This is a genomic window from Corynebacterium sp. CQ3829_602738, assembly GCF_054478435.1.
The window spans coordinates 57,672-115,342 of the sequence record NZ_CM137003.1 but is presented as its reverse complement, the minus strand read 5'-3'; the positions used below and the strand labels follow the sequence as shown (position 1 = coordinate 115,342).

The 57,671-nt window shown below is 65.4% G+C and carries 43 protein-coding genes and 1 pseudogene (1 of these 44 only partly in view); 22 read left to right on the top strand and 22 right to left on the bottom strand.

Annotated elements, in window-relative coordinates; genetic code table 11:
• The 7 genes in view from ACX1NL_RS00450 to ACX1NL_RS00420 are tightly spaced (at most 20 nt apart) and all read left to right on the top strand, a layout consistent with a single transcriptional unit that may run on beyond the window.
• On the top strand, window positions 1–225 hold the end of the coding sequence (locus ACX1NL_RS00450) for a sensor histidine kinase (RefSeq protein ID WP_458898335.1). It extends 453 nt beyond the left edge of the window; 225 of the gene's 678 nt are visible here — the last part of the coding sequence; the start codon falls outside the window, past its left edge; the stop codon is at window positions 223–225.
• Entirely contained in the window at window positions 222–866 is a 645-nt protein-coding gene (locus tag ACX1NL_RS00445; RefSeq protein ID WP_392398649.1) for a response regulator transcription factor, read from the top strand. The genes ACX1NL_RS00450 and ACX1NL_RS00445 overlap by 4 nt, the downstream gene beginning before the upstream one ends.
• Window positions 867–886: 20 nt before the next feature.
• The gene (locus tag ACX1NL_RS00440) at window positions 887–2,716 is read left to right on the top strand and encodes an arabinofuranosyltransferase (RefSeq protein ID WP_458898334.1); all 1,830 of its coding nucleotides are present in this window, start codon (window positions 887–889) and stop codon (window positions 2,714–2,716) included.
• Window positions 2,717–2,726: 10 nt separating this feature from the next.
• Window positions 2,727–5,924 (top strand): arabinosyltransferase domain-containing protein, encoded by a 3,198-nt coding sequence (locus tag ACX1NL_RS00435; RefSeq protein WP_458898333.1) that lies wholly within the window; start codon window positions 2,727–2,729, stop codon window positions 5,922–5,924.
• A gap of 19 nt (window positions 5,925–5,943) precedes the next feature.
• Window positions 5,944–6,804 carry a cutinase family protein gene (locus ACX1NL_RS00430; protein ID WP_458898332.1) on the top strand — a complete coding sequence of 287 codons (861 nt, stop codon included), beginning with the start codon at window positions 5,944–5,946 and terminating at the stop codon, window positions 6,802–6,804.
• The gene (locus ACX1NL_RS00425; protein WP_458898331.1) at window positions 6,797–8,677 is read left to right on the top strand and encodes a M13 family metallopeptidase; all 1,881 of its coding nucleotides are present in this window, start codon (window positions 6,797–6,799) and stop codon (window positions 8,675–8,677) included. Before ACX1NL_RS00430 ends, ACX1NL_RS00425 begins: the two co-directional genes overlap by 8 nt.
• Window positions 8,671–9,318: a hypothetical protein gene (locus ACX1NL_RS00420; protein ID WP_458898330.1), complete on the top strand. Its 648-nt coding sequence runs from the start codon at window positions 8,671–8,673 to the stop codon at window positions 9,316–9,318. Before ACX1NL_RS00425 ends, ACX1NL_RS00420 begins: the two co-directional genes overlap by 7 nt.
• Here ACX1NL_RS00420 and ACX1NL_RS00415 read toward each other — a convergent pair.
• Both ACX1NL_RS00415 and ACX1NL_RS00410 read right to left on the bottom strand, forming a co-directional pair.
• Window positions 9,315–9,998, bottom strand: a complete 684-nt coding sequence (locus ACX1NL_RS00415) for a VOC family protein (protein WP_239306474.1) — start codon at window positions 9,996–9,998, stop codon at window positions 9,315–9,317. The genes ACX1NL_RS00420 and ACX1NL_RS00415 overlap by 4 nt on opposite strands.
• The gene (locus tag ACX1NL_RS00410) at window positions 9,998–10,285 is read right to left on the bottom strand and encodes an RNA-binding S4 domain-containing protein (RefSeq protein ID WP_269951670.1); all 288 of its coding nucleotides are present in this window, start codon (window positions 10,283–10,285) and stop codon (window positions 9,998–10,000) included. Before ACX1NL_RS00410 ends, ACX1NL_RS00415 begins: the two co-directional genes overlap by 1 nt.
• A gap of 17 nt (window positions 10,286–10,302) precedes the next feature.
• Here ACX1NL_RS00410 and ACX1NL_RS00405 point away from each other — a divergent pair, with 17 nt between their 5' ends.
• Window positions 10,303–11,298, top strand: coding sequence for a CapA family protein (locus ACX1NL_RS00405; RefSeq protein ID WP_458898329.1), 996 nt, complete (start codon window positions 10,303–10,305; stop codon window positions 11,296–11,298).
• On the opposite strand, the gene ACX1NL_RS00400 is transcribed toward ACX1NL_RS00405, so the two are convergent.
• The 3 genes and pseudogenes from ACX1NL_RS00400 to ACX1NL_RS00390 all read right to left on the bottom strand — a co-directional run bounded on the left by ACX1NL_RS00400 (window position 11,295) and on the right by ACX1NL_RS00390 (window position 13,145).
• The gene (locus ACX1NL_RS00400; protein ID WP_239306476.1) at window positions 11,295–12,005 is read right to left on the bottom strand and encodes an SDR family oxidoreductase; all 711 of its coding nucleotides are present in this window, start codon (window positions 12,003–12,005) and stop codon (window positions 11,295–11,297) included. The two genes, ACX1NL_RS00405 and ACX1NL_RS00400, sit on opposite strands and share 4 nt — an antisense overlap.
• 94 nt (window positions 12,006–12,099) lie before the next feature.
• Window positions 12,100–12,573 (bottom strand): annotated as a pseudogene (locus tag ACX1NL_RS00395) (LysE family translocator); the annotation flags it as partial.
• Window positions 12,570–13,145, bottom strand: a complete 576-nt coding sequence (locus tag ACX1NL_RS00390) for an alpha-ketoglutarate-dependent dioxygenase AlkB (protein WP_458898328.1) — start codon at window positions 13,143–13,145, stop codon at window positions 12,570–12,572. The gene ACX1NL_RS00390 and the pseudogene ACX1NL_RS00395, both read right to left, overlap by 4 nt.
• Before the next feature lie 283 nt (window positions 13,146–13,428).
• Here ACX1NL_RS00390 and ACX1NL_RS00385 point away from each other — a divergent pair, with 283 nt between their 5' ends.
• Window positions 13,429–14,751 carry an HNH endonuclease signature motif containing protein gene (locus ACX1NL_RS00385; protein WP_458898327.1) on the top strand — a complete coding sequence of 441 codons (1,323 nt, stop codon included), beginning with the start codon at window positions 13,429–13,431 and terminating at the stop codon, window positions 14,749–14,751.
• Here ACX1NL_RS00385 and thpR read toward each other — a convergent pair.
• Complete coding sequence (gene thpR / locus ACX1NL_RS00380; RefSeq protein ID WP_239306480.1) at window positions 14,748–15,290, bottom strand: RNA 2',3'-cyclic phosphodiesterase; 543 nt, start codon at window positions 15,288–15,290, stop codon at window positions 14,748–14,750. The two genes, ACX1NL_RS00385 and thpR, sit on opposite strands and share 4 nt — an antisense overlap.
• A 25-nt stretch (window positions 15,291–15,315) precedes the next feature.
• Here thpR and ACX1NL_RS00375 point away from each other — a divergent pair, with 25 nt between their 5' ends.
• Window positions 15,316–17,418 carry an ATP-dependent RNA helicase gene (locus ACX1NL_RS00375; RefSeq protein WP_458898326.1) on the top strand — a complete coding sequence of 701 codons (2,103 nt, stop codon included), beginning with the start codon at window positions 15,316–15,318 and terminating at the stop codon, window positions 17,416–17,418.
• On the opposite strand, the gene ACX1NL_RS00370 is transcribed toward ACX1NL_RS00375, so the two are convergent.
• Window positions 17,399–18,043, bottom strand: coding sequence for a Rib/alpha-like domain-containing protein (locus ACX1NL_RS00370; RefSeq protein ID WP_458898325.1), 645 nt, complete (start codon window positions 18,041–18,043; stop codon window positions 17,399–17,401). The genes ACX1NL_RS00375 and ACX1NL_RS00370 overlap by 20 nt on opposite strands.
• A gap of 88 nt (window positions 18,044–18,131) precedes the next feature.
• On the opposite strand from ACX1NL_RS00370, the gene ACX1NL_RS00365 reads away from it, so the two are divergent.
• Complete coding sequence (locus ACX1NL_RS00365) at window positions 18,132–19,583, top strand: amino acid permease (RefSeq protein WP_458898324.1); 1,452 nt, start codon at window positions 18,132–18,134, stop codon at window positions 19,581–19,583.
• On the opposite strand, the gene ACX1NL_RS00360 is transcribed toward ACX1NL_RS00365, so the two are convergent.
• Window positions 19,569–20,315 carry a TSUP family transporter gene (locus ACX1NL_RS00360; RefSeq protein WP_269951678.1) on the bottom strand — a complete coding sequence of 249 codons (747 nt, stop codon included), beginning with the start codon at window positions 20,313–20,315 and terminating at the stop codon, window positions 19,569–19,571. The two genes, ACX1NL_RS00365 and ACX1NL_RS00360, sit on opposite strands and share 15 nt — an antisense overlap.
• An 18-nt stretch (window positions 20,316–20,333) precedes the next feature.
• Between ACX1NL_RS00360 and ACX1NL_RS00355 the strand changes: the two genes are divergently transcribed.
• Window positions 20,334–21,311: an AbrB family transcriptional regulator gene (locus ACX1NL_RS00355; RefSeq protein WP_301614310.1), complete on the top strand. Its 978-nt coding sequence runs from the start codon at window positions 20,334–20,336 to the stop codon at window positions 21,309–21,311.
• Here ACX1NL_RS00355 and ACX1NL_RS00350 read toward each other — a convergent pair.
• Window positions 21,308–22,951, bottom strand: a complete 1,644-nt coding sequence (locus ACX1NL_RS00350; protein WP_458898323.1) for a DUF885 domain-containing protein — start codon at window positions 22,949–22,951, stop codon at window positions 21,308–21,310. The genes ACX1NL_RS00355 and ACX1NL_RS00350 overlap by 4 nt on opposite strands.
• Before the next feature lie 150 nt (window positions 22,952–23,101).
• Here ACX1NL_RS00350 and ACX1NL_RS00345 point away from each other — a divergent pair, with 150 nt between their 5' ends.
• Window positions 23,102–24,073: an ROK family protein gene (locus ACX1NL_RS00345; protein ID WP_458898322.1), complete on the top strand. Its 972-nt coding sequence runs from the start codon at window positions 23,102–23,104 to the stop codon at window positions 24,071–24,073.
• The gene (locus ACX1NL_RS00340) at window positions 24,074–24,862 is read left to right on the top strand and encodes a hypothetical protein (RefSeq protein ID WP_458898321.1); all 789 of its coding nucleotides are present in this window, start codon (window positions 24,074–24,076) and stop codon (window positions 24,860–24,862) included. It abuts the gene before it with no gap.
• Here ACX1NL_RS00340 and ACX1NL_RS00335 read toward each other — a convergent pair.
• The 3 genes from ACX1NL_RS00335 to ACX1NL_RS00325 are packed head-to-tail and all read right to left on the bottom strand — an operon-like array spanning window position 24,797 to window position 27,628.
• A complete protein-coding gene (locus tag ACX1NL_RS00335) occupies window positions 24,797–25,687 on the bottom strand; it encodes a CAP domain-containing protein (protein WP_458898320.1) in 891 nt (296 codons plus the stop codon). The genes ACX1NL_RS00340 and ACX1NL_RS00335 overlap by 66 nt on opposite strands.
• A complete protein-coding gene (locus tag ACX1NL_RS00330) occupies window positions 25,614–26,699 on the bottom strand; it encodes a glycosyltransferase 87 family protein (protein WP_458898319.1) in 1,086 nt (361 codons plus the stop codon). Before ACX1NL_RS00330 ends, ACX1NL_RS00335 begins: the two co-directional genes overlap by 74 nt.
• The gene (locus tag ACX1NL_RS00325) at window positions 26,696–27,628 is read right to left on the bottom strand and encodes a Sir2 family NAD-dependent protein deacetylase (protein ID WP_458898318.1); all 933 of its coding nucleotides are present in this window, start codon (window positions 27,626–27,628) and stop codon (window positions 26,696–26,698) included. Before ACX1NL_RS00325 ends, ACX1NL_RS00330 begins: the two co-directional genes overlap by 4 nt.
• Window positions 27,629–27,764: 136 nt before the next feature.
• Between ACX1NL_RS00325 and ACX1NL_RS00320 the strand changes: the two genes are divergently transcribed.
• Both ACX1NL_RS00320 and ACX1NL_RS00315 read left to right on the top strand, forming a co-directional pair.
• A complete protein-coding gene (locus ACX1NL_RS00320; RefSeq protein ID WP_458898317.1) occupies window positions 27,765–28,994 on the top strand; it encodes a dicarboxylate/amino acid:cation symporter in 1,230 nt (409 codons plus the stop codon).
• A gap of 232 nt (window positions 28,995–29,226) precedes the next feature.
• Window positions 29,227–29,934: a PDDEXK family nuclease gene (locus ACX1NL_RS00315; protein ID WP_269508906.1), complete on the top strand. Its 708-nt coding sequence runs from the start codon at window positions 29,227–29,229 to the stop codon at window positions 29,932–29,934.
• 183 nt (window positions 29,935–30,117) lie between these two features.
• Here ACX1NL_RS00315 and amn read toward each other — a convergent pair whose 3' ends face one another.
• Both amn and ACX1NL_RS00305 read right to left on the bottom strand, forming a co-directional pair.
• Window positions 30,118–31,476, bottom strand: coding sequence for an AMP nucleosidase (gene amn / locus ACX1NL_RS00310; RefSeq protein WP_458898316.1), 1,359 nt, complete (start codon window positions 31,474–31,476; stop codon window positions 30,118–30,120).
• 9 nt (window positions 31,477–31,485) lie between these two features.
• Window positions 31,486–31,992 carry a TetR/AcrR family transcriptional regulator gene (locus ACX1NL_RS00305; RefSeq protein ID WP_458898315.1) on the bottom strand — a complete coding sequence of 169 codons (507 nt, stop codon included), beginning with the start codon at window positions 31,990–31,992 and terminating at the stop codon, window positions 31,486–31,488.
• Between the two features lie 121 nt (window positions 31,993–32,113).
• Between ACX1NL_RS00305 and ACX1NL_RS00300 the strand changes: the two genes are divergently transcribed.
• Window positions 32,114–33,424, top strand: coding sequence for a M20/M25/M40 family metallo-hydrolase (locus ACX1NL_RS00300; RefSeq protein WP_458898314.1), 1,311 nt, complete (start codon window positions 32,114–32,116; stop codon window positions 33,422–33,424).
• 136 nt (window positions 33,425–33,560) lie between these two features.
• Window positions 33,561–34,136, top strand: a complete 576-nt coding sequence (locus tag ACX1NL_RS00295) for a hypothetical protein (RefSeq protein ID WP_458898313.1) — start codon at window positions 33,561–33,563, stop codon at window positions 34,134–34,136.
• Here the strand turns inward: ACX1NL_RS00295 and ACX1NL_RS00290 are convergent.
• Window positions 34,115–35,272: an alpha-amylase family protein gene (locus ACX1NL_RS00290; RefSeq protein WP_458898312.1), complete on the bottom strand. Its 1,158-nt coding sequence runs from the start codon at window positions 35,270–35,272 to the stop codon at window positions 34,115–34,117. The two genes, ACX1NL_RS00295 and ACX1NL_RS00290, sit on opposite strands and share 22 nt — an antisense overlap.
• A 64-nt stretch (window positions 35,273–35,336) precedes the next feature.
• Entirely contained in the window at window positions 35,337–36,968 is a 1,632-nt protein-coding gene (locus tag ACX1NL_RS00285) for a glutaminase (protein WP_181889467.1), read from the bottom strand.
• 57 nt (window positions 36,969–37,025) lie between these two features.
• Here ACX1NL_RS00285 and ACX1NL_RS00280 point away from each other — a divergent pair, with 57 nt between their 5' ends.
• Complete coding sequence (locus ACX1NL_RS00280) at window positions 37,026–38,198, top strand: globin domain-containing protein (protein ID WP_458898311.1); 1,173 nt, start codon at window positions 37,026–37,028, stop codon at window positions 38,196–38,198.
• On the opposite strand, the gene ACX1NL_RS00275 is transcribed toward ACX1NL_RS00280, so the two are convergent.
• Entirely contained in the window at window positions 38,195–38,881 is a 687-nt protein-coding gene (locus ACX1NL_RS00275) for a helix-turn-helix transcriptional regulator (protein ID WP_458898310.1), read from the bottom strand. The two genes, ACX1NL_RS00280 and ACX1NL_RS00275, sit on opposite strands and share 4 nt — an antisense overlap.
• Window positions 38,882–38,972: 91 nt before the next feature.
• Between ACX1NL_RS00275 and ACX1NL_RS00270 the strand changes: the two genes are divergently transcribed.
• Complete coding sequence (locus ACX1NL_RS00270) at window positions 38,973–39,356, top strand: cupredoxin domain-containing protein (protein ID WP_458898309.1); 384 nt, start codon at window positions 38,973–38,975, stop codon at window positions 39,354–39,356.
• On the opposite strand, the gene ACX1NL_RS00265 is transcribed toward ACX1NL_RS00270, so the two are convergent.
• From ACX1NL_RS00265 to ACX1NL_RS00245, 5 genes are all read right to left on the bottom strand, one after another.
• On the bottom strand, window positions 39,337–40,530 hold the full coding sequence (locus ACX1NL_RS00265) for a copper oxidase (protein ID WP_458898308.1): 1,194 nt from the start codon (window positions 40,528–40,530) through the stop codon (window positions 39,337–39,339). The genes ACX1NL_RS00270 and ACX1NL_RS00265 overlap by 20 nt on opposite strands.
• Window positions 40,523–41,875 (bottom strand): MFS transporter, encoded by a 1,353-nt coding sequence (locus ACX1NL_RS00260; protein WP_458898307.1) that lies wholly within the window; start codon window positions 41,873–41,875, stop codon window positions 40,523–40,525. Before ACX1NL_RS00260 ends, ACX1NL_RS00265 begins: the two co-directional genes overlap by 8 nt.
• 67 nt (window positions 41,876–41,942) lie before the next feature.
• A complete protein-coding gene (locus tag ACX1NL_RS00255) occupies window positions 41,943–43,205 on the bottom strand; it encodes a zinc metalloprotease (RefSeq protein ID WP_458898306.1) in 1,263 nt (420 codons plus the stop codon).
• A 504-nt stretch (window positions 43,206–43,709) separates the two neighbouring features.
• Window positions 43,710–44,261 carry a phospholipid scramblase-related protein gene (locus ACX1NL_RS00250; RefSeq protein WP_181889447.1) on the bottom strand — a complete coding sequence of 184 codons (552 nt, stop codon included), beginning with the start codon at window positions 44,259–44,261 and terminating at the stop codon, window positions 43,710–43,712.
• 378 nt (window positions 44,262–44,639) lie between these two features.
• Window positions 44,640–55,088 (bottom strand): DUF6923 family protein, encoded by a 10,449-nt coding sequence (locus ACX1NL_RS00245; protein WP_458898305.1) that lies wholly within the window; start codon window positions 55,086–55,088, stop codon window positions 44,640–44,642.
• A gap of 114 nt (window positions 55,089–55,202) precedes the next feature.
• Between ACX1NL_RS00245 and ACX1NL_RS00240 the strand changes: the two genes are divergently transcribed.
• On the top strand, window positions 55,203–55,619 hold the full coding sequence (locus ACX1NL_RS00240; protein ID WP_458898304.1) for a hypothetical protein: 417 nt from the start codon (window positions 55,203–55,205) through the stop codon (window positions 55,617–55,619).
• Window positions 55,620–55,924: 305 nt separating this feature from the next.
• Entirely contained in the window at window positions 55,925–57,613 is a 1,689-nt protein-coding gene (locus tag ACX1NL_RS00235; protein ID WP_239306508.1) for an ATP-binding protein, read from the top strand.
• Window positions 57,614–57,671 lie beyond the last annotated feature (58 nt).

The following is a 57,671-nucleotide window of genomic DNA, read 5'->3' as shown; positions in this document are numbered from 1 at the left end:
GTCAGCGTGCTCGTGACCTGTGACCACACCCTGAACATCTCGGTCACCGACCAGGGCGGCGGCAACGCGCGCATCACCCCCGGCGGTGGGCTCGACGGGATGCAGGAACGAGTCGCGGCGTTCGGCGGCGAGCTGGAACTCCACTCGCCCGACGGCGGGCCAACCACCGTCACCGCCCGTATTCCGTTGCTGTTGTTCCGGGGAGAAAGTGGGATTGCGCCATGAGAATTGTTATCGCGGACGACTCCGCACTGCTGCGGGAAGGCGTCGCCGGCCTACTCACCCGGCGCGGCCACGAGGTTGTGGCGCAGGTGGATAGTGCGGATCGGGTGCAGGGGGTCGTCGATACGCATGCGCCCGACCTGGTGATCACGGACGTGCGCATGCCGCCGAACATGCGCGACGACGGCCTGCAAGCAGCACTGGAGCTGCGCCACCGGGGCCCGGTCAACGTGCTGGTGTTGTCGCAGTACGTCGCGCCCGCCTACGCGCGGGAACTGTTCTCCGGCGGCGACGGCGGCACCGGCTACCTGCTGAAAGACCGCGTCGCCGAGGTGAAAGACTTCATCCAGGCGTGCGAAACCGTGGCGTCCGGCGGGGTGGTCATCGACCCGGACGTGGCCAGCGCGCTCATGGCCGCGAGCTCGCGCTGGCTAACCACGCTCACGCCGCGCGAGATGGAAGTACTCGAACACATGGCGGAGGGCCTGTCCAACGCGCAGATCTCCGAGCAGCTCTACCTCTCCGGCGCTGCGGTGGCGAAGCACGTCTCCAGCATCTTCTCCAAACTGGGGCTCACCCCCGACGAGGACAACCGTCGAGTACGCGCGATCCTGATGTACCTGGCAGAACGTGGAGTTGGGTAGCGTATGCGAAACTGTTACGTATGACTACCGCTTACCACCCCGACGAGCAGTCGGTTGGGCAAACCGCTGCCCGGACTGTCGCGGCCGGGCTCGCCGGCGGCGTGATCGCCCTAGCCGCCTGGTTCGTGCTGCACAAGATCTCGCTGCCGGCGTTCAACACGTCGATGGTGACCAGGTCTTTGGCCACCGCCGCGTCCTTCGTCTGCATCGGCGTCGGCGTCGTTTTGGCCGTGCTGTGGACCAAGGGCAAGAAGCCCTGGATTTCCGCGGCCGTGATGACGTTGGTGCCGGCGGGGCTGGTGGTGTCCTCCATCGGCATACCGCTGGGCGCGACCCGGCTCTACCTGGATGGCATCCAGGTGGACCAAGGCTTCCGCACCCAGTTCCTGTCGCGCATGACGGAGAACCTCGGCCACGCGGACATGGCGTATAAGGATCTGCCCACCTTCTACCCCATGGGCTGGTTCTGGCTGGGCGGGCGCACCGCCAACGTGCTGGGCATGCAGGGCTGGGAGGTGTACCAGCCGTTCGCGATCGCCACGCTGGCGGCGGCAGCGGCGATGCTCACCCCGGTGTGGCGCAGGCTCACCGGCTCGCTGCCCACCGCGCTCGCCATCGCCACCGTGACCACCGCGGTTGTGCTCACGGAGGTGCCGGAGGAGCCGTATGCGGCAGTGGTGGCCATGTTCGTGCCGGCGGCGGCCGTGATGTCGTACCGCGCGGTCAACGGCTCGTGGGCGTCCACCATCGCGCTGGCTGTCTACCTGGGCATTTCCGCCAGCTTCTACACCCTGTTCACCGCCATTGCCGCGCTGACCATGGTGGTGCTGGCCATCATCCACACCTTCACCAAGCGCTCGGTCCAACCGCTGGTGCACCTGCTGGTCACGGGCCTGGGGTCGATGGCCATCGCCGCGATCTCCTGGGGCCCGTACATCTGGCGGGTCATCACCGGCGACGAACCGCTGGAGTCCACCGCGAACCACTTCCTGCCCATCGAGGGCACGTACTTCCCGCTACCGTTCCTGTCGTTCTCGCTGATCGGTCTTTTGTCCATGATCGGCTTGATCTACCTGATTTACAGGATCAAGGAGCCTGAGGTGGCGGCCCTTGGTGCGTCGATAGGCGTGTGCTACCTGTGGGCGCTGGCCTCGATGGCGGTCACCCTGCTGGGCACCTCCCTTTTGGGCTTCCGCCTCGAGGTGCTGATTGTGGCGCTGTTTGCCACCCTCGGCGTGATTGCGATCTCCGAGTTCGGGCTGAACAAGTACACCACCGCCGTCGCCGCGGTCCTCGCGGTGGGCGCGCTGCAGATGGTGCAGAACATCCCGGTGGAAAACGAGGACTACATCGACCAGGCCTACGCCGACACTGACGGCAACGGCGAGCGCGCGGACCGCTTCCCGCCGGACGCGGGCCGCTACTACCAGGAGATGGCCGACTTCATCGAAGAGCACGGCCACATGAAGAACGACGCGGTGATCTACACCGACGAGATCAACTTCATGGCCTTCCAGCCCTTCTACGCGTTCAACGCCTACACCAGCCACTACGCCAACCCGCTGGGCGAGTTCGAGCACCGCAACGACGAGCTGAAGCAGTGGGCGGAGCTCTCCTACGAGGATCCGGAGAAGTTCACCGAGGCGGTGGACAACTCGCAGTGGGAGCCGCCTGTCGCGTTCGTGTTCCGCGACAACGGTAAGGACGGGCTGAAGACCCACATTGCGCACGACATTTACCCGAGCCAGCCGAACGTGCGCTACGAGGGCCTGTTCTTCAACCCAGACGCATTCGAGAAGGACTGGGACCTCGAGCAGTTCGGCCCGTTCGCTGTGGCGGTGAGGAAGTAAGGTGTCCGCTGTGAAAAGAGTCCAGACCACCGCGACTGTCGCGGGTTTGATCGCGTTTGTCCTGCTGTTGCTCGTGCCGTTCCTGCCGGTCAAGCAGACGGAATCCTCGGTGTCGTGGCCGCAGAACGGCTCGGTGGCGTCCGTGAACGCGCCGCTGATTTCGCTGGCGCCGCAGCAGCTCGATGTCACCGTGCCGCTTTCGGCTATCGACGAGCTCCGCGAGGGCCAGTCGCTGCTTCTGGGCACGCTGCCTGAGGGCTCCCCGAAGGCCAGCGACCGCGGCTTCTTTGTCACCTCCCCCGACGGTGGCCTGGTGGTCAGCTCCCTGAACGAGGTGCTGCTGCAGCTCACCCCGGCGCAGGTGGCCAAGCTGCCCGACGATGCGAAGCTCGAGGCCCACCTCGCGCACGACTTAACCACCGTGGAGATCCCGGGCACTGACTACGCCGAGGAGGACGACGAGGAGGATTACCGCCCGCAGCTCACCGGCATCTACACCGAGCTCAAGGATGAGCAGCAGCTTATCGACGCAGGCCTGTCCGCCCACGTCGACATCAACTCCCGCTTCACTTCCCAGCCGACACTGATCAAGACGCTGGCGATGGTGCTCGGCCTGATCAGCGCCCTGATCTCCCTGGCCGCGCTGCGGAAGCTAGATAGACCAGCCCCGCGTCTGCGCCGCCAGGGGCTCAAGCCTCTCGACGGCCTGGTGGCCGCCGTCCTCGGCTTCTGGCACGTCTTCGGCGCCAACACGTCCGACGACGGCTACCTGCTCACCATGGCCCGCGTGGCAGCCAACACGGACTACATGGCCAACTACTACCGCTGGTACGGCGTGCCGGAGGCCCCGTTTGGCTCCCCGTTCTACGACCTGCTCGCGCTGCTGTCGCAGGTGACCACGGCGTCGATGTGGATGCGCCTGCCCGCGCTGTTTGCGGGTCTGGGCACGTGGTGGCTGCTCTCGCGCGAGATCCTGCCGAAGCTCGGCCCCGCCATCGCTAACAGGCGCGTCGCCCACTGGACCGCCGCGCTGGTGTTCCTGGCGTTCTGGCTGCCGTACAACAACGGCACCCGCCCGGAGCCGATCATCGCGTTCGGCCTGATGGCCACGTGGGCGCTGTTCGAGCGCGCCATGGAAACCGACCGCCTGGTCCCCGCCGCGTGGGGCACCGTCGTGGCGGCGCTGACCCTGGCGTGCGGCCCGACCGGTCTCGCCGCGGTGGGCGTGTTCCTGATTTCTTTGCCCTGGGTGTTGGGGACCATTGGGCGTCGAGAGGCAAAGCTCGCTTCTATCGCGCCGTTTATGGGCGCGGGCATGGCTGTGATGGCGCCGGTGTTCAAGGACCAGACGCTGGCGAGCGTGCTGGAGGCGACCGCGGTGCGCTCCGAGGTGGGCCCGGCGATGCACTGGTTCGAGGAGTGGAGCCGCTACTCCGTGCTGTTCGAGCAGACGGTGGACGGCTCGCTGGCGCGCCGCTTCCCCATGTTCGTGCTCTTGCTATGCATCGGCCTGACCCTGTGGTGGTTCGCCCGCGGCGGCGAAAAAACTCGAACCGCGCAGCGCATGATGCTGATCATCGGCTTGTCCACCTTCTTCCTCATGTTCACGCCGACGAAGTGGACGCACCACTTCGGCATCTACGCGGGCCTCGGCGCGGCGATCGCGGCGTACGGCTCGGTGGTGCTCTCGCGGATCGCGCTGCAGTCCAAGCGCAACCGCTCCTTTGCCACGGCTGCGGTGCTGTTCCTGCTGGCCCTGACGCTGGCGGGCTGGAACGGCTGGTGGTACGTGTCCTCCTACGCGGTGCCGTGGTGGGACCGCACCCCGCAGCTGAAGGCCGTGGAGTTCAACACCATCGTCCTGGCCATCGCGCTCGTGGTGTTCGTGGTGGGCGTGGTGCAGTCCATGCGCCCGCCGAAGCCTGTGGACGCCTCACGCTGGGCCGGCGTCATGTCCGCCCCCATCGCCGTGGCGGCGGCGCTGATAGTGGCGCTGTCCTGCCTGACGTTTGTGAAATCTTTCGTCTCCCAGGCTCCGGACTACTCCGTGGGCATGGGCAACGTGCGCACCTTCGCGGGCGAGCGTTGCGCCCAGGGCGCGGACGTCCTGCTGGAGGAGGACACCAACGACGCATTCCTTTCGCCTATCGACGGCGTCCCGCTCGGCCGCTCCTTAGATTCCGGCGACAACCACGGGTTCCACCCCGACGGAGTGCCCGCCTTTATCGCCAGCGAAAACGCCGACACGTCGGACTCGAGCAACCAGCAGGTGCAGTCCGACGACACCGCCGACGTGGACCCGGGCTCCGACGAGGCGCAGTCCACCTCCCGCGTGAACACGCAGGGCAACCGCCCGCGCTCCATGCGCGGCGTGAACGGCTCGACGGTGCGCCTGCCGTTCGGCTTGGACTACACCCGCGTGCCGGTGCTGGGCACGTTCGAGGACGAGCCGACGCAATCCGCCGAGCTGGAGACCTCCTGGTTCGACCTGCCTGAGGTTTCCGAGGAGCGTCCGCTGCTGGTGGCGTCCGTGGCCGGCCGCATCAAGCACCACGACATCAACGGCATCGAGCAGGAGGGCAGCGAGTTGGAGCTGCAGTACGGCCGCAAGACTTCCGGCGGCGTACAGAAGCTCGGCGCGGTGGAGATGCTGGACCAGGGCCCGACCCCGCAGTGGCGCAACCTGCGCTACCCCATCGCTGACCTGCCCGAGGAGGCCGACGTGGTGCGCCTGGTGGCCAAGGACACCTCCCTGGCGGAGAAGGACTGGGTGGCGGTGACCCCGCTGCGCAACCCGAAGCTGGTGGAGCTGAACACCATGTTCGACTCCGAAACCCCGGGGTTGTTGGACTGGACCGTGGCGTTCCAGTACCCCTGCCAGCGCCCCTTCTACCACCACGCCGGCGTGGACGAGATCCCGGAGTACCGCATCATGCCGGATGCCCCGGGCAAGGCGAAGCTGTCCGGCTTCATGGACTTCCTCGGCGGCGGCTCGCTCGCCCCGGTGGAGGCCGTGAACACCTCCTACGAGGTGCCGGGCTACCTCAAGGGCGACTGGCAGCGCGACTGGGGCTCCGTGGCCAAGTACCACCGCCGCACCAACTCCGCCGGCGAGGCGCCGGCGCTGGCGCAGGTGGACCTGGCCGAAACCACCAGGTGGGGCCTGTACACCCCCGGCCCGATGAAGGTGCGCGACCCGGAGGAATAGAAGGTACAATCCCCTCGCTATGAAACTGCCGAAAATCGCCGCCGCCGCTGCCCTGCTGTTGTCCCTGGTAGCCACCCCCGCCCAGGCCCAGGCACAGCAGAGCTGCGCCGCGCATTACCTGGTCGCGGTGCCGGGCGGCGCCAACACGGCAGAGGGCATCCCGGACTATGTGCCGCACGGCGGCAACGTGTTCATGACCGGCGTGCTCACCCGCCTGGGCACCGGCGGGGAGATCCAGCCGCTGTGGGTGTCCTACCGGTCCACCCCGTTTGCCACCTCGGAGTACGAGAAGTCCAAGGCGGGCGGGCTCAAGCGCGCACGCGCCACCGTCAATAAGCTTGCGCGCGCCTGCCCGGACGCGAAGTTCAGCTTCACCGGCTACTCCCTCGGCGCGGACATCGCTGCCACCATCACCAGCGACATCGCCAACGGCCGCGGCCCGATCGAGCCGGAGCGCGTCTCCGGCGTGGCGCTGTTTGCCAACCCGCACCAGGGCGGCAACGGCGCGGTGCTCTCCGCCGGCACGTCCCCGCACTCGCGCGGCTCGCTGGGCTCGCTGCCGGGCGGCTACGGCGTGCTCGGCCCGCGCGTGCTGGAGATCTGCCGCGTCGACGACCTGGTGTGCTCCATGCAGGAATCCCACCGCGGCCTGGTCGCCCCCGCCATGCGCACCAACCTGGCGGCCGGCCGCGTGCCGCTCGCCGAGTTCAACGTGCTGTTCCGCGCGATGGGTTTGAAGTCGCTGGGCATTTTCTCCGACATCGGCTCCCACGGCGGCTACACCTTGGCGCAGCAGCGCGAGGCCTCCAACTGGATCATCGAGCAGTCCCAAGCCCCCATCCAAATTCCCGTTCCGGCGGTAGAGTTGGGGCATGAATGACCTCTTTGAGCTTGTAAACGGCACGTGGGCGAAAACCCACGACATCCCCGCTGACCGGGGCATCGACGGCGCGTTCTACATGCTGCGCGACAAATCCGAAGAAGATGTCCGGGCGATCTTGGAAGACGGCGCCGGTTTGGGCGGCGCCCTGTTTAGGTCCTTCATGGACAACCCCGGCGACATCAGCTCCCTCGACCCGGACCTGGCCAAGATCGAGGTCGCGGACGTCGACGAGTTCGTGCGCGGCCTGGGCGAGCTGGAGCGCGTCGGCGTCGGCGGGCCGGTGAGCTACTGGGTGGAGAAGGACTCGCAGGGCGAGAACTCCGTCGCCTACATCTTCCAGTCCGGCCTGGGGCTGCCGGACGAGGCCTACTACCGCGACGAGGACCACGCGGAGACCCTCGCCGCCTACAAGGCGCACGTGGCGAAGATGCTCGGCTTCCTCGAGCCGAAGTACCTGCAGGGCCTGACTCCTGAGATCGCCGCCGAGCGCATCGTCAACCTGGAGACCCAGCTGGCGGCGAGCCACTGGGACGTGGTCAAGGCGCGCGACGCGGTGGCCACCTATAACCCCACCGACCTTGAGGAGTTGCCGCCTTTGGTGCGCACGCTTCTCGACGCCTCCGGTCTTTCCGGAAAGGTCGTCAACATGATGCCGTCGTTTACTGAGGACCTGGACGGCATGCTGCGCCGGGAAACACTGGCGGACTGGCAGCTGTGGGCCGCGTGGAACATCCTGCGCTCCCGCGCCGGCGTGCTCTCCGAGGAGATCGGCAAGGCCAACTTCGAGTTTTATGGAAAAAAGTTAAGCGGCGCTACCGAGCAGCGCGACCGCTGGAAGCGTGGGGTGGGACTCGCGGAGAGCCTGGTAGGCGAGGATATTGGGCGGAGCTACGTCGATAAGCATTTCCCGCCCTCGTCCAAGGAGAAGATGCTGGAGCTGGTCGAATACCTGATCGCCGCATACCGCTCCCGCATCCAGCAGCTGGAGTGGATGAGCGAGCCGACGAAGCAGCGCGCGCTGGAGAAGCTCGCGCAGTTCAACGCCAAGATCGGCTACCCGGAGAAGTGGCGCAACTACGCGGGCCTGGAGTTCGGCGAGGACCTGGTGGAGAATGTCCGCCGCGGCGCCGCGTTCGAGCACGACTACCAGCTGTCCAAGATCGGCAAGGCCTCCGACCGGCAGGAATGGGTGTCTTCCCCGCAGACGGTCAACGCGTTTTACAACCCGGTGGTCAACGACATCACCTTCCCCGCCGCGATCCTGCAGCCGCCGTTCTTCGACCCGGACGCTGACGCCGCGGAGAACTTCGGCGCGATCGGCGCGGTAATCGGCCACGAGATCGGCCACGGCTTCGACGACCAGGGCTCGCGTTACGACGGGCTGGGCAACCTCAACTCCTGGTGGACCGACGAGGACCGCGCCAACTTTGAGGCCCTGACCGCCAAGCTGGTCGGCCAGTTCAACGGCCTGGTGCCGTCGGTGCTGGAGGGCACGAAGACGAAGGGCGTCAACGGCGAGTTCACCCTGGGCGAGAACATCGGCGACCTCGGCGGCCTGGGCATCGCCGTGGTGGCGTACAAGAAGTACCTGGAGGACAACGGCATCGACGACGAAAAACCCCAGCAGTTCGGCGACCTAAACTCTGAGTACACCGGCTTCCAGCGCCTGTTCCTGGCGTGGGCGCGGGTGTGGCGCTCCAAGGCTCGCCCGGAGATGGCCTCGCAGCTGCTCGCCATCGACCCGCACGCGCCGAACGAGTTCCGCTGCAACGTCATCGCCGCGAACATCGCCGAGTTCTACGAGGCGTTCGAGGTGGAGCAGGGCTCCACGATGTGGATCGACCCCGAGGACAGGGTGACGATTTGGTAGAGCACATCAACGAGCAGGGCGACCCGAACTTCAACGTCGGCGGCATCAAACGCGACATGCCGCCGGAGCTGCAGCTGGAGCAGCTGGCGTCCTACATGCACGCCACGTACGAGGACGGGCCGAACTATCTGGCCCTGCTGCCGGACCGCATCACGCACGCCGCGATGCTCATGCTCGGATCCGCCGTCGACCACGCCCTACCAGCCACGAAGTGGGCCGACGGGGTCACGGTGGAGTCCCACGAGCTGGGCACTGTGTTCCGCCCGTCGGAGCCGAACGGCAGGTGGGCAGTCTCGCTTTGGGACGGCCCCGCCAACGCCAAAGACATGCTCTGGCGCCCGGACGTCGCCGCCGCCGCGGAGCTGTCCGGCACCACGATCTTGGACGTGGACTCAGTGGCAGATGCTGCGAAGGCAGTTGAATTGGTCGGCGCCGAAGTGGTGTGGGCGCTTGGAGACGTAGCGTTGCCGCAGGCAGACCGCTACATCGTCACCTTCCCCACCACTCAGCCCTCAGTGGACGGGTTGATCCAGGTCAGGGCCAGCTCAAACCTCGAGGGCACCGAGTACCACGCCGACGGGTTCATCTCCACGCCGGCGGAGATCCGCCGCCGGGTCAAGGACGCCGCCGACGCCCTCTAGCCCAGCACGGAGTCGGCTTCGTCGACCTCGTCGAAGGTGGGGTCGTCAACCTCGGAGAGGAAGAACTGGGCGCCGTTGGCGTCGTGCACGCCGGCAGTCCCATTTTCAGGCCCGAACTCGACCCCGCCGCCGAGGTTTTCCACCTGTGTGCAGGCCGCGTCCACGTCGCGCACGCCGAAGTAGCTGAACCACTGGGCGTGCTCGCCGACGTACATGCCCAAAAACGGCGCGCCGTCCTCCACCGCGATGAAGTAGCCGTCTTCCTCGCGGATCTCCCAGTCGAAGAGTTCTCCGTAGAAGTCGATGGCGTCCATGCTCGGCGCGGAGTACTCGTACCACACCGGCACACCCGGCTCACCTGCGGCGAGGAAGCGCTCCTCCGGATCCTTCAGCCCGAACAGGCCGCCGGCCGGGTCCTGGCACAGGGTCACGGTCTCGTCCGAGCTGAGCACCTTGCCGCCCAGCTTCTCCACGTTCTCCGGGCTGCCGATGAACGACGTCACCCACATGTCCATCTGCGCCGGCACGATGCCGGCCACCGGCAGGCCCTCCTTGCGGGCAGTGCCGTCCACGATCTCCCAGCCCAGAAGCTGGGAGTAGAAGTGGGTGGACTTGAGCTGGTTCTGGGTGACCAGGTCCTGCCAGAACGGCATGCCTTCCCTGCCTTCGAATGCGGGCATTACAGGTTCCTCCACTTCTCGGGGTCGAAGTCGTCGTTGGCGGTGCGTTCGTCGAAGTAGTCGCCGTCGTCGCCGTCGACTACTACCGTGGCTGAATCTGCGCCAAGGCCGACGGTATCGCCGTCGATAAGCGAGTGCCCCCTCGAGGTGACCACCTCGTTGTTGACGGTGACCTCGCCAGCGCTGATGGCCTCCTTGGCGTGGCCGCCGGATTCTGCGAGGTTGGCCAGTTTGAGAAATTGTCCGAGTTTGATCGTGTCGCCGGAAATGGGCACGTCGATATGCATAGCGGTTAGTCTAAGGCATGCGAAGAATCTGGGCGTTTACCCTGCCTCTCCTGCTTGTTGGCTGTGTACAGGAGGAGCCGGAAGTCGTCGAAGAAGAGTCCACCGTGACCATCCGTTCCGTCGGCGACATCCTGGTCCACTCCGACGTGTACACCACCGCGCGCACGGACACCGGCTTCGACTTCTCGGGCATGTTCGACCCGGTCAGGGTATACATGCAGGACGCGGACATCACCACCGCAAACATGGAGGTCCCGGTCGCCGGCGAGGAGTTCGGGCTGTCCGGATACCCCCAATTCAACGCCCCGCCCGAGATCATCGATGCACTCGCCGGAGCAGGCGTGGACATCGTCAACAACGCTACGAACCACTCGATGGACAGGGGTGACGGGGGCGTGGTGGCGTCGACAGGCAACATGCGCGAGCGCGGCATGCTGTATACCGGCAGTTACGCCTCTGAGCAGGACAAATCCGTCCCCCGCATCATCGAGGTCAACGGCATCACCGTCGGCTTCCTCGGCTTCACTTACGGCACCAACGGCCTGCCGGTTGAGCAGGAGCATTTTGCATCGCTTATCGACGACACCCTGGCCGCCCAAGTCGCCGCCCTCGATTCACAGGTCGACGTCGCGGTGGTGATGCTGCACATGGGCGACGAATATGCGCCCCTGCCCAATGAGTTCCAGGAGGAGACTGCCGCGACTGCTTTGGACGCCGGCGCTGACCTGGTGCTCGGCGGGCACCCGCACGTGGTGGAGCCGTTTGCCGGGCCCGTCTGGTACTCCCACGGCAACTTCCTGCACGGCCAGTGGGAGGAGCCGACCAAGGTCGGCGGAATCGGCGAGTTCACGTTTAGCGGCGCCCGGTTCATGCCCACCTACACCGTCGGCCCGCCGATCAGCTACGACCACCACGTCATCCCGCTCGTGGAGGCCGCCGACTACCTGGATGTTCATAAATGGATGGCGGACCTGCGCGAACGCCTCAACGTCGAGGTCGTGGACTACCTCTAGCGTTCCGCCTGGTCCACCGGCATGATGCTCATCGTGTCGATGTTCACGTGCGCCGGCAGGCTTGCCACCCACCGCACCGCTTCGGCGATGTCGTCCGCGGTGAGGTTCTGTTTGCCCTCGTAGACCTTGCTCGCGCGCTCCTCGTCGCCTTTGAATCTGTTCAGTGAGAAGTCCGTCTTCACCCGGCCGGGGTCGATCTCGCACACGCGGATGTCGTTCTCCGCCTCCTCGCGCCGAAAAGCCCTGGTCACACCACGGAGTCCGTGCTTGGCCGCGTTGTAGCCGGAGCCGCCCTTGTACGCGTCCGTGCCAGCCACCGAACCGATGTTGACCACCAGGCCTTTCGACGCTTTGAGCTGCGGGTACAGCGCGCGGGTGACGCGCATCGTGCCCATCACGTTGGTCTGGAACATCCACTCCCAGTCCGCGTCGTCCGCGTCGCGCAGAAAGTCCAGCTCCTTCGCGCCGCCGGCGTTGTTGACCAGCAGGTCCACGCGTTCAAGAGCTGCAAGCTTCTCGACGCTCTCCCGGTCGACCACGTCCAACTCCATCGCCACCCCACCGATTTCGTCCGCGATTTGCTGGCACTTCTCCAGGCGCCGCGCCGCCACCACGACCTTCCAGCCGTCCTTGGCCAGCGCCCTGCAGGTCGCTTCCCCGATGCCTGCCGATCCGCCAGTGACTACTGCTACCTTCTGCTCGCTCATGAGCCGAAGTGTAGGCCCTCCCACAGCATCCAGATGCTAATGCGATGAAGATGCTGCCCGTGATGACGTCGATAAGCTTGCTGTACCTGGTGATCAGCTGCGACATTGCTTGGACTGCCAGCGCAAAGCCCACGAACCAGATGGTGCCGGTGACGACCATGACCGGTGCTGCGACCCACCCGAGGTGCGCGAACTGGGCGAAGATGGCGCCGAAGAAGAGGATCGCCTTCGGGTTGGACAGGTTGGTGAGCAGGCCCGTGAGCAGCGGCCTTGGCACCTGTTGCGTGGCGGGGATTTCCGGGTCGGAGGCGCGGATGGCGCCGATGCCCATCCACAGCAGGTAGGCGCCGCCCACGATCTGCAGCACTGACAGGACCTGCGGAAACGCCTGGATCAGCGCGCTTAACCCCGCCAGGGACGCCACAATCCAGATGGTGTTGCCGAGCATGATGCCTAGCGCGCACATCACGCCGGCTCTACGGTCCTTTGACCCCACGCGGATGATCTGCACGAGGTCCGGGCCGGGGCTCGCGATCGCCGCCAGCCACACGCCGAGTAGCGCAATCATGTCGCCTCCATTTGCCGCATGGTGATGTTCAGCCGGCCTTCGAGCAGGTCGGACGTGCCTCTTCTTGCGCCGAGCACGCCGTGTTTCGCCCTCCTGGCTGGACCGCCAAAGACTACCACGTCGCCGGACAGCAGCAGCGTATCGCGCCCTGCAATGCGGAAGATCGTGTCCTGGCCGAATGACAGGCTGACCACCGCGTTTTCGGAATCTTCCTCCGCGTCCACGTGCTGCCCCATGCCCTTACCCGGCGGGTAGAAGTTCACCAGCGCCGTCTCGATCCTCGGGGTCGGACCGACAAGCGGGTCTATTTCCCGCGCCTTCGCCATGACGTTATCCGCGATGACCTGGAAGTTCTCCGGGATCTGCGGCACCGGGTGGCCGTCGACCTCCCTGACCAGGCGGTACGGGTTCGTTGCCCAGAACCAGCCCAGCGAGAGCAGCCAGGCATCCATTTGGCCGTGGCCGACCTTTGGACGCCGCATAGCAACTGGCGTCCCCGCCGCCTTCCTGGCCAGCTCGCGCGCTTGGTTGACCAGTTCCTCCTGCTCGGCCGGCGTGAAAAAGGCAGGCAAATGGACCGCACCAGGGATGATGCGGGCGGGCGGCCGCGGAATGACGAGCACGGGAATAATGTAGCGCATCCGCGCGACGCGTTCGAATAGGTGAGTGTTTTTTATTTTCTTTTTCCTGGCACACCCCTTGACAGTCGTTCGTGTGTGCTATATTCTGGAGCGTACCACGACGAGAGGGGCGACAGTGAGAACCGCCACCACAGCACCGAAAAAATTCCGTAACCAGCGAGAACACGACCCGGATAGCGAATGCGCCCAGGCCATCCGGGACACGTATTGGACCATGTTTGGGCACTACTCGTACCCCGGTTTCGACGTCGATGATTTCGACGCCACAGTGACCCAACTGCAGCTCGCCACCGGTTGGAACAAGGGGTTTGTCAAGAACGCGATCCTCGGGCACGCCGTGCTGCAGGACCTCCCGCGCCTGCGCGAGCTGCAGCAGGAAACGCGCGTGATGGATGTGGGGCACTTGACCGCGGTCTACACCGCGATCGAGGAGCTGGGTCCGGATGTGGACAAGGAAGCACTCTTGCATATCGACGGCATCCTGTTCGACACCTTCACCCCAACCCGCCACGACCAGGCAGTTCCCCAGCGCAAGACCGTCACGGACCGCATCCGTGCCGCGATCAAACGAATGGATAAGAGCCGCGCCTACGACAAGCGGAAGCGCGAAGACCGCGAACAGGACGACGCGGAGACGTTCGGCGTCCACGAGTACCGCGACCGGGCGATCGTGCAGCTGGACACCAATTCCCTGGACGGCCGGAGGATCCAGGCGAACGTCGCCGAAGTCGCGCGCGAGCTCGGCATCAGCACGGCCGACGCGGCAATCAAGCTGCTGTCCGGCGAGGCGATCGGCATCGAGGTGACTCCGGTGCTGAACATCTACGCCCCGAAGAACCGCGCGATCAGCGGCCCAGTCTACCTCCCCGGCAGCGGTTGGACGACGCCGGAGGCCACCTCCGCGTTCGAAGACTGGTTGGCAAAAACGTTCCCCGTCACGCGCGATCTGGAGAAAGAGGGCGAAAAGGTGCTGCAGGGCTACGGCCCCGGCGAGGGCATGCGCCACGCCGTGTACGCCCGCAACCGCACCTGCATCTACCCGGAGTGCAACCGTCCCGCCGAGCAGTGCCAGCTGGACCACCGCATCCCCTACGAGGAGGGCGGCCGCACCGAGGTGGACAACCTGTTCCCCCTGTGCCAGCACCACCACAACATGAAGACCGACCGCCGGATTTTCTACATCCCCGACCCCTACTCCGGCGACATCATCTGGCTATTCGCCGACGGCACCTATGTCGTCACCGCCGAAGAAGGCCTGTTGCGCGACCAGATCACACCGTTTAACCCGCGGTGGCAGTCCAGCATGTCCGCCGTTCGCAAGAACCGGGCCAAGGCAGCGGAGTTCTTCGCCAAAGGCCACAAAATCCTGGACACCTTCGACCAGGACTTGGACCTCGAACAGGCCACCGCCGCGATCGAGGACCTGGAGCAGGAATACGGCATGAAGTTCGGGTTCACCCCAGAGATGCCGTACGTGGAACCCTTGCCCGAAGAACCGGTTGACGCCCCATTCCCCGACCCGGAGGAGGACCACTAACGCAGGTAGAACTTGTCCACCACCTCGTACTTCGGGCCGCCACTTCGGCCCTTGCCCAGGTGCGACTCCAGCAGCAGCACTTCATCGGCCGCGAATTCGGGGCCGGTGTAGATGGCGAGGGCGTGGGCGTGATCGTCGAGAAGCCATGGGTCCCTTGTGCGAGTGCCGGTCCGCGCGACGGTGAGGTGCGCGCGCTGGCGACGGCGCATGTCCGGGTCGAGCTGGCAGTCCGCCATCAGGTCTTTCAGCGGTGCCTTGTCGCCGCCGACCCCGATCCACATGGTGCGCCGATCAAAACACCCGGCTCCTCGGAGGTGCAACCTCAGGGGCCGGGTGAAGGCGGTGGCTTGGGCCAGGTGGTCGGTGACCGCGGCGGCGTCGTTGGGCTGTGACCCGTAGAAGGCGACCGTAATGTGCCAGTTGTCGGGGTCGGCCCAGCGCACTTCTGTGCCCGAGAAGTCGCGGATGGGCCGCAGGGCGGTGATGAGGTGTTCGCGAACATCGGCCGGAGGGACGATCGCTGCGAAGAGGCGTCTCATGGCCCACACGCTACCCTTAATTGCCATGTTTGACCTCGCGAAAATCGGACGGGATTTGCCTGTGTCGCGCGTCATCGACCAGCTGCCGGACACAGGCCCCCTGGTGGTGGAGGCGCCGCCCGGCACGGGCAAGACCACGCTGGTGCCGCCGGCGATCGCGAACAAGGTGGGAAAAACGCTGGTCACGGCCCCCAGGAGGGTGGCGGTGCGGTCCGCGGCGCACAGGCTCGCGCAGCTCAGCGACAGCGCCAAGGTCGGCTACAGCATCCGCGGCGAGCACAAGGACGGCGAGCTGGTCGAATTTGTCACGCCGGGTGTGCTGCTGAACCGCTTGCTCAAGGACCCCGGCCTCGAGGGCGTCAACGCGGTGGTGATCGACGAGGTGCACGAGCGCCAGCTGGACACCGACCTGGTGTTGGCGATGTGCATGGAGGTCGCCCTGTTGCGCGATGACCTGTACCTCGCCGCCATGTCTGCCACCCTCGACGCCAAAAAGTTCGCCGACCACATGGGTGCGCAGATCCTCTCCACGGAGGCGGTGACGCACCCGCTGGACATCCAGTACGCCCCGCACGCGGAAAGGATTCAGGGGACGAGGGAGTTTTATCGTCACGTCGCGGCCCAGACCGACAGCGAGCACCGGACGCTCGTGTTCGTGCCCGGGGTGCGCGAGGTGGACCTGGTGTGCGGGTTCCTGGATGACGCGAAGCCGCTCCACGGCCGCCAGACCAGCAAGGAGCAGGACGAAGCCTTGAGGGGCGACAACCGGGTGGTGCTGGCGACGTCGGTGGCGGAGTCGTCGATAACTGTGCCGGGTGTGCGCAAGGTGGTGGACGCCGGGCTGTCCAGGGTGCCCAAGCGCGACAACAGGGGCATGACGGGCCTGGTCACGGTCTCGGAGGCGAAGACCAGCGCCGACCAGCGGGCGGGCCGCGCGGGCCGCGAGGGCCCCGGCGAGGTGGTGCGCGTCTTCTCCCGCGACGAATACGCGAAAATGCAGCCGGACATCACCCCGGAAATCCTCACCGCGGACCTCACCAGCGCGCTGCTGACCATGAAGGCGTGGGGGTCGCCGGACTTACCGCTTATCGACGAACCAAAGGACCTCACCGAAGCCGAAACCAACCTCGAGCAGCTCGGGGCGACACGAAACGGCACAATCACGGACTTCGGCAAGAAACTGGCGAGCCTGCCCCTGGACCCAAGACTCGGCGCGGCGCTTTTGGAGTGGGGAGCCCAAGCGGCGCCGACCGTGGCACGACTTGCGGGAGAGACGCACGCAAAAAAGCTGCGCAGGCTGGTGCCGGACAAGGGACCGGTAGACCCGGGCGAGGTGATCGCGAGTGCTTTCCCGCAGTGGATAGCCAAGAAGGTGGGCGAGGAATACCAGCTGGCGTCCGGCACAAGGGCGAAGTTCAACTCGAACGCCGAGTGGATCGCGGCCGCGGAGGTGCAACGGACGAACAGTGGCGCGACTATTCGGGAGGCGGAGCCGATCGCGTTCCCGGAGCACCGCGTGGTGGAGGAAAAGGTGGCCTACCTGGAGGACGGCAAGGTCAGGGGCAGGAAGGTGGCCAGAATTGGTGCGATCGAGCTCAGCTCCACGCCGGTCAAACTCACCCCGGACGAGGCGGCGGAGGCGCTGACGGACGTGGACTTCGCCAGCTTCCCGCTGACCAAGGAGGAGCAGCACCTAAAAGAGCGGCTGGACTTCCTGCACGAGACTCTGGGTTGGCCGGATGTCAGCCAGGGCGATTATTCGCCGGAGGTGCGTGGGGTGGCCGAAGGTGCGTCGATAGGCAGTTGCGACATGAGGCAGGCGATGCTGCGCCAACTGGATTGGCAGCAGGTGGCGGAGCTGGATGCGGCGGCGCCGAAGGAGTACCAGTACGACAGTGGCAGGCCGGTGAAGCGCGTGAAGCTGCAGCACATGTTCGGCCAAAGGGGGCAGACGGTCTCGGGCGTGAAGGTGTTGTACCACCTGCTCTCCCCCGCCGGGCGCCCGCTCGCGGTGACGGACGACCTGGATAGCTTCTGGGAAGGGCCGTACCAGCAGGTGCGCAAGGAGATGCGGGGCCGCTACCCCAAGCACGCGTGGCCGGAGGACCCTACTGGCACTGGGAAATGATGGCGCCGGCACCGGCGAGACCCGCGGCGGCGAGAATGGCGGCGATGCCCATGTCCACGTCCCTGGAGTTGAGGTCGCGGAGCTTCACGTCTAACTGGAACGGAATGCCGTCCACCTGCAGCTGCAGGTGGTTCTGGCGCGCCACGAACGGGATGCTCATCTGGGACGCGAACCCGAGCGGCAGCAGCACCAGCAGCGGCAGGCCGACGCCGAGGGCGGTGGCGGAGCAGCGGTGGGAGACCTCCGGGGCGTACTGGACAAACGCGTCGATGACGGCGCCTTCCTGGGACGCCTCATCCTCGGTCTCAGTTCCCACGGTGACGTGGACGGGGAAGACCTGGGTGGTCTCGTCCGAAAACGTCGCGGTCACCGGCCACTCGTACACACCGGGGGTAATGTCCTCCCCCGGTTCGAGGCGGATGGTGCCGTCTGGTGTGATCATCGCCCAGCTAGGCATGGAGTCCGCCTCGTACCACGCCGCGCCGCGCGGCAGCGGGGGCTCGACGGTGGCGGTCAGCCCCGGAACCACGGTGGTGGGCTCGTACCCATCCTCGGCCTGAGCTGGGGAAACGGACGCGCAGACGAGCGCGATCGCGCTCGTGAGTGCAATAAGTTTGGTGCGCATTTCTACGGTTCCCTCAGTTGTAGATGTTTATATGGCTTTGAATAATGGATGATTGTAGTAGACAACTCCTGATGTAGTGTTACTCGCCATGTCAAAGCGCACTGTCTCCGTGTGGACCTTGGTCTCACTCATTATCGGATCCACCATCGGGTCCGGCATTTTCGCGCTGCCCCAAAACATCGGATCTGTGGCCAGCCCGGGCGCCATGCTCACCGGCTGGGCCATCGCGGGCGTGGGAATGCTCTCCGTCGCCTTCGTCTTCCAAATCCTGGCGGTGAGGAAACCGCATCTTGATTCCGGCGTCTACTCCTACGTCCGGGCGGGGCTGGGCGACTTCATCGGGTTTACCTCCGGCATGGGCTACTGGCTCGGCTCGGTGATGGCCCAGGTGGGGTACGCCACACTGTTCTTCAACACCCTCGGCTACTACTTCCCGGCCTTTTCCAACCGCTGGGTGCTGGCTATCTCAGTGAGTGCGCTGAGCTGGCTGATCTTCTTCGGCCTGACGCGGGGCCTGAGGCAGGCGGCGGTGATGAACGCGGTCACGACCGTGGCAAAACTGCTGCCCATCCTGGCGTTCATTGTGCTGGTGGCGTTCCTCGGCTTCTCCTGGGACCGCTTCACCATGGACTTCTGGGGTTCGCACATCCCCTTCACGGACCAGCTCAAAGGCATCATGCTCTACACCGTCTGGGTGTTCATCGGCATCGAGGGTGCCTCGGTGTACTCGAAGCAGGCGCGCGTGCGTAGCGACGTGGGCAAGGCCACGATCATCGGCTTCCTTTCTGTTTTGGGCCTGCTGGTGGCGGTGTCCACCCTGTCCTACGGCGTGCTCAGTCAGGAGGAGCTGGCGGCGCTGCCGGACAACTCCATGGGCGCGGTGCTGGAGCAGGTTGTGGGTCCGTGGGGCGGCGTGCTGATCTCCGTCGGCCTGTGCCTGTCGGTGCTTGGCGCATATGTTTCGTGGCAGATGCTGTGCGCCGAGCCGATCGTGCTGATGGCGCAGGACGGGCTGCTGCCGCACTCCATGGGCAGCCACAACGAAAACGGTTCCCCAGTGCGCGCGCAGCTTCTATCGACGCTGGCGATCCAGTTCTTCGTGGTGGTGTTCTTCCTCTCCTCCGCGTCCTACAACGCCATGGTGCAGCTGGCCACCATCATGTACCTGCTGCCCTACATCTTCTCCTCCATCTACCTGGTGCTGCTGGCGATCCGGGGCAAGGGCCTGACCCACCCGCACGCCGGCACGCGTTTCGATGACTCCGGGCCCGAAGTTTCCCGCCGCGACAACCGCAAGCACCTCTTCGTGGGCCTGATCGGCTCCGTGTACTCGCTGTGGCTGATCTACGCCGCGGACCCGGTGTACGTGCTGCTCGGCGCGCTCGCCGTGGTGCCGGGCCTGGTGCCCTACATCTGGACGCGCCGCAAGCACGGCGACAAGCTCTTCAACGCCTTCGAGTGGGTCGTGGTGACGGTGGTGCTGGTCGCGGCGGTGATTGCCATCTTTGGGTTGCTCAACGGGTCGCTAACTTTGGAGTAACTCCCAGCCCAACTTCGCACATAGCGTGACGACGAGCCCAAGGAGCGCCACGCGCACCAGCGTCGACCCACCCTTGAGCACCGTCCGCGCACCCAACTGCGCACCTACGACGTTGGCGACTGCGAGCGCGAGCGCGAGCTTCCAGTTGATGAAGCCGCCGAGCCCGAACACGAATAGCGCGCCTAAGTTCGTGGCGGTGTTGACCACCTTCGCCATTGCCGCCGAACGCACGAACCCCTGGGTGAACACTGCGGTGAACGCCATGATGAGGAACATGCCGGTGCCGGGGCCGAACACGCCGTCGTAGCCGCCGATCAGGGCAACAACAAGCGCGGCGAGCGCGAGGCGATTGCCGGAAAACACCCCGGCGCCTTCCTGCCCAAACTTCGGGTTCAGCGCCACGAAGATGCCAACTCCGACGAGCAGGATGAGGATGATGGGGGTGGCCACGGAGTCGTCGATAAGCGAGACCGCCCTGGCGCCGAGCGCTGCCGCGACCCCCGCGATGAACGCGTAGACCCACGTGATGCGCGGCACCCCGACGCGGCGCACGAGGGTGGCGGCGGCGGACGCGGTGCCCGAAATCGCCGCGACCTTGTTCGTCGCCAGCACGGACGCCGCCGGCATCGACGTGGCCGACATCAGCACCGGGATGAGCACGAGCCCGCCGCCGCCGATCACCGCGTCGATCCAGCCGGCGAACGCGGACGCGGCGAGGAGGAAAACGATCACGGGACTACTATGCCCCACATGAACCGTTGGCTTGTCGCTGCACCTCTCTCGGTGGCGCTCGGGCTGCTGTTTTCTTTTCTGGGGGTTCCGGCGGCGTGGATCCTGGCCGGGATTCTGGGGGCCGGGTCGGTGGCGCTGGTGACGGAGGAAGACCTGCCCGTCAATGAGCACCTGTTCACCTTCGCCCGTGGCACCGTCGGCGTGTTTGCGGCGCTGCCGCTGGTGGGGATGAACCCGCTGCCCTACCTACTGCCGGGCGTGGTGGCGGGCGCGGTGGTGATCGGCATGGGGTTTGTTGGTGGCCTAATTCTGGCCAACCACGGCGTTTCACGGGAAACGGGCGTGCTGTCGCTGTTGCCCGGCGGGGCGTCGCTGATGCCTGCGATCGCGCGCGACGTGGGCGCGGACATCCGCTACGTCAGCCTCAGCCAGTACCTGCGGCTGCTCATCGTGTCGTTGACGTTGCCGCTGGTGGCGTCGCAGTTTACTTCAGTGACCCGCACTGAGTTGGATCCCTACTGGTGGATGTGGCTGCTGGTCCCGGCGCTGATCGTCGGCGGGGTGTTCGCGGGCAAGCTGTTGAAGTTCCCCAACCCCTCAGTGTTTGGCCCGATGGCGTTGACGGTGCTGGTGGGCGTGCTGGTTGACGTGACCATCGTGCCGCCGCGGCTGCTGTCCATCGTGGGCTTTTTGGCTATCGGATGGATGTGCGGCGGCGGGCTGAACGTGCCCGCGCTGCGCCGGTTCTCCCGCCTGCTGCCCGCCACCCTGGCGTACATCGCCGGGCTGATGCTGGCGTGCGCCGGCATGGGGTGGCTCATGGCCAAATGGCTGGGCTTGAGCTTCTACGAGGGCTACCTCGCCACCAGCCCCGGCGCGCTGGAGACCGTGCTGGTGCTGGCGACCAGCCCGGCCGTGGTGGCGCTGCAGGTGATCCGGCTGATCATGGTGATCCTGTTCGCCGGGTGGCTGCCCAGAATCCTCAAGCGCCTCTAGTGGTGCAGCACCTCGTTGGTGAGCATGTCCATAGGCATGGAGCCGAGCTTGAGCGCCTTGACGTGGAACTCGTGCTCGCTCATTCCCTGGGCGAGCGCCTGGCGGCGCAGGTCGACCCAGTCCTTGTAGCCCAGTGCGTACGACGGCGCCTGGCCCGGCCAGCCCATGTAGCGGTCCAGCTCGAAGGCGAGGTTCGCCTCCGGCATGGCGGTGTTGTCGCGCAGGAAGGCCTTTGCGTATTGGGCGTCCCAGGTGCCGGTGCCCTCCGGGGTGGTCTTGCCTAGGTGGACGCCAATGTCCACCATCACGCGGGCGAGGCGGAGACGTCGTGAGTCGAGCAGGCCCATGCGGTAGCCGGGGTCTTCGAAGAAGCCGTGGTCCTCCATGAGGTGCTCGGCGTAGAGCGCCCAGCCCTCGCCGTGGGCGGAGTTCCAGCACACAGACCGGCGCCACAGGTTCAGTTCGCTGCGGTTGAGCAGGGCGTAGCCGTGCTGCAGGTGGTGGCCCGGCACGCCTTCGTGGAAGACGGTGGACATCTCCTGCCAGGTGTGGAACGTCTCCTGGCCCTCCGGCACGGACCACCACATGGTGCCGGGGCGGATCATGTCGTCGCTGGGCGGGGTGTAGAAGATGCCGCCGGATCCGGCGCGGTCGATGTCGCACTCCACCGTGTGCAGGCCCTCCGGCACGTGGAAGGCGTCGGCGGCCTTGTCGTTGAGCTCGGACATCCACTCGATCAGCGCGTCCGTGCCGCGGAGGATGTAGCGCTCGTCCTGGTTCAGGTTGCGGTAGGCGCCCGCCACGGACACGTCGCCGTAGAGCTCGTGCGCGATGGCGCGCTGCTCCTCCACAGTCTTGGCCAGTTCCTCCTGTGCCCACTCGTAGCTGGCGTCCAAGTCCACCTCGCGGCCGTGGAAGAACTCGGCGAACAGCTGGTAGCGCTCGCGGCCCACGCCGTCGTTGTGGGAGGCCTGCGGCGACAGTTCGGTGGACAGCCAGTCCGCCATCTCCAAAAAGGCCTCCTTGGCGTGGCCCACCACGTGCGAATCGGGCGACAGGCCCAGGTGGTCCAGCTGGGATTCGGTGTCGCCCAACAGTTCGCACTGGTTGATCACCGCGTCGATCTGGCGGTGGGAGGCGACGTCGCCTGTCGACGCTGCTTCGCTCAGCGACTCCCGGTAGCCCGCCAACGCACTCGGGATGCGGGACATGCGCGAGGCGATGTTGTCGAAGTCCTCCTCCGTCACCTTCGGCATCAGGGCGAAGGAATCGCGGATGGTCTGCACCGGCGAATCGATGTTGTTCAGCCGGCACAACAGCTCGCCGCGGTGGTGGAACTCCAGCTCCGCGCTCATGCGGTCGCGCAGGATCGCGGCGGTGAGGTTGTCCACGTCGTCGAAGTCGTCCTCGTCGTCGGAGGCGTCGGTGGAGTCGTTGAGCGCGTCCACGTCCGCGACCAAGTCGCGCATCCTGTCGGCCAGGCGTCCCCAGTAATCCGGCGAGAAATCCTGCAGTTCCCCGTCGTGGCCGTCGATGCCGATTTGGGTGGCCAGGGTGGGGCTGATCTCCGCGAGGTCGTAGACGAAATCCTCACAGGTAGCGTCCAAAAGGGACGGCTCGCGCCAGCGTTCGTTGGTCATGCCGAACGATTGTATCCGACCTGGCCAAATGGACAATTCTATCAAGGGCCAGGTAAATATATTCATATGATCTTCTCGCGTCCACGCACACCGGCAGCCAAGTGTCTGCACCTGATACGGCTGCAAGAAACGACGTCGAGAAGCGATCTTGTGAAGGCAACCGGGCTGTCCCAACCCACCGTCACCCGCGCCATTTCCGCGCTGGTGGACGCCGGCTACGTCACAGAGCGCAACGACCTGACGCAGTCGAAGGGGCGCGGGCGGCCCACCATCCCGCTAGAACTGGCGGACACCCCAGGGGTGCACGCGGGCGTCGCGGTGGGCACTGAGTCCACCTACGTGGCGCTGTTCGACCTGAAGGGCCGTACGCTACTGTGCCGCGACATGGGCATCACGGTGAAAAACGTCAGCGAGGACGACTTCATCCAGTCCATGATGGCGGAGCTGAACCAGATGACCACCAAGCTGGAGCGCCCCATCCGCACCGTCGGCGTGACCACCTCCGGCACTGTGCGCGACCGCGGCAAGGTCTTCGCGCCGAACCTGGGCTGGGACGGCGTGGACATCGGCGACCAGCTGCGCGAGCAGTTCTCGGTGCCGGTGGAGGTCTCCTCCATCTCCAGCGCGATCGTGGGCTCGGAGATGCAGTCCGCCGCCTCGCTGAACAACCCGTCGGTGATGGCGCTGTTCGCCGACGACTCCATCGCCTGCGCCATCTCCCACCCGGACGGGGTGGAGCCGATCGAGGTGGAGCAGGGCGAGCTGACCACCCAGGGCCTGATCAACGCCATCGGCGTGGAGAATATCCGCACGCTCAAGGACGCGGTGACCGATTCGCGTGAGGACACCCGCTACGCGCTGGACCGCCGCGCCCGCGGCTTGGGTGCGTTGGTGGCGGGGCTGTGCAGTAACTACTCCCCAGCCACGGTGGTGGTGGCGGGCAGCGCGTTCATCGACGATCCGCTGGCCTCCGCCCCGTTCGCCCGCACCGTGCGCTCGGAGGCGAACTGCAGCCCGGAGCTGCGCCTGATTCCCACCCACCGCGAGGTGGTGCGCGACATCGCCCGCGCCGTGGCCCTGGACCACGTGCTGCGCGAGCCTCTCCAGGTGGCGGGGTCGTAGATGAAGCGCGCCGCTTGGGCTTGTGTGCTGCTCCTGGCCGGTTGCGCCGCCCAGGAGGAGGCCGAGCCGTTGCACACCGAGGTGACCACCCAGCCCGCGCCCGACCCCTTCGAGGGTCTGGACGAGGCGGTGGCCGCGATTGAGAAGGAAACAGGCACTGAGGTGGGCGTCGCGCTTTTCGACGGCTCCGAGATGACGCAATCCGGCTCCCTCTACGCGCTGCCGGCCTGGTCCACCATCAAGATCCCCATCGCCCGCGCGGCGGTGGAGCACTGCGACTACGGCGCGGACTACGTCGAGGAGCTGACGCAGGCCTCCATCGAGTGGTCCGACAACGACTCCGCCCGCGCCCTGTGGGACTGCATGGGCAGCGACGAACAGGCCGGCGAAATGGTCCGCGAGGAGATTGCCAAGTCCGGCTCCCAGGTGAAGGTGGAAGGAGCCTTCGGCACCACGAGCTGGTCCTTCCCCGGGCAGGCGCGCTACGCCTACTACTTAAGCCAGCAGGACGAGGACGACCCGGTGATCATGGAGATGCACCACATCGCCGAAGACCAGTCCTACGGGCTGGGCACGCTGGAAACCGTGCCGTTCAAGGGCGGCTGGTCCGACGACGAGACCGACGGCTCCTGGCACACCCGCCAGTTCGGCTGGTTCGACGGCTACGGGGTGGCCATCGGCGCTCGCAGCGAGGACGGCAGCTACGACGACACCATGGACGCCTTAGACAAGGTCGCGGAGCTGCTGAAGCTGCGGCTCGACGAACTTGTACAGGGTCTGCAGCACTGACAGCACCGTCAGCACGGTGGCGATGATGCCGAGGATCTCCTTGGGCGAGGAGGACGAGCCTGCGCCGCCGAAGATGAGCTTCTTCGGGGTGGTGCTGGGCTTTTCCCTGCCGTTGGCCGGGCGGTGCAGGACGGTGTTCTGCGCGCCCTCGATGCCCTCGTTGCCGGCGCCGACGCCGCAGGTGGAGGTCACGCTGGCCTCACCCTCAGCGGTGACCACGCTGGCGAACCCGTAGTAGCGCATGCGCGGGTCCAGCAGGTTGTGCAGGTGACCGTTGCTGTTGTTGAAGTGACCGTTCGCCCGGACGAGGTCGTTGACCTCGTCGTAGCCCCAGCCCTGCATCGCCTTGTCCATGCTGGCGGTGGAGTGCAGGTTCTCCCCCGGCGCGGCCTTGCCCTTGTACGTGGCGGTTTTGATGTCGCCGCAGTTGTTCGTGCAGGTGGAGTTGTACGGGCGCTCGTGGCGGAAGAACTTCGCCGCCTCGGCGCCGCGCTGCAGCGCGATGCGGGACAGGCCCGCGTCGTACTTGGCTGCGCCCACATAGGCATCGCGGGTGGTCAGGCCGTGCTTGGCGGCGGCCTGGCGCAGGGTGGTGCCGTCGAAAGGCACGTTGCGGTCCCACATGTCCGCGCGCAGCTTGCGCAGCTCGCGCATGGCGATCTCCTGGTCGGAGGTGAGGTTGAACTTCGCCTCCACGGCGATGACCTGGTCGGCGGGCTGGTTCAGCTCTACCCCGGTGACGGGTGCCGGGTCAGCGGCGGCGAACGGGGCGAGGGTGAGAGCTGTGGCGGCCGCGGTCGTCGCGGCGAGTAAACGGGTACGCATAACCTGAGCGTAGCGTGTACCAGAGCATAAAGCCGACTGGGACCAGGGTGAACAGCAGCTCCGGGACGTGGAACAAACCGAACGAGATGTTCACCGACGCGAACGGCACCAGAAACAGCGCGAGCACGATCGCGCCCCAGCGGTTGTAGACGTATGCCAGCATCGGCAGGACCCACACCCAGTGGTGGTACCAGGAAAACGGGCTGACCAGGCAGGCCGTCATGCCGATGAAGGAGGCGGCGAGTGGGGCGGGAGCTCGTCGAGAAGCTAAAAGCGCAAGGGCGGTGACCAGGGCGCAGAGGATAAGCCAGAGCCACAGCTCGTCGTGGCCGGCGCGGGCGAGGACCTGGCGAATGGACTGCGCGCCCGGGTTGTCATCGGCGCCGATGCGGGTGGTGGTGAAAATGGCGTCGTTCCAGAAGCTTTTCGCGTCTGTGACCTCGGAAAATCCGGTGGCGACGGTGCACAGGAACGTGAACGCGGCGATGAACACCGCGCCCCAGCGGCGCTGCTGGATGAGCAGGAGGACGAAGAACGCCGGCGTGAGCTTGATGCCCGCGGCGAGCCCGATGCCGATCCCGGGGAGTTTGTGGCGCGGCAGGAAATCCAGGCACACCAGCCCCATGAGTAGCAGGTTGATCTGGCCGAAAAACAGCGTGCCCTGCACCGGCGAAAGCCACAGCACGAACACGGCGGTGAGCAGGAGGGCATGTTTGCTTGTGGACGCCCGCACCACGAGCAGGACCACCAGCACGGAGGCCAGTTTCCACACCACCCCGAGGGTTTCACTTTCCGTCAGCCACGAAAACACCACGCCGGCGAACGGCGGGTAGGTAAACGGCAGGCCGGGAAGCAGGTCGGCGTCGTAGAGCGGCTGGTGTGTGGCGACCTTCTCGCCGCCCAGGAGGTAGACCTTGAGGTCGCTGGGGAAGGCGGTGGTGAACGCGTTGGGCAGCCCGGTGTCGATGTAGCGCCAGATTGCAAACGCCAGCAGGAGAATGAGGCCGATCACAGGTCGAGCCCGTCCAGGATCTCGTCGAGCGCGTCGGCGACCTGTGCGCGCCAGAGCGTGTCCACTTTGGCGTCGGCGCGGCCCGGCCCGCCGTTGATCACGGCGGTGGGTTTGCCCTGCTTTTTCGCGTCGAGGATGAACTTGTAGCCGCTCATCACCGCCAGCGAGGTGCCGATCGCGATCACGCTCTCCGATTCCTTCAGCCAGGCATCCGCAGCTTGTCTGCGTTTTCTCGGCACCCCCTCGCCGAAGTACACCACATGCGGTTTGAGCCGGTGGCTGCCGCAGGTCGGACAGGCGATCATGCGGAAACGTGCGACGTCGTCGGGTTTGAGCTCCACGTCGCCGTCCGGGTTCAACATGGAGCCCTCCACTTCCACGGAGTCGAAGTAGGTGGGGTTGGCGGCGGTGAGGAGGGCGTCGATAAGTGAACGCTCGTGCAGCGTCTTGCAGTCGAGGCAGACGACATGCTCCATGTCCCCGTGCAGCGCAATGACGTTGTCGGAGCCGGCCTGGGTGTGCAGCCCGTCAACGTTTTGCGTGATGATGCCGCGGATCAGGCCCGCGCGTTCCAGCTCGACGAGCGCGAAATGCGCGCGGTTGGGCTGCGCCTGGCGCATGTAGCGCATGCCCACGAATGCGCGGGCCCAGTAGCGGTGCACCTGTCTCGGCGAATGCGCGAACTCCTGGAACGTCATCGGGCGGCCCTTGGTCAGGCGGCCGTTTTTGCTGCGGTAATCCGGAATCCCCGAATCGGTGGAGATGCCCGCGCCGGTGATGATGAGCGTTTTCGGGTTTCCTAGTTGCTCGAGGATTTTCTCTTTTGCGTCTGGCGTGGGAGGGGTGGTTTCGGTGACGACCCGCTCGATGGAGCGCACGGCGGAGCGGTGCGCCATGGCGATTGCGGGGTCGTCGAAGTGGGGTTCCATTAAACCGGAAGTGTATCCCCTAGCGCCACAACAGACCGTGTTGTCTATATATACGGTTTGCGTTTTCAGGCCGAAGGAGTAGTTTATCCACGTCTTTACTACACAAGTGAACAATTCTGTCTAGAAGGAGCCGCTCATGCCTAAGTGGGCAACAAGCTTCGGCGCGCAGGTCATCTACGGCCTGATCATCGGCCTCATCCTCGGGTTTATCGCCGTGGACGTTCAACCCCTGGCCGACACCCTGGACTGGGTGGGATCCACCTACGTCAAACTGCTCAAACTGCTGATCCCGCCGCTGGTGTTCACCGCGGTGGTCACCTCCATCGCCAACCTGCGCCAGGTCACCAACGCCGCCCGATTGGCCGTGCAGACCCTGGTGTGGTTCGCCATCACCGCGTTCTTCTCGGTGGTCATTGGCATCCTCGTCGGCCTGGTGATCAAGCCCGGCGCGAACACCTCGGTGGATGCGGCGACCGCGGCGGAGCCCACGTCGACAGGCTCGTGGATGGGCTTTTTGAACTCCGTGGTGCCCGCCAACATCCTCGGCCTGGGGGTATCCGGCGAGTCAGTGAAGTTCAACGTCCTGCAGATCCTGGTGGTCTCGCTGCTGCTCGGCATCGCCGCGGTGCGCGTGGGCAAGGCCGCCGAGCCGTTCATCGAGTTCTCCGGCTCCCTACTCAAGGTGGTCCAGGAGGTGCTGTGGTGGATCATCCGCCTCGCCCCGATCGGCACCGCCGCCCTGATCGGCAACGCGGTGGCGTCCTACGGCTGGGACGCGCTCGGCTCGCTGGGCAAGTTCGTGCTGGCCATCTACATTGGCCTGGCGCTGGTCATCTTCGTGCTCTACCCCGTTGTTTTGGCCGCACACCGCATCCCGGTGCTGGAGTTCTTCCGCCGCGTGTGGCCGGTGACCACGCTGGGCTTTGCCACGCGTTCTTCTATGGGCGTGATGCCGGTAACCCAGCGCACCACCGAGGAATCCATGGGCGTGCCCAGCGAGTACGCGTCGTTTGCCATCCCGCTCGGCGCCACCACCAAGATGGACGGTTGCGCCTCCATCTACCCCGCCATCGCCGCCCTGTTCGTGGCGCAGTTCTACGGCATTGACCTGTCCATCTCGGACTACGTGCTCATCGTGATCGTGTCCGTGCTGGGGTCCGCGGCCACCGCCGGCACCACCGGCGCGACCGTCATGCTCACCCTGACCCTGTCCACCCTGGGCCTGCCGCTCGCCGGCGTGGGCCTGCTGCTCGCGGTGGACCCGATCGTGGACATGGGCCGCACCGCCGTCAACGTCACCGGCCAGTCCGTGGTGGCCACGGTGGTGGCGAAGCGCGAGAAGATCCTCGACGAGTCCCGCTGGTAGGGGGTTGACACACCCCCGCCGGTTTGCGAGTATTGCGCTCATGGGGGATTGGAAAACGGATATTCGCAGCCAGTTGGTGGACGTTCGGGGGGCGGACTCTTCGCAACGCTTAGCGCTCCTCAACAATGAGCTCATTCGCCTATCGACGACCCACGCCCTGAGCCGCACCACATACACAGAGCTACAACGAAACCAACAGCACTGGGCACGGGCCTACTGCGTAGGGTTGTCCGTGCGGCAGGCGGTGATCACCGGACGCGCGTCGGCGTACTTGAACGACATGTGGGTGGCCAATACGCCGCTAGATCGGGTCGCACTGGTCGCCCGGCACGTCCCGCCGCGCTCACAGTGGCCGGATGGGGTGCAGTACGTCAAGGGGCGGCTCGCGGAGCGCGACCTGGTGCGGGGGACGGCGATGTCCACGACTTCCCCGCTACGCACATTCTTCGACGTTGCACGTTTCGACGGCTTCGCCCACGCCCTAGTTGTCGCCGACTGGCTGGTCAAACACGGCGGGTGCACCCCGGACCGGTTGCGAACTCTGGTGGAAATCCAACCGACATTCCCCGGGAAGGTTGCTGCCCGCTTCGCCGCACAGCACGTGTCGACCCGTCCGGATTCCGCGCCCGAGTCGTACGCGCGCGGGCTACTCCTCGCTGCTGGCATTACCAACGTGCAGGTCAACGTGTGGGTGCTGGGCGGGAAGTACCGGGTGGACCTGCTTATCAACGGGTGGCTGGTCATCGAGATCGACGGCTGGATCAAATACGACGGTGAAACGTACGGCAAGACCGACGAGCAGCTCATGAAGGAGAAGCAGCGCCAAAACGAGATCGAAAACGACCAGTTCAAGGTACTCCGCTTCTCACCCCGCTACCTCGAAGAGCACCCGGACAAGTTCATTGCCACCGTGCGGAAGTGGCTGGCGAAGGGATTCTAGCGGGTCGATATGCCCATGTCGATACCTCTATGTCGATAGTTCCTGGTCACAGCGTTGGATACAATTTCTCAGTCACGTGTACCAGAAGTCGCTGACCTGCAATTATCGACATAGGCCTATCGACTTCGAGGTATCGACCCGGAAACCCGCAGGTCAGCACACTCGCGACGAACCTATCGCCGACTACCTAAACGGCACCTCGCCGATCGCGCGGCGCAGTTTGCGCGTGCGCAGTCTCTCCGGGTGCCGCGCGAGCTTCTCCACGGCCCTCACGGCGCACATGACGTGGGCTTCCTTCGAGTTGGAGTAGAACGCCTGGGCGCCGGCGGGCAGTTTCGGCACGGCGTGCAGCGGCAGGTCGGACACCGCCAGCAGGGTGCCGTAAGGAACGCGGTAGCGGTAGCCGTTCGCGGCGATGGTGCAGGACTCCATGTCCACGGCCGCCGCGGTGGAGCCGCGCAGCCACTCCCACAAATCGCGCGGGTCCTTCCACTCCCAGTTCCGGTCGCCCGTTGACAGCACAGTGCCGGTGCGCATCAGCGACGCATCCGAGCCGTAGACCTTGGACACCGCCTTTTCCAGGGTGCGCTGGATCTCCGGCACGGCGGGGATGGGCAGCTCGCGGCGCAGGTAGTCGTCCAAAACGTGGTCGTGGCGCTCGTACGCGTTGCCCAGAATCAGGTCGCCGATGCGCATGCGGGCGTCCAGGCCGGCGCAGTGGCCGATCATGATCCACGCCTCCGGGCGCAGCACCGCCAGCGAGTCGGTGATGGTCTTGGCGTTGGACGGCCCGACACCGATGTTGATCATGGTGATGCCGTCGCCGTTTTCGGTGACCAGGTCGTAGCGCGGCATCTGGAACTTCGAGCCCAGCTCCAGGTCCTCCAGCGCGACCGTGTCGGAGACGGTCTCCCCGCTCGGCAGCACCAGGCGCGTGTAGCGCGAGTCAGGATCAGACAGCTCGCGCAGCCCGAACTTCACAAACTCGGTCACATGCATGGCGTAGTTCGTGAACAGGATGAAGCGCTGCAGCGAGTCGGCTTCGATGCCGGTGTAGTGCTCCAGCCGGGCCAGCGCGAGGTCGAAGCGCTGCGGCCCGAAGTGGAACAACGGCTTCTCGGCGCCGTTGAACGCGTCCCAGTGACCGTCGACAATCGCGTCGTGCACCTCATCCAGGGTGGGGCGGGGCAGGTTCGCGGTTTCGTCGATAGGCGGCATGCCCTTGATGTAGGCGGGCGGGATCGCCACATCGGAGTACCCGACATCCACCGAACATGGATAGTTGGAGGTCAGCGCCTCAAGTTGGGCCGTCAGGTACGGCTCCATGAGGTCCGGGCGCGAGATGACGGCGGAGTAGGTGCCGGCCTCGTCGACGTAGCCGAAGGGCTCGGAGCGGTCGATTGGCCGCCACCGCTCCACCTCCACCGTGAGTTTGGGGTACCGCACCTCCCCGTAACGGTCGAACTCCCCCGAGCGCGCGATTTCGCACGACTGCTCGTAGAGGGCTTTGAGCTTTGCGACGGCCTCCGGTACCTCACACATGCAGCCAGGCTACTCACGAATGAGCACACGGCGCACGGCTTCGGCGCGTCGACCGATTTCCTCCGCGGTGCAGCCCTCGCGGACGCACTGCTCAATGAGGCGTTGCATGCCGGCGACGTAGACGCGGGACATGTCGTCGATGAGCTCTGCGTCCGCGTCTCCCCACTCCTTCGAGCGCGGCAGCAGCTGCTCACGCATCGTGTCCCGCATGACCCGCTGCACCTCGTGGTCGAATACGGAGTGCACCGGGGAATCGATCAGGCGCACGGCGGCCTCGTTCTTGCCGTCGACGACGCTGGCCAGCTCGACGACGGATGCCTCGAAGTTTTTGTCGATCTTGAAACGGTCCGCGAAGTGCTCGTAGGCGTCCAGCACCCAGTCCATGGCGGCGGCGAGGATAAGCGCGTCGCGGTCCGCGAAGTGCTGGTAGAACACCTGGCGGCTCACGCCGGCTTCTTTCACAATTTGCGAAACATTGAGGTCGGCCACCTCATAGTCGTTGAGGAGGCGAAGCACTGCCTGGACAAGTGCATTGCGAGTACGAAGGGCGCGCGGGTCCGTGCTGTCAGACCGGCGACCAGGCAGGTCGTAATTCATCCTGGGATCTCCAAAAACTTGGACGTTAGGCTTTTCTGCTATGAGCCTATCTGATGACACCATCTCATTATTGCAGAGTCTCATCCGGAATGGATGCGTCAACTATTTCTCGGCAGATTCTGGGCAGGAGGTAACAAACGCCGACACGTTGGAGGCCTTCTTCGCAGGTACGGACGTATTAGTGGAGCGCTATGAGCCGCACCCTGGACGCGTGTCCATCAGCTTCACCGTGGAGGGCACCGACCCCTCCGCCGAGCCGCTGACGCTCCTCGGCCACACCGACGTCGTGCCCGTGGACGAGGACAAGTGGACCACCGCCCCATTCGGGGGCGAGCTTATCGACGGGCGCGTGTTCGGCCGCGGCGCCACCGACATGCTCTACATCACCGCGGCGATGGCGGCGTGCGTGCGCGACGTGGCCCGCGGGGAGCGGCCGCGCGGCACCCTAACCTTCGTGGGCTGCGCCGACGAAGAGGCCCGCGGAGGGCTCGGCGCGAAGTGGCTTGCCGAGCACGGGAAGTTCTCCTGGAAGAACTGCCTGTCCGAGGAGGGCGGCTCACACATTCCCGCTGCTGACGGCTCCGACGCGCTGGTAGTCGTCGTCGGCGAAAAGGGCGCGGGCCAGCGGCGGCTGACGGTGCACGGCGACGCCGGCCACGGCTCCGCGCCTTTTGGCCGCGACCTGGCCGTGGCGAAGATCGCGGAGGTGGCCCGGCGCGTGGCCGCCATTGAGCCCGAGGTGCGCGCGGACGAGATCTGGGAAGGCTACGTCCGCGCCTGGAAGTTCGACCCCGCGACCGAGGAGGCGCTGCTGCGCGGCGAGGGCTACGAGGCCTTCGGCCGGCTGGAGAGCTACTCCCACGCCATGAGCCACCTGACCATCTCCCCGACCGTGCTGCGCGCCGGCAACGGCATCAACGTCCTGCCGTCCGAGGCGTGGCTGGAGCTGGACATCCGCCCTCTGCCCGGCCAGACGCAGGAGGAGATCGACTCGTTGTTGCGTGACGCGCTGGGGGACCTCGCCGACGAGGTGGAGATCACCCACCTCATCACCGAAGACGGCACGGTCTCCCCCACCTCCGGCCCGCTTTTTGATGCCATCTGCCAGACCTTCGACGAATTCTTCCCCGGCGTCCCAGTCGTGCCCACCATCGCGGCCGGCGGGTCGGACCTGCGCTTTGCGCGCCGTAAGGGAGGTGTCGGCTACGGGTTCGCCCTGCACGCGCGCGAGGAGACGCTCGGGTCCGTGCTGGGCCAGCTGCACAGCCACGACGAATCCGTCGCCGTGGAGGACGTGGACCTCACCGTGCGCGCGTACCGCTCCCTGATCCGCCGCTTCGTCGGGGCTTAGGCGCTCCCCTTCCGCAGACCCTGGGATCCAAAGCCTGGGATCGGCCGGGCGCGATCCCAGGGTCTGGATCCCAGGGTTTGCCTCAGGGGGTCGTCACTTCTGCCACATTTGCCCCATCCGTGACATACTGGCCTGCATGAAGATCCGCACCCTTGCAATGACCGCCACCCTCGCCGGCACCGTCGCGCTTGCGCCGACCGCCGGCGCCGACGCCATCGACGACGCCCTGGCCAAGCTGCCGTCCGGCCCGATCTCCTGCGACCAGGCCTCCCGCTACTGGACCAACGACGCCGACTACCAGCAGAAAGTCCGCCAGGCGCGCGCAATCGCCGCGTTCGACCGCCGCGGCCCGCAGATCCTGGACGCGCTGTCGCGTGTCGACGAAGCCGCGAACCGCTGCGGCCTGAAGGGCACCCAAGGCGGCGCGAAGCCTGCGCAGAACAACCAGCCGAAGCAGAACCAGCAGCAGCCCCAGCAGCAGCCGAAGCAGAACCAGCCAGCACAGAACCAGCAGCCGAAGCAGAACAACCAGAACCCCCAGAACTTGAACGTCCGCCCGCAGTTCCCGGAGCGGATCAAACTCGCCCCGGCGGGTGCGCCGAGCTTCGACGTGCCGGTGGCGAATATCACCACGCTGCAGCTGCCGGACATCATCAAGATGATCCAGCAGGCGCTGGCGCAGATCCTGGCTTACTTCAACATCCAGCTGTAGAGCTCTTCCCCGCTGGCGTGGATGCGCACGCCGGGGGTGGGCGTGAGCCACATATCGGTCTGCAGCGAGTGCTCGCCGTCGCTGCACAGAAACGAGATGGTCTCGTTGGTCTTGTCCAGCACTTCAACCGTCGCGCGGGTGAGCCACGCGTCACGGCGGCGCACCCCGATCAGCCGCTGGTACTCGGTGAACAGCCAACTACCTAGAGGCGACAGCTCCGCCGGCGATGCGGGCAGAGCGGGGCGCACGGCGTCGTCGGCGGACCAGCTTTCGCCGCGCACGCCGGTAAACCCCTGCTCGTCGCCGTAGTAGATCGACGGCATGCCCGGCACCGTCATCAGCACCGCCGCGGCCAGGACGGCTTTCTCCGGCCCCACCTTGGAGGCGATGCGGTCCACGTCGTGGTTGCCCACAAACGTGTTGGGCAAAACATCAGCAGGATGCCGCTCGAGCGCGTGGGCGAGCTCCCAAAAGTTCACGTCCACCAGCGAGGACCAGGTCGCCTTCCACAGCTCGTACTGCGTCACGGCGTCCAGGGAGCCCGCCTTGCCTATCGACGAGTAGTCCCCGTGGATGACCTCCCCCAAAAACATCGCGTCTGGAAACTCCGAACGCACGCGGGCGAGCACGTCGGCCCAGAAGTCGGCGGGCACGGCGTATGCGACGTCGAGGCGCCAGCCCGCGATGCCGCGTCGCAGCCAGTGCAGCATAATCTCCACCACCGCGTCGCGGACAGCCGGATCCGCGTGGTGCAGGGTGGCCAGCTCACCGTGGCCCTCCCAGTCCGTGTCGCCGGCAAGCCCCTGCTCAACCCACGGGTGCGTGCGGGCGACGTGGTTGAAGACCCCATCCAACATGATGTGGATGCCGCGGGCAGAGCATTCGTCGATAAGCCAAGCGAAGTCCTCCTCATCGCCGAGGCGGGGGTCGATGCGGAAGTGGTCGAGGGTGTCGTAGCCGTGGGTGGCGGAGGCGAAGATGGGGCCGAGCAAAAGGCCGTTGCAGCCGAGTTCGACCAGGTAGTCCAGCCACGGCTCGAGGGCGCGGAGGCGGTGGGCGGTGTCGTGTTCCCCGCGGATCGGCGCGCCGAGCGCGGCCAGCGGGTAAACGTGCCACCAGATTGTGCGGTCCAGCATGCGCCCGAGCCTACCTCCTAGCTGCGAAAACGTTCCCTATCGGTCGAATTTTCCGTCCTGAACGCTACGAATTTTCCGCACGGTTGATCAAAGGCTGCAAGCCCTTGGCGATGCGGTCCTTCCAGGTCTTGGCGATCTCGTCGTAACCGCGGTCGTGCGGGCGGATGCCGCGGTGGGTGAAGTTGACCTTGGTTTCGCCGTCGTCGTCCTCGGAGATGTCGAAGATCAGGGAGGTGTCGTCCCATTCGTGGTCGTTGTCGTCGGTGGGTTCGACGTTCCAGACCACGCGCTTGCCGTCGTCGGCTTCGCGCACGGAGAAGTCGCGGTCCTCCACGTGGAATTCGCCGCCCTTCTCGCTGGCGTTGCCTTCCGCTTTCTGGTCCCACCAGCTGTTGGGTTTGGTGATCGCGCGGTAGACCTCCTCGCGGGTGGCGGGCACGGAGAAGGAGGCGGTGAAGTCGCGGATGGCTTGGGCGGTGGTGCCGTCGGCGAAGGTCCAGTCGGACAGGGTGTGGTCCGGGTCGTAAATGGCCACCTCGACGCCGTCGTCCTTGTACTTCATCAGCCCGTCCTTGATCAGGTCGCGGCCGGCCTTGTTGAAGCCGGTCACGCCGGAGACGTCGAAGATCAGCTTGTCGCCGTGCAGCCGGCGCTGCGCCAGCCCGCGCAGGATCTTCTCGGCGGCGGTGAAGTTGATCATGCCCTGCAGCTCCACCACGTCCGCGCCCTCGCGCCGCTGCACGGACTTGATGCCCGGCGCGATGTAGAAGTTGGAGGACAGCAGGTTCAGCCCCAGCGAGCTGGAAAGTTCGCGGAAGATTTTCACGCCGCGCACGGAGTTGCCTTGTTTGTTCAAGCGGGGGCTTAGCGACGCGATCCCGAGCTGCCCGGGCAGCGTTCCAATCAGCCCGCCGGCTACACCGGACTTGGCGGGGATGCCCACGTTGACCATCCACTGGCCGGAGGCGTCGTACATGCCGGAGGAGACCATCACGGCCTGGGCGAGGCGGGCGGCTTCCGTGGAGAGCACCTTCTCGCCGGTGACGGGTTGGGTGCCGCCGTTGGCCAGGGTGGCGGCCATGGCGGCGAGGTCGCCGACGGTGACCAGCACTGCGCACTGGGCGATGTAGCTGGCCACGGCGTCGTGGGCGTCGTCGGTGATCATGCCGCCGTCGCGAAGCATGTGGGCGAGCGCCTTGTTGCGGTCGGCGCTGTCGAGTTCGGAATCCAGCACGCGCTGGTCCACGGCAAGGTCGCGGCCGGCCAGGCGGGAGAAGTAGTCGCGCAGTTTCTCGCTGCGCTGCTCCACCGGGATGTCGGGGCCGCCGATGAGTTGGTTCACCGTGATGGCGCCGGCGTTGATCAGGGGGTTGGCGGGGCGGCCGTCGTCGTCAAGCGAAAGCTCATTGAATGCCTCGCCGGAAGGCTCCACGCCCACGTGTTTGTGCACCTCGTCGGGGCCGTACATGTCCAGTGCGAGCGCGTAGACGAAGGGCTTGGAGATGGATTGGATGGAAAACTCGTAGTCTGCGTCGCCGACGGTGTAGAGGTGGCCGTCGGTGGTGCACATGGCCAGGGCGAGTTTGTCCGGGTCGGCGTTTTTGAGCACGTCGATGTAGTCGGCGAGTTCGCCGCTGTCTTGGTCGCGGACGTCGTCCACGATGGCTTGGAGGTGTTCGGTCACTGACGAGAGCATGGTGCCAGTGTAGAGGTGTGCGCTGCGAAGCCATTTACACCGGATATAATCGGATTTATGTACAACGACACGCTCCCCGATTCCAAGAACACCCACCTCTCCGACGCCCACGCCGAGACCGTCAAGGCGACGCTCGGGCCGGTGGGCGAGAACATCCAGACCATCGCGAACACCTTCTACTCCAAGATGTTCGCCGCCCACCCCGAGCTCATCTCCGACCTGTTCAACCGCGGTAACCAGAAGCAGCAGGCGCAGCAGAAGGCGCTCGCGGCCTCTGTGGTGAAGTTCGCGTCGCATCTTGTGGACGACTCCGCGCCCGACCCGGTGATCATGCTCAACCGCATCGCGCACAAGCACGTCTCCCTCGGCGTGACCGAGGCGCAGTACAAGATCGTCTACGAGAACTTGATGGCCGCGATCGCCGAGGTGCTCGGCGACGCCGTCACGCCCGAGGTGGCCGAGGCATGGAGCGCGGTGTACTGGCTTATGGCGGACGTGCTGATCAAGGCTGAGAAGGACCTCTACGCCTCCGACGGCGTGGCGGACGGCGACGTGTTCCGCCGCGGCAAGGTCGTGGAGAAGCATGAGCTTTCCGACGCAGTGACGGCGTTTACCGTCGAGGGCGAGTTCACGCAGCCGAGGCCGGGGCAGTACACGTCCATAGGCGTCAAGCTTGACGACGGCGCACGGCAGCTGCGCCAATACTCCATCATTGAAGGCGACGCGTCGCGCTACCGCATCGCGGTGCAGAAAGACGGCGAGGTCTCCTCCTTCTTGCAGGAGCGTATCGACGTCGGCGACACCGTGGACGTCACCTTGGCCGCGGGTGACCTGGTGCTGCAGCCGGGCGAGCGCCCGATCGTGCTGATCTCCTCCGGCATCGGCTCTACTCCCCTGACCGGCATTCTCCGCCACCTGGCGCAGAACAATGATCCCCGCCGCGTGACGTACGTGCACTCCGACGCCTCCGAGGGCTCCTGGGCGCAGGCGCAGGAAACGCGCGAGCTGGTGGAGAAGCTGGGCGACGGGGCGCTGAAGACCTACTTCCGCGGCGATGACCAGCGCGTCAACGTCGGCGAGCTCGATGTCGCCGGCGCGGATGTGTACCTCTGCGGCGGCACCGGCTTTCTCCAGTCCCTGCGCGACGACCTCGCGCAGCTGCCCGCCGACAAGGCCCCAGCCAACGTGTACTACGAGCTGTTCAGCCCGAACGACTGGCTGGTTGCCTAACCCTCCTGCTTGGTCAGGCGCGCCCCGCACTGGCCGGGGCGGTCGTGCGGGATGAGCTGCACCTTCACGTCGCCGGCGCCCCGGTCCAAGAAGCCCTCGTGCAGTGCGCACACCACCGGGGCGGGGCGGACGCCCTCCTCGGCGATGAAGGGGCAGGCGTTGAGGCCGATCTCGCGCACCTTGGCGGTGGCGGCGTCTGGGCGCGGCGCCGGGTCAAAGCCCATCTCGCGCAGGGTCTGGCATGTGTGGCGCTCCGCGGTGTCCAAGTCCACGCGCAGGTTTTCGTGGCGGCGGGTGTTCACCCGCTCCGCCCACTGGCGGCCGAGGCGCTTGGCGCTGTCAGTGTCCTGGTCGGCCAGGGTGCTGGCCAGCACCTCCACCAGGGCGATCATGGAGTGGGAGGCCAGGTTCGTGCGCGCCACGCGGGCGGTGTAGATGTGCGAGGGGCGGCCGCGGCCGGTGCCGGGGGCGACGCGGCGGGAGACCACACCCGCGGACATCAGCTCCTCCAGGTGGCCGCGCACGGTGTTCGGGTGCATGCCCAGCGCTTTGCCGATCTCGGCGACCTGGATGCCGTCCGGGTTTTCCTGGATCACGTGAAACACCTCGAGCTGCTTTAGGCTGAGGTGGCCGACCGCGTTGAGCAATTCACCGGCGGGACGGGGCGCGTGATTCCGTTCCATGCGCGTTCTCCTGGAGGCGTTTTGATGTTACATCAAGAGTATATTCCAACCTAAGATGTAGGACAACTTGGTTTTTGGAGGTGTTGGCCACATGCCACGTGCGGTAGATGTTGCAGCGTGGGCGGTTGTCGCCGCGGGTGTGGCGGCCGTCGCCACCACGGCGGCGGTCACGCAGTCGCGCGAGGGCGACCTGCCCACCGGCGACGACGTGGTCACCGCGGACGTGCGCATCGAGCGCATGCGCTACGTCCCCGACCGGATCGAGGTGCCGCGCGGCACAAAACTGGTGGTCAACCTGGTCAACGACGGCGACAAAGAGCACGACCTGAAGATCGGGGAGGCCAATTCCGGCCGGCTCTCCCCCGGCGAGTCCAGCACCACCTACTTCGGGGAGTTCAACAAGGACACCCGCGGCTGGTGCACCATCGCCGGGCACAAGACGATGGGCATGACCTTTACTGTCGACGTGTCTTGATCACCGCCACCTGCGCCTTCACCGCACGCGCCATCAGGGGCAAAAACGCCACCAGCACGCCGAACGCGACAAAGGACAGCACGATGCGGGCGTAGGAGTTGCCCACCACCAGCCAGGCCAAAAGCGCCGCGTTGAACAGGCCGGCGCGCAGGTAGGCGGCCCGGTTGAGCTCACGCAGTCCCGCCTTGACCGCCGCCGGGCCGCCGCCCATGGTGGTGGGCATGAGGTAGCTCATGGTGCCGATGAGCAGCTGGCCCGCAAACCCGAGCAGCAGCGGCAGGGTGGGGATCTCGCCTGCCCCGCCGAACATCCGCACCGCGTACCAGGTCAGCCCGCCGATGAGCCAGGTCACCGCGAACAGCGCGGACAGCGCTGGGTAGGTCACGCGCCCGCGGGGATCCTTCAGCACGGTTAGCGCGCTGGCCAAAAACCCCTGGTACAGCCACACCCAGCCCGCCAGGATGACCACGGTGCCCGCGCCCACCACCACGGGCAGGCGCATGAGCGACCCCGCCACCGCCACTACAACACCAGTGCCGGCCAGCGCGAGCGCCACGCCGACGCGGTCCTGGCCGCGGGTGCGCCACATCGCCGGGAACAGCACGCTCAGCGCGCCCATCGCCGCGAACCCGACAAACCCGCCCACGTTGGTGAACATGTGGGCCTGGCGCACCGCGCCGTGCCACTGCCCCGGCAGGCCTGCAGACAGCGCCGCGCCGAACAGCGCGCCCACGGGCAGGCAGCACGCGGAGGCGAAAAAGCCGATTACCCCGGCATGACGGCGCGGCGCCGAGCGCACCTGTTTAAAGAGCACCGCCGCGTGCCACGCCAGCGCCACCGCGACCACCAGCGCGCCCGCCCACGTCAGCCAGTACCACCGGATCAGCTGCCCGGCCAGCACGGCGACGGTGCCGGCGTTGAGGAGGTAGGTGCGGGAAAGTTGGGCGGGCCGGGAGGCGTCGTCAAGCTTGTGCCCCAAGAAGCGCTCGGTGAGGTTTTGGGACCACAACATGATCGAGTTGGTCAAAATCCCCAGCGTGAAAATGTGGATGAGCAGCCAGGACCCGTCCGGGATGAACGGGTGCGCAAGGCCGACCAGGATAAACACCGCCATCCAGATGCTCACCGGGCGCGAGGCTTTGCGGTGCCACGCGCGGGGGTTCATGTCAGGCATTGACTCCTCCAGACTTCGGGTTGTCGCGGAAACACCACCAGGTAGCCGCAGCAAAGCACGCCGCACCCGCGGCCAGCACGCCGATGACACCGTTGTAGGCGCCCGTGTAGTCCACCCCGCGGTCCAGCCCCGCCTGCAGCAGCGACCCCGTCAGCGCCACGGTAACCAGCGTGCCAAGCTCGTAGGACACCTCCTCCACACCCGCGGCCATCCCGGAGCGGTGCATCGGCGCCGAGCCGATGATGGCGATCGAGGAGACACTCATCACCGAACCCGCGGACAGGCCCAGAAGCACCATGCCTATCGACGTCCATCCGGCCGCCAACGCCACCGCCCCCACTACCGCGCCGAGGAACCCGCCGGCGATCAACGGCAGGAAGCCGACCTTGTGCAGATATGCCCCGCCGAGCGTGGAGGCCGGGATCGCACACAGGGCCATCACGGCGACGGTGGCGCCGGCGTGAAGGGGCGTGAGCTCGTCGACAAGCTGCAGCTTCTGCGTGGTCATGAGTTCGGCGCCGGCGAGGACGAACATGCCGCCGGCCGCCGCGAGGACGCCGCCGGTGAACAGGCGGGAGCGGAAAATGTCGAAGGTGAGCAGCGGGTCGTCCAGGCGGTTCTGGCGGCGCACGAACAGCCAGGAACCGACGGCGGTGGCGACAAGCGCTGCGAGGGTGATGGCGGGGCTGTGGGCCGCTTGCTTGATGGCCATGGTCAGGCCAGACAGCGCGACCAGGGCGTAGAGCGAGGAGACGACGTCCCACTGTTTGTCCAGGTTAGGCAGGTTCTCCGGCGCGAGCGCGATGGTGAGCACGAGGGCGACGATGACGATGGGCACGTTGATGAGGAAGACGGAGCCGACCCAGAAGTGCTGGATCAGCGCGCCGCCGACCACAGGACCCAGCGCGCCGCCCGCAACCGCCACCGAGCCCCAGATGCCGATGGCGGTGTTGCGCTCGCGCTCGTCCGGAAACGTCAAGCGGATCAGCGCGAGCGTGGCCGGCATCATCACCGCAGCACCCATACCGAGCATGCCGCGCGCCAGGATCAGCTCTAAGGGGCCGGGCGCGAACGCCGCGCCCAGCGACGCCAGGCCGAAGATGGCCAGGCCCACGATGAACATCAGGCGGTGGCCCACCCTGTCGCCCAGCGCGCCGGTGCCGAGCAGCAGGCCGGAGAGCACCAGCGGGTACGCGTTGATGATCCACAGGCCCTGCTCCGGGGTGGCGTTATAGCTGTGCTCCAGCGCCGGCAGCGCGGTGTACAGGATGGAGTTGTCCAGGCCGATCATAAGTAGCCCGAGCGAGACCACCGCGAAAAATCCCCAGCGCTGCGCCTTAGTCATGGGCAGATGGTACCGCGCGCAAAAAGTGCGCCCCGGTTGCGGGACGCACTGTGTTTAGTTGGCGGGCTTAGCGCATTGCGAGGAATGCTGCGCCGATGCCGAGGGCTGCCAGGGCTGCGACGACGCCGCCGATGATGGCTGCGATGTTGATCTGGTTGTTAGCCTGCTTCGGGGCCTCGGCCTTGGCCTTGGCTTCCACCTTCTGCTCAGCCTTGGGCTGCTCGGCGGGGACTTCACCCGGCTGGGCGGGGATTTCTTCCGCCGGCACGAGCGCGGTCAGGGGGTGCTCTTCGGCGACCTCGACGGGCTCCGGCTGTTCCACCTCGACGACCTCCTCCGGCTGCTCGATCTCCTCGACCTCAGCCTTTGCGCGGGCGCCGATGGATTCGGCGTAGGCACCGATGCGCGGGTTGTCGAGTACCAGGCTGTCCCAGTCGGCGGGGACGAGGACCTTGCCGGCTGGGGTGTCGGCGAAGTAGGGCTTTTCGGAGTAGTTGAAGTAGTTGAACTGGTGGTTGTAGTTCATCACCGAGTGGTAGCCGTCTTGCATGGGCGAGCCTTCAGCGATGTCCTCGACGTATTTGGCAGCACCCCAGTGGCGCAGCCCCAGGGTGTGGCCGAACTCGTGGAGGATGGAATTTCGCACCTGCTCCTCGTTCGCACGCCCGCCGGGGTTAGCAACGTAGAAGGAGTTATCGCCCACCAGCGACAGGCCCGTGGCGTTGGAACCTGCACGCATGCGATCACCGAGTACACCGGGGCGGAAGATGTTGGCGCGGTCACCAAGGTTGTTGATGGTGTCGATGAGCTGGAACGCTTCGTGACGGTTCGCGTCGAAGTAGTAGTCGCGGTAGTCGAGCGTCTCGCCGCCGAAGCGGTCGGTGTAGTTGGGAATGTTGGTGTAGTGCTCGCCGGCGTCGATGTGCAGGCTAATGCCGTGGTCGGCAAACAGGTCCACTAAATCATCCAGGCTCTGCTTCGACGGGGCGTAAGAGGTGCGGTTCGCGTTGGCGCACTCGCGGGCAGCAGACGTGTCGCAGCCGAGGGTGTCGTATTCGGATGCCATCCAGTTCAGCTGGAGGAAGACATCCGGGCGGTTGGGGTCTGCTCCCCAGTCCGGCAGGGGGATCTCGGTGCCGTCGGCGAGGACGACGCCTTGTTCTTCCCAGATGTCGGGCAGGCCGTCGCCGTCGGAGTCAACGAGGGTGGCGGTGTTGGTCAGCACCGGTGCGAGCTCGATCTCTTGGGCGGCGTGTGCGACGTCTGCGCCGGAAACCGCGATGGCGGCGGCAACTGCTGCGGCGATGGTGTTTCGGAATGCTGCTCGCATCTCGGTGACTCCTTGGTGTGTGTTTTTCTCTTTGTGACAACCCTGAGTTTATGCACCGAATATGCGCAGGTAAAACGCTTCGCCGGAGGCTGAAAAATTCCGTAAATCGTTGAACATTCTTTCCGGATTGTTCAACGTTTCCACCCGTTTTGGCCTGCGGATTGTTCATCAATCCGGGGGCGCGGTCCGGGGTTTCGTCAGTATTGTTCAACGATCAATCCGGCAATGGTCGTAGATGGTTCAACAATCCACTATCACCGCATGTTATGCACCTTAAGGTGTTTTCCTGCATGATTTGAGCCGATTTCTCGTTTACCTGCATGTTTGGGTTGATTGCACAATTCATGCGTTCTTAGTTTTGACGGGTTTTCCCTCAGGAACCCCCGAAACCCCCTGGATTGTTCAAAGATCCGCGGATTGTTCAGCAATCCGGAAACCCCCTCTACCCCCGTTTTTTACCCCCGCTGCGGCGGCAAGGGGCCGTCGCAAAGCAAAAAGCCCCCTCTAACCCGAATTCCTGCGCATCTTCGCGCGGCGCATATCAATGGCCAACGCGATGCCGATCACCGCCGCGTGCTGGCGTTCGTCCAGGCCGGGCTCGATGCGCACGCGGTAGCTGGACTTGCCCATCAGCATCCGCCCCATGCCGGAATACTCCGCGTCCACGGTCGCGAGCGGGCGGCCCTGGCTGGTCAGCGTGTAGTTCAGCTGGAACGCCTGGCCCTGGATCTGCACGTCCGGAAAGCCCGCGACCTGCACGTCGAACTTCGCGCCGATCCAGGCGAACCGCTGCGTCAGCCGCGCGAGCTCCAGCGGCGGGTTGACCTGGTGCACGACGTACTTGTCGCGGATGAAGTTCACCGGGTCCTCGATGCTCAGCACGTGCGCGCCGGCCGCGTCGAACACCTCCACCCCGCGCGACGCCTTGACCAGGTCGCTCATCTTCAGCGTCTGCCTGGCCGTGCCCAGCAGCTCCCCGCCCGGGCCCTCGATCGCGAACGTGTCGCGGCCCAGGGCCTTCGTTTGCCTTACGACGATCTCACGTTCCCTAAACACACCACCACCCTAACGGGGCGTGGCTGGTTCTGGGTGGGTGGTTTTGGCGGCTGGTTTTGCCTGCCCTGTCCCCCATCTCCACAAACCCCTAGTAAGCCCTCCCTAGTATGGCCATTTTTGGGCCTTAATAGGGGTTTGTTACTCGGGGTATGTCCCGACGCCCGCCAGTCGAGTCGCTAAAAGGTGAGACGCTCCCATCTCCGAGAGATACGCCTTGCCGTCGAGGTTGCGAGTACACTAGGGAGCCGTACGCCTCGGTGTCGCCTCTGCGAAAGCATGCGCCCGGGGCTTAAACTTTTTCGACTGGCCGCGCAGCGGAAAACCCCGGCGGGCTGGGGTTCCAGCCTGCCGGGGTTTCGCGCCTAGCTCAGAGGAGCGTTAGTTCGAGCTGCCCTCCGAGGAACCCGCGGAGGAGCCGTCAGCGGAGCCGGCCTCGGAGCCAGCCTCACCAGCGGCCTCGCCTGCGTCCTCGGCGGTTTCGTCGCGGCCGGGGGTGTTGGTGACGGGCGGGACGACCGTCGTCACGCGGTCACCCCCGAGGGAGGAACCGCCCACGCGCACCTCGTCGACGGAGGTCGACTTCTTCGGGCCGATGGCGGTGAACGCCTCGCCGGCCTCGTTGGAGCACCAGTCGTAGAGGACGGAGCCCGCGACAACCACGCCGGCGGCGATAGCTGCCCACTGGCCGTACTGCTGCACGTCCGGACGCATTGCCAGCTCCTGCAGCATGCGGTTCGCGGCCTCGGCCTTCGCGCGCAGCTCGGCGACCTGCTCGTTCTCCTGGCCGCGGCGGCCGTAACCGAAGTTCGGCGTCTTGCGGCGGATCTCATCCTGGATCTCCGCGGAGATCTGGTTGAACTGCTCGTTCACCGCGTTGACGTACGGGGCAGCGACCTCTCCCAGCACCTGGCCCGCCAGCAGCAGCGGCACCATGTACAGGATCGGCGAGCGCACCGCGTTGGCGACACAACGGCCGAGGATGTCGGTGCCTTCATCCACGGTGGCCTTGGTGGTGACCAGGGTGGTCGGCACTTCGGTGACCGTGATCTGCGGCAGCGTCTCCGTGACCACCGGCGGCAGCGTGTACGTTGCCGTCGCGGTCACCGGCGGGGTGTAGCCATCCACCGGGGTCGGTGCGACCTCGGTGACGGTCTTGCCGGAGTCGTCCACAACCACAACCACCTGGCCCGGAACATCCGGCGTGGTGGTCACTTCCGGACCCTCAACGGTGGTGACCACCGTCTGCGGCTCCGGCGTCACCGTCTGCACGGTGGTGACCGGCGTGGTGCGAGTGACCGTGATCGGATCCTGCGTCTGCACCACAGTGGTGACGATCGGCTCCGGGGTCTCCGTAGTGGTGACCTCAGAGGTGACCGGCTCCGGAGTCTCCGTGATGGTGACCTCGGAGGTGACCGGGTCCGGCGTGACCGTGGTGACCTCGCCGGACACGGTGGTGGTCACCGGCGCCGGGATGATCGTGGTGGTCTTGACCTCGCAGTCGCACGGTGCCACACCCGTGGTCGGGGTGGACTGCGCCTTGTTCGTCGGCGTGTTCGGGGTGCGCTCCACCACCGTGGTCTCGGTGACGAAGCTGCCCGGAACCGTCGTCGTCTCGTTGGTCGTGCCCGGCACGGAGGACACCACGGTCTCGGTGGCGGTGACCGGCGGTGCGGTCGCGATCGCCTCGTTGACGTGGTAGCCCGCCGGCGCGGAGACCTCGATCACGATCTCCACGGACTCGCCCGGCTCCAGGGACAGGCCGCGGCCTGCAGACTCCAGCGCCTTGTTGATCTCGGCGGTGAACTCGTCGGCGTCGCCGCCGTCCAGGCGGGTGACGTTGTCCACGATGTCGACGCCGTCCAGCTTCACGGAACCGGTGTTGGTCACCGTGTAGCGCAGCTCCATCGTCTCGCCCTCGCCGATCGGCAGGGCGTCGCCCTCGGTCTCGGCGTCGCGCCATGCGTCGTCGCCTTCGTCCGCGCGCTTGATCTCCTTGAGGATTTCCAGCTGCGGGGAGTCGGAGGAGGCGTCATCCGGCGGCGCGGTCACGGTCACCACTGTCGACGGCACCGTGGTGCCCGGCACAGTCGTGTGCGGGTTCGTGGTGCCCGGGATCGTGGTGGCCGGGATGGTCACCGGCGGCACGGTCACGCCCGCGACGTTGTCGTGGCGGCCGGCCGGGGCCTTCACCGTCACGGTCACGTCCATGGACTCGCCCGGCTCGAGCGCGAACGGAGCGACCTTGCCCAGCTGGGCGTCGATGGCCTGCTGCAGCTCGGCGTTGTCCTCCTTCACCTCGTCGGTGAGGCGGATGCCGTCGATAGGCAGAGTGCCCTTGTTGGTCACGCGGTAGGTGATGTCCATGTCCTCGCCGGCGGTGACCAGGGCGTGCTCGTCGCGGCCGTTGATGAACTTCTTCACCTCAAGCAGCGGCGAGTTCGCACGCGCGGTGGTGGAGACCGTCGTGCCCGGCACATTGCGGCCCGGCAAGGTGGTCTCCGGGATGGTCACCGGCGGAACCGTCGTGGACGGGCCAGTGGTGCCCGGGATCGTGGTGCCCGGACGGGTGGTGCCCGGAACCGTGGTCTCCGGCACCTCGGCGCGAGCTTCGTTGACGTGCTCGCCCTTAGGCGCGGTGACCTCGATGCGGATGTCCTGGAAGGCGCCCGGCGCGAGGTTGAACGGCTCAGCCTTCTTGGCCAGCTCCGCGTTGATCTCGTCCTGCAGCTCCTGGTTGTCCTCGCGGATCTGGTCCGCGACCGCGATGTCGGTCAGTTCCACGTTGCCGGTGTTGCGGACGCGGTACCAGATCTCCATCTTCTGGCCCGGAGTGACGGAGGCGTCCTCGCGGCCGTTGATGCGCTTTTCAATGTTCAGGCGGCGCAGCTCAACCGGCGTGCAGACAACGTTGTTGCCCGGGCCGTCGGTGTCGCCGTCCATGTTGACCACGTTGACCAGGCCGGAATCCGCACCCGGGTTCGCGCCCTCGGCGGTGCACTGGCCGACAGCCTCCGGCAGGTTGTTCGCCGCGGCCTCAGCCAGGGTGCCGGTGACGGTGACCTTGTAGTCCTTGTACTTGCCCGGCTTCAGCTCAGCAGCGTCGGCGACCTTGTAGCGGCCGTTCTTCACGTCCACAGCCTTCTCATCGACGGTCACTTCGTTGACCGTGAAGCCGGCGCCGCGCAGCGGCACGTCCCAGATGGTGGCGTGCTCGCCGGCGACCAGACCGGAGTTGCGAACGCGGATGACGTACTCGTTGGAGTAGTTGTAGCTGCCCTCGTCGTTGCGGGTCAGCTCGACGTTGCCCGCACGAGCAGCAAGCTTCTCGACGGCAAACTGCGGCCGCTCAGGCGCCGGCGCAGTCGTCGTCTCCGTGACCGGCGGCGGCGGAGTCTGACGCGTCGTCGGCGTGGACTGTGCCTTATCTTCCGGCTCGTTCGGGGTGATGGTGACCTGGGTGGTCTCCGTGGTCACCGTGCCCGGAACCGTGGTCCCCGGGACCGTGGTGTCCGGGCTAGTCGTGCCCGGCTCAGTCGTGCCCGGGATGGAGGACACGACGGTCTCTTCGGTCACCACCGGCGGAGCGCTCACCTTCGCCACGTTGGTGTGAGCGACCTTCGGCGCCTTCACACCCTCGAGCTCGATGGTGATCTCCTGCTCCGGCTCGAGGTTGATGCCGTCCGGGTGCTCCTCAGCCAGTTTCGCCTCCAGGGCCGCGTTGATCGCGTCCTGCAGCTCCTGCTGGCCTTCCATCTCTTCGACGGTGTCCGTCAGGACCACGCCGTTGAGCGGCAGCGAGCCGGTGTTGGTGATCACGTAGCGCAGGTCCATGGTGCCGTCGGCGTTCACCGGTGCGGCGTCCTGCGCTTCCTCAGCATCGCGCCATACGCCGTCGACGCCGCGGATGTACTTCTTGATCTTCAGCTCAACCGAGTCGGTCGCTGCGTCATCCGGCGGCGCGGTCACCGTGACCACGGTCGCCGGCACGGTGGTGCCCGGGAGCGTGGTGCCCGGAACGGTCACCGGCGGGACATCGACGTTGACCTCGTTGCGGTGCTTGCCGGCCGGGGCCGGCACAGTGATGGTCACGTCGTGGGACTGGCCCGGCTCGAGCGAGATCGGGGCGAACTTGCCCAACTGCGCGTCGATGCGGCGCTGCAGGTCCTCGTTGGCCTCTTCGATCTTGTCGGTGAGGCGGATGCCGTCGATACGCACCGGGCCCTCGTTGGTGAGGCGGTAGGTGATCTTCATGTCCTCACCCGGGACGACCACAGCGTGCACGTCGCGGCCGTTGATGAACTTCTTCACCGACAGCTTCGGCGAGGACGCGCGTGCCGTGGTGGACACCGTGATACCCGGCTCAGTGGTGCCCGGGATCGTGCTCTCCGGGATGGTTACCGGCGGAATCGTCGTGGACGGACCAGTGGTGCCCGGGACCGTGGTGCCCGGACGGGTGGTCTCCGGAACCGTCTTCGGCGGAACCTCAGCCGTGACCTCGTTGTTGTGCTCGCCCTCAGGTGCCTTGACCGGGAACTTCACGTCCTTGTACTCGCCCGGTTCCAGGTTGAACGGGTTGTACTCCGGCTTCGCAAGCTCAGTCGCGAGCTTCTCGTTGATCTGCTTCTGCAGATCCGGGTTGTCTTCCTTGATCTGGTCCGCCAGCGTGATGTCCGTCAGGGTCACGTTGCCGGTGTTGCGGACGCGGTACCAGATCTCCATCGGCTCGCCCGGGGTGACCGGGGCATCCACGCGGCCGTTGATGCGCTTCTCGATGTTGAGGCGGCGCAGCTCAACCGGCTCGCAGACGATGTTGTTGTCGATGCCATCGCCGTCACCTTCCATGGTGACCACGTTGACCAGGCCGGAGCCTGCGCCCGGGTTCTGCGGCTTGACGGCCTTGCACTGGCCGACGGCAGCCGGCAGCGCAGCTGCAGCCTCGTCGGTGACGGTGCCGTCGACCACCACGCGGTAGTCCTTGTACTGGCCCGCGTCCAGCTCGGCGACGTCGGAGATGAGGTAGCGGCCGTTATCCGCGTCGACCTTGGTGCCGTCGACGGTGACTTCGTCGATGGCGAAGCCGACACCGCGGACCGGCACGTCCCACACCTTCGCGTGCTCGCCGTTGACCAGGCCCGTGTTGCGCACGCGGATGGTGTACTCAGCCTTGTAGGCGTACACACCCTTGTCATTGCGCTCCAGGGTGACGCCCGGGTTGCCCGCGTTGAACTTCTCCACAGCGAACTGCGGGGCGTCCGGCGGAATCGGAGTGGACTGCGCCTTGTTGGTCGGCGTGTTCGGAGTGATGGTGACCTGGGTGGTCTCCGTGGTCACGGTGCCCGGAACCGTAGTCCCCGGGACAGTGGTATCCGGGTTCGTGGTACCCGGCTCCGTCGTACCCGGGATAGAGGACACAACGGTCTCCTCCGTCACCACCGGCGGAGCAGTCACCTTCGCCACGTTGACGTGGTAGTCCTTCGGCGCCTTCACCGTGATCTCGACGGTTGCAGCGTTTTCGGCGCCCGGCTCGAGGTTGATGCCGTCCGGGAACTCCTCAGCCAGCTTCGCCTCGATTGCCTTGTTGATCGCTTCCTGGAACTTGTCCTTCTCCTCCGCGAGCTCCGTCACCTCATCGATCAGGGCCACGTTGTTCAACGGGACCGAACCGGTGTTGGTGATGGTGTAGCGAAGCTGGATGTCCTCACCCGGCACGACCGGGAGAGCATCTGCCGGTGTCTCGGCGTCGCGCCAAGCATCCTCACCGTCAGTTGCGCGCTTGATCTCCTTGAGGATCTCAAGAGACACGGTGTCGGAAGCGGCGTCATCCGGCGGTGCGGTCACGGTCACCACAGTCGGCGGCACGGTCGTGCCCGGAACCGGGGTGCCCGGGATGGTCGACGTAGTCGGGGTGCCGTCAACGGTGGTGACGGTCGTGCGCGGCGGCGCGGTGGTTTCCGGGATGGTGGTGCCCGGAACCGTGACCGGTGGAACAGTCACGTTGACCTCGTTGTCGTGGCGACCAGCCGGCGCCTTGACAGTGACGGTCACGTCGGTGGACTCACCCGGCTCAAGCGAGATCGGGGCCACCTTGCCCAGCTGCGCGTCGATGGACTGCTGCAGGGCGGGGTTTTCTTCCTTCACCGCGTCGTTGAGGCGGATGCCGTCGATACGCACGGCGCCCGTGTTGGTGAGGCGGTAGGTGATGTCCATGTCCTCGCCAGCGACGACCATGGCGTGCTCGTCGCGGCCGTTGATGTACTTCTTCACCTCGAGCGACGGGGAGCCCGCGTGCGCGGTGGCGGTGACCGTGGTCGGCGGCACCGGACGCTCCGGCACCGTGGTGCCCGGGATGGTCGTCGCCGGGACGGTCGAGCCCGGGATGGTGGTGCCCGGCACCGTGGTCTCCGGGTTGGTGGTGCCCGGGACGGTCACCGGCGGGACGGTGGTCTCCGGGATGGAGGTCTCCGGGCGGGTCGTGCCCGGCACGGTGGTCTCCGGCACCTGGGCGCGCACCTCGTTGGTGTGCTCGCCCTCGTACGCGGTGACCGGGAACGTGATGTCCTTGACTTCGCCCGGCGCGAGGTCGAAGGCCTCGATCTTGGCGATCTCAGCGTCAATCTCCGCCTGGAGCTCCTTGTTGTCTTCCGTGATCTGGTCTGCCAGCGTGATGCCGGACAGCGTGACGTTGCCCGTGTTGGACACGCGGTACCAGATCTCCATCGGCTCGCCCGGGGTGACCGGGGCGTTCTCGCGACCGTCGATGCGCTTTTCAATGTTCAGGCGGCGCAGCTCAACCGGCTCACAAACGATGTTGTTCTCGCGGCCGTCGGAGTCGCCCTCCATGGTGACCACGTTGACCAGGCCGGAGCCTGCGCCCGGGTTCTGCGGAGTGACGGCGTCGCACTGGCCGACAGCTGCCGGCAGCGCGTTCGCTGCCTGATCGGTGACGGTGCCGTTGACCACCACGCGGTAGTCCTTGTACTCACCCACGGCCAGCTCAGCCTCGTTGGAAATGAGGTAGCGGCCGGAATCCGGCTTGACCTCGGCGTCGTCAACGGTGACGGAGGTGATGTCGAAACCGACGCCCCGCACCGGCACGTCCCACACCTTCGCGTGCTGTCCAGCAATCGGGCCGGTGTTGCGAACACGGATGGTGTACTCGGCGGAGTAGCCGTACTGGCCGTTCTCGCTGCGATCCAGGCTGATGCCGGTCTGGTTGTTGAGCTTCTCTACTGCGAACTGCGGGTCCGGAACGACGGCGGGCGGCACTTCGGAGGTTGTTGGCGTAGAGCGTGCCTCGTTCGTAGGGGTCGGTGGGGTGACCGTGGTCTGGACGACCGTGGTCTCCGTCTGGGGCTGCACCGTCGTGGTGGCGTTAGTGGTGCCCGGAACCGTCTTGGTAACGGTCTCCGTCACTGGGACCTCAGGCGCGGTCGCCTTAGCCACGTTCACGTGGGCACCCTTCGGCGCCTTCACAGTGACGATGACTTCCTTCTCTTCACCCGGTGCAAGCTCAAAGCCGCGGCCCTCTGTCACGAGTGCCTCGTTCAGGGCGTCGGTAAGCGCCTGGCGCTCAGCCGTGGTGCTGCCCTCGATGCTTGTGACCTGATCGACAATGTCGATGCCGGTCAGCTTCACCTTGCCGGTGTTGGTCACCGTGTAGCGGATCTGCATGTCCTGGCCCGGGGTGACCACGGCTGCCGGCTGGCCGGCCTCCGCGTCGAGCCACGGATCGGTGTCCTTCGCGCGGATCTCCTTGAGGATGCTGAGGTTCACCGGGGTCGACGACGCATCATCGGACGGCGTGGTCGTCGGCGTGACCACACGCTCCGGCACTGTTGTCTCCGGAACGGTGGTCACGTTCGGGATCGTGGTGCCCGGGATCGTCGTTGCAGGGATGGTCACCGGTGGCACAGTTGGCTTTGCGACGTTCACGTGCCCGTCCACCGGCGCCGTCACCGTGATGGAGCGCTCCACCACCTGGCCCGGCTGCAGGTCGAGCCTGATGCCCTGGAGCTTGGCGTTGATCTCCTGCTGGAGTGCGGTGAGGGGTTCGGTGGTGGCGGACTGCACCTCGTCGATAAGCGAGATGCCCTTGAGCGGCACGCCGCCGGTGTTGGCCACGCGGTAGGTGATGGTCATCGGCTGACCCGGGACCACTAGGGCGTTCTTGTCGAAGCCGTTGATCAGCTTCTGGATGCTGATGCCAGGCGTGTTCGCCGTCGCCGTGGCCGTGGCGGTGATGCCCGGCAGTGTGGTGCCCGGAACTGTGGAGCTCGCGTTGGTGGTGCCGGTAATCGTGGTCGGCGGGACCTCAGCTCGTCCCTCGTCGGCGTGGTAGCCCTCGGGGGCCTCCACGGTGATCTTGATGTCGCGGATAGCGCCCGGCGCGAGGTCGAACGCGTTGATCTTCTGGAGCTCGGTGTCGATCTGTGCCTGGAGCGCCTGGTTGCCTTCCTTGATCGTGTCTGCGACCGTGATGCCGGTGAGCGTGGTGTTGCCGGTGTTGATCACGCGGTACCACAGCTCGGTCGCTTCACCAGCGGTGAGCGCGGTGTCTTCGTAGCCGTTGATCCGCTTTTGCACCGTGAGGCGACGCAGCTCGACGGGCTGGCAAACGATGTTGTTCTCTGGGCCGTCGGAGTCACCTTCCATGGTGACCATGTTGACCAGGCCGGAACCGGCACCCGGGTTCTGCGGGGTGACGGCGTCGCACTGGCCGACAGCTGCCGGAAGCGCGTCCGCAGCCTTGTCGGTGAGCGTGCCGGTGACGACAACCTTGAAGTCCCTCGTCGCACCCGCCGCCAGAGTGGCCGGGTCGCTGACCTTGTACCGGCCATTAGTTGGCTGGACCTGGTTGCCATCTACGGTGAACTGGGTGATGTTGAACCCAGCACCCTTCAACGGGGCGTCCCACACCTCGGCGAACTGACCCTCGGCATCGCCGGTATTGCGCACCCGCACGATGTACTCAGCGCTATAGGCGTAGCCTCCTTCGCTGCGGCGCTGCAGCTGGACGCCGCCGGCCTGGAGGCCGATTTTCTCCACGGCAAACTTCGGGTTCTGGACGACTGGTGGTTTGGCTGGAATGACGGCGTTTGCCTCATCATCGTTCGACCGGACAGACACCATTTGGAGATTCTGTGGGAACGGGTCGTAGGTGAAACCATCTTGAATTCCACCGTTGAACGTCGGGAAGCCCTGATTGTTCGGGTCAAAGGTGCCTTGTGCGAAAGCGGAATTTCGGTGCTTGTAATCGTTCTCTGGCTGGGTCTTTAGGGGAACATCGACGGTGATTGTCTCAGACGTTTCTGCACCCCCGTCGAGATCGAACTCTGGAACTTTCGCCAGTTCGACGTTGATGGCGTTTTGAAGCTCCGTTGAACGCTCTCCTGCTGTCACAGCGTCTTGCAGCTTAATGCCAGTGACCTTGCCGCGCCCCGTGTTCTTTATGTCGTACCGGATGGTGATTTTCCCGTTGACGGCAAGCTCAGGCCAGTCACTCGGATCGGTGTCCTGAGCGTCCTGACCGTTGATGTACTTTTTGATCTCGAGTTTCGGATCACAGTCACCGGCCGCCACAACATCGTTCGCCGGGGTTGGGTCGATCTCGTTGCCGATCACCGCAACCTTGTTGATTGCGCACTTGCCGTCTGCAACTCTCGCGTTCACCTTCAACGTTGCAGACTGACCCGCCCCCAACGGCCCGTGGGTCCAGTTGATCGATCCGTTAGTCGACCTGCTTTGTGTGAGCCAACCCTGGGTTTGTGGTTCCACCCGAACGTCCGAGAGGCCGCTTGAAATGAGATCGCGGACAGTGAACCCAGACGAAGAGCACCCGGAGTTATTGGTGACGGTGACGGTCCACTGTGGCTGCCCGTCGATCATCTCCAGCTTCTTGGCGATAGACAGATCTACATCAGCCTTCCGGTACTCCTGCACCGTGATCGCATTAGTCGTCGCGTCGTTGTTGTACGATGCCGGGACCTTCTCAACGGACACCAAACCGATTTTGATGTCATCTTTGTTCGTCGCGTTCGGGTTCTCCACCGAGATCTGGTAGGCGTCGCCTGTGCCGTTGACGCTGAATCCGAGGTTGCCATTGGCATACGTCCATGCGTTGCCGTAGATCCCGTCCACGAGCTTCTGATCGGTAGGTGTAGAGAGATCATCCACCTGCCAGTAGATCATGGAGCCGTCAAGCACGTTCGTGCGGTAAAGGTAGCGGTGGCCGTTCTCTGAGTTGATGGACCACGCGTACGGGCTCTTGTCGAAGCCTACGTAAGCCCAGTCGTTCGCACTCGTTGGCCTTGCATCCCCGAGCTTCTGCCTAGTCGACTTCACGCGATTTCCTGCCGCTGTCACCTCAGGAATGGAGAATTCTGTCTTGCTCCCGCCGTTGAACTTGACACGGTAGATGTCGCCGGTGCCGTTACCGGAATTGTTGGAAAAGACGTAGTTGCCATTCAGGTCAAACGCACCGTTTGTGATACCGGAGCGAACATCGACATCAACCAGGCCGTCGACCCGTCCGATGCTCTCCGCCTTTCCAGTCACGGGACTGATTCGAAGTAGGTGGCCTGCTGGGTACTGGGGATCAGGGTTGTTGTTAGAAAGGCCGGAATCGGCACCGTTCTGCGGCCTGTCCTGCGAGACTGCGTACAGATATCCATCGGCCGGGTTATACGCGAGAGCGTTGTAGACCCACGGGCTCACGCCATTACCGTTCACCGGCTTGAAGGCATTATCGCCTTGCACTCCATCAACCCGGTACTGAAGAACTGTGTAGTTGCGCTTCACGTTCCTCGGACGGGAACCATCCGGGTTCATGTAGAAACTTTCGGCGATCCAAGTCGAGACACCGATATCCCGCTTCGTCACCTCGACGATGCACGCGTCAGTGTTTTCTGACGCCTTGAGCGGGTCGCGGAGACCCGGGTTGGCTTGGAGATCGACGGTGTCAACAGCGACATCCTCGGCCTTGATTGTGCCCGTGGTCGGTTTGGAACCGGCTGCGGGCGCCGTCGTTTCAATTACGACTGGCACATTCTCAGCGACATTCAGACGTTTCTTGAGATCCAAGATGAGGACTGCGTTGGTCTGACCGTCAGCATTGGTCTCGATCCGAGGCTGACCTTGCACGGTTTCGTGCACAACACCGTTCACGGAAATGGTGTATTCGCCCGCAGGGAACTGAGTGGCCTTCCCACCGACACCGCCCGTGCGGAGAATCAGCCGGTTACCTGTCAAAGCAGGTTGGGAATTGGCGCTGCCTTGGGTGTTCGTGATCATCCGGACACCATCGTCATCGTCCCATTTCTTAAAGGCGAGACCGCGGACGCCGGCCGCAAAAGCCACTGAGGCGGTGTTTCCTGCAATCTGCGGGACAGCCACAGATCCAAACGTGAGGGACACCGCCATGGCGGTGGCCAAAAGGCTTGAGTTTTTTCGTGGACGAGAATTGGGCAGAGGAGATGTTTTTTGAGTGGGCATCCAGTGGCTCCGAGCTATGAACAAGCAAACAGTAGAGGACAAAAGTGATTGTATTTCAGTGGAGAACCGCCGACAACCGTTTGTCCCGCAATCTAATAAAAAGTTCGTTACACGTAACAGAATCTGCATTGCATTTTCATTACGCGTAACGCAAATGCGTTACAGTTCGGTTCATGTCCGAACTTGACCTCGCGGCTTTGATCGACCTGCTGCTCAGCATCGGCACCGATACCTGGAATATCGAGGCCAAGGATGCCTCCGGTGGGCTGCCGACCTCACTTGATGAGACCCTCAGTGCGTTCGCGAATATGCCCGATGGCGGTGTCATCGTCCTCGGCCTCGCCGAAGAAGACGGGCAGATGCGCGTCCGCGGGGTTGCAAATGCGAAGGACCTGGCAGCCGGGCTTGGCACCAAGGCGCGCGAGCGCATTCACCCTCCAGTGCAGCTTGGGGCCGTGCAAATCGCCACCATCGACGGGAAGCAAGTTGTAGGTTGCGTAATTCCTCCGCAACCACCCGAGCGCCGACCATTTCGGGTCGGGGCCAATGGTCCTGCCTTCACACGATCGAGCGATGGCGATCACGAATTGAGCCGAGAGGAGGAGCTCTACCTCACCTCCCAGCGCAGCCAGCCAACCCACGACCGGCAACCGGTCGAAGGAGCGGACGTGGACCGCGACCTGGTGCCGGAGCTGCTGGAACAGTACCTGAGTGCAGAGCAGCGAAGTTCGCGCCGCCTCCAGGGGATGAGCCGTGACGAACTGCTCGTGCGTACAAACGTCGTCGACCACGAGACTGGTCTACCGACGGTTGCTGCGGTGTACGCGATGGGGCTCCACCCGCAGCAGTTCCTCCCGCACACGGCCGTGAAGGCGCACGCGAGAGGTGACGGGCAGAACACCGGCCTGCGTCTCACCGACCACGATGAGTTCACCGGCCCTATTCCCGATCTCCTCGAATCAGCCGAGTCATGGGCCCGCAAGCACCTGATGCGCGGGGTCGCGTTTCGCGATGGCCACGGGTTCGACGCTCCCGAAATCCCGGCCGTCGCGCTGAGAGAAGTTATCGCCAACGCGCTCGTTCACCGCGACCTTTCCGTTGCCAGCTTCGGCAGCTACCCGATGCTGGTCAAACTGCCGATGAAGTTTATCGTTGAGAATCCCGGTGGGTTGTGGGGCCTGACAGAACGCGAGCTTGGCAAGACAAGCCCGCGGGCGAAAAACGCAGTGCTGTACCGCATGTGTTCCGCAATCAGGACCGAGGACGGCAAGCGAGTCATTGAAGGACATGCCACCGGGATTCCCGAAGTGCGGCGAAGCCTCCGCGACGCTTTCCTTCCGGCACCCTATTTCAAAGACGAAGTAATCAAGTTCAAGGTGCTGCTGACCTCGTCGAGCATGCTGTCAGAGGAAGATAGGAACTGGCTTTCCCAGCAGCCTGGAGCCAACGTGATGTCTGTCGCGCAGAAACACGCGCTTGTAGCAATGCGGCACGGTGCGGAACTGACGAACTCCGCTTACCGCAATGAGTTCCCGATGGATTCGGTTCAGGCCCGGGACGAACTCCAGGAGCTGGTCCGCTTTGGGTTAGCCGAGCAGGTTGGGACCGGAAGAGGGACCGCGTACCGCCAGAGTGGGAGCGGCCAAGCGGAACTGCCGGTCCGTGCTGTCGGCGAAACTGCAACGAACGAACAGCGAGTGCTCGACTCGTTACAGCAGACTGGCCACCCTCTGAGCAGACGCGAGCTGGCTTTATCTACCGGGCTAAGCGAAAGCCAGGTGTACCGAGCCCTGAAAAACATCGATGGCCTCCAGCAGGGCCCGGCGCCCCATGACGGCAGAGTGGTCGTCTACTGGGTGTGATGTGGAGGCTGCCGGCGCGGACCGGAGGTCGTCGAGAAGCAAAAGCGGGTTAAGGGTC

Bases quoted from the DNA above. Each gene is read 5' to 3' on its own strand.
- ACX1NL_RS00445 (WP_392398649.1), top strand. From the start codon at position 222: ATGAGAATTGTTATCGCGGACGACTCCGCACTGCTGCGGGAAGGCGTC.
- ACX1NL_RS00440 (WP_458898334.1), top strand. From the start codon at position 887: ATGACTACCGCTTACCACCCCGACGAGCAGTCGGTTGGGCAAACCGCT.
- ACX1NL_RS00430 (WP_458898332.1), top strand. From the start codon at position 5,944: ATGAAACTGCCGAAAATCGCCGCCGCCGCTGCCCTGCTGTTGTCCCTG.
- ACX1NL_RS00425 (WP_458898331.1), top strand. From the start codon at position 6,797: ATGAATGACCTCTTTGAGCTTGTAAACGGCACGTGGGCGAAAACCCAC.
- ACX1NL_RS00415 (WP_239306474.1), bottom strand. From the start codon at position 9,998: ATGCCCGCATTCGAAGGCAGGGAAGGCATGCCGTTCTGGCAGGACCTG.
- ACX1NL_RS00410 (WP_269951670.1), bottom strand. From the start codon at position 10,285: ATGCATATCGACGTGCCCATTTCCGGCGACACGATCAAACTCGGACAA.
- ACX1NL_RS00405 (WP_458898329.1), top strand. From the start codon at position 10,303: ATGCGAAGAATCTGGGCGTTTACCCTGCCTCTCCTGCTTGTTGGCTGT.
- ACX1NL_RS00400 (WP_239306476.1), bottom strand. From the start codon at position 12,005: ATGAGCGAGCAGAAGGTAGCAGTAGTCACTGGCGGATCGGCAGGCATC.
- ACX1NL_RS00385 (WP_458898327.1), top strand. From the start codon at position 13,429: ATGTTTGGGCACTACTCGTACCCCGGTTTCGACGTCGATGATTTCGAC.
- thpR (WP_239306480.1), bottom strand. From the start codon at position 15,290: ATGAGACGCCTCTTCGCAGCGATCGTCCCTCCGGCCGATGTTCGCGAA.
- ACX1NL_RS00375 (WP_458898326.1), top strand. From the start codon at position 15,316: ATGTTTGACCTCGCGAAAATCGGACGGGATTTGCCTGTGTCGCGCGTC.
- ACX1NL_RS00370 (WP_458898325.1), bottom strand. From the start codon at position 18,043: ATGCGCACCAAACTTATTGCACTCACGAGCGCGATCGCGCTCGTCTGC.
- ACX1NL_RS00365 (WP_458898324.1), top strand. From the start codon at position 18,132: ATGTCAAAGCGCACTGTCTCCGTGTGGACCTTGGTCTCACTCATTATC.
- ACX1NL_RS00355 (WP_301614310.1), top strand. From the start codon at position 20,334: ATGAACCGTTGGCTTGTCGCTGCACCTCTCTCGGTGGCGCTCGGGCTG.
- ACX1NL_RS00350 (WP_458898323.1), bottom strand. From the start codon at position 22,951: ATGACCAACGAACGCTGGCGCGAGCCGTCCCTTTTGGACGCTACCTGT.
- ACX1NL_RS00340 (WP_458898321.1), top strand. From the start codon at position 24,074: ATGAAGCGCGCCGCTTGGGCTTGTGTGCTGCTCCTGGCCGGTTGCGCC.
- ACX1NL_RS00335 (WP_458898320.1), bottom strand. From the start codon at position 25,687: ATGCGTACCCGTTTACTCGCCGCGACGACCGCGGCCGCCACAGCTCTC.
- ACX1NL_RS00325 (WP_458898318.1), bottom strand. From the start codon at position 27,628: ATGGAACCCCACTTCGACGACCCCGCAATCGCCATGGCGCACCGCTCC.
- ACX1NL_RS00320 (WP_458898317.1), top strand. From the start codon at position 27,765: ATGCCTAAGTGGGCAACAAGCTTCGGCGCGCAGGTCATCTACGGCCTG.
- amn (WP_458898316.1), bottom strand. From the start codon at position 31,476: ATGTGTGAGGTACCGGAGGCCGTCGCAAAGCTCAAAGCCCTCTACGAG.
- ACX1NL_RS00300 (WP_458898314.1), top strand. From the start codon at position 32,114: ATGAGCCTATCTGATGACACCATCTCATTATTGCAGAGTCTCATCCGG.
- ACX1NL_RS00295 (WP_458898313.1), top strand. From the start codon at position 33,561: ATGAAGATCCGCACCCTTGCAATGACCGCCACCCTCGCCGGCACCGTC.
- ACX1NL_RS00290 (WP_458898312.1), bottom strand. From the start codon at position 35,272: ATGCTGGACCGCACAATCTGGTGGCACGTTTACCCGCTGGCCGCGCTC.
- ACX1NL_RS00285 (WP_181889467.1), bottom strand. From the start codon at position 36,968: ATGCTCTCGTCAGTGACCGAACACCTCCAAGCCATCGTGGACGACGTC.
- ACX1NL_RS00280 (WP_458898311.1), top strand. From the start codon at position 37,026: ATGTACAACGACACGCTCCCCGATTCCAAGAACACCCACCTCTCCGAC.
- ACX1NL_RS00275 (WP_458898310.1), bottom strand. From the start codon at position 38,881: ATGGAACGGAATCACGCGCCCCGTCCCGCCGGTGAATTGCTCAACGCG.
- ACX1NL_RS00270 (WP_458898309.1), top strand. From the start codon at position 38,973: ATGCCACGTGCGGTAGATGTTGCAGCGTGGGCGGTTGTCGCCGCGGGT.
- ACX1NL_RS00265 (WP_458898308.1), bottom strand. From the start codon at position 40,530: ATGCCTGACATGAACCCCCGCGCGTGGCACCGCAAAGCCTCGCGCCCG.
- ACX1NL_RS00260 (WP_458898307.1), bottom strand. From the start codon at position 41,875: ATGACTAAGGCGCAGCGCTGGGGATTTTTCGCGGTGGTCTCGCTCGGG.
- ACX1NL_RS00255 (WP_458898306.1), bottom strand. From the start codon at position 43,205: ATGCGAGCAGCATTCCGAAACACCATCGCCGCAGCAGTTGCCGCCGCC.
- ACX1NL_RS00245 (WP_458898305.1), bottom strand. From the start codon at position 55,088: ATGAACCCGGATGGTTCCCGTCCGAGGAACGTGAAGCGCAACTACACA.
- ACX1NL_RS00235 (WP_239306508.1), top strand. From the start codon at position 55,925: ATGTCCGAACTTGACCTCGCGGCTTTGATCGACCTGCTGCTCAGCATC.